The sequence below is a fragment of the uncultured Sneathiella sp. genome, assembly GCF_963973085.1.
Lineage (GTDB): Bacteria > Pseudomonadota > Alphaproteobacteria > Sneathiellales > Sneathiellaceae > Sneathiella.
Genome location: NZ_CAXAXA010000001.1, coordinates 455,282 through 510,300, shown reverse-complemented (window position 1 = coordinate 510,300; position 55,019 = coordinate 455,282). Strand labels below are relative to the sequence as shown.

At 58.4% G+C, this 55,019-nt stretch carries 60 protein-coding genes (1 of these 60 cut by a window edge); 43 read left to right on the top strand and 17 right to left on the bottom strand.

Annotated elements, in window-relative coordinates:
• Positions 1-164, bottom strand: partial view of a DUF1365 domain-containing protein gene (locus tag AACZ19_RS02440; RefSeq protein ID WP_339630786.1) — the start only. The gene continues 652 nt to the left of window position 1, outside the view; the window shows 164 of its 816 coding nt (coding positions 1-164); it begins with the start codon at positions 162-164; the stop codon falls past the left edge of the window.
• A complete protein-coding gene (locus tag AACZ19_RS02435) occupies positions 154-1,485 on the bottom strand; it encodes an FAD-dependent oxidoreductase (protein WP_339630785.1) in 1,332 nt (443 codons plus the stop codon). Before AACZ19_RS02435 ends, AACZ19_RS02440 begins: the two co-directional genes overlap by 11 nt.
• Before the next feature lie 160 nt (positions 1,486-1,645).
• On the opposite strand from AACZ19_RS02435, the gene AACZ19_RS02430 reads away from it, so the two are divergent.
• A complete protein-coding gene (locus AACZ19_RS02430; protein WP_339630783.1) occupies positions 1,646-2,242 on the top strand; it encodes a sigma-70 family RNA polymerase sigma factor in 597 nt (198 codons plus the stop codon).
• Entirely contained in the window at positions 2,242-2,919 is a 678-nt protein-coding gene (locus AACZ19_RS02425) for a ChrR family anti-sigma-E factor (RefSeq protein ID WP_339630781.1), read from the top strand. The genes AACZ19_RS02430 and AACZ19_RS02425 overlap by 1 nt, the downstream gene beginning before the upstream one ends.
• Before the next feature lie 12 nt (positions 2,920-2,931).
• Here the strand turns inward: AACZ19_RS02425 and AACZ19_RS02420 are convergent, their stop codons facing one another.
• Positions 2,932-3,345, bottom strand: a complete 414-nt coding sequence (locus AACZ19_RS02420) for an Rrf2 family transcriptional regulator (protein WP_339630779.1) — start codon at positions 3,343-3,345, stop codon at positions 2,932-2,934.
• Between the two features lie 82 nt (positions 3,346-3,427).
• On the opposite strand from AACZ19_RS02420, the gene AACZ19_RS02415 reads away from it, so the two are divergent.
• The 20 genes from AACZ19_RS02415 (at position 3,428) to AACZ19_RS02320 (ending at position 19,839) form a co-directional block, all read left to right on the top strand.
• Entirely contained in the window at positions 3,428-3,895 is a 468-nt protein-coding gene (locus tag AACZ19_RS02415; RefSeq protein ID WP_339630778.1) for a group III truncated hemoglobin, read from the top strand.
• A gap of 22 nt (positions 3,896-3,917) precedes the next feature.
• Positions 3,918-4,595, top strand: coding sequence for a 5-formyltetrahydrofolate cyclo-ligase (locus AACZ19_RS02410; protein WP_339630777.1), 678 nt, complete (start codon positions 3,918-3,920; stop codon positions 4,593-4,595).
• Positions 4,596-4,765: 170 nt separating this feature from the next.
• On the top strand, positions 4,766-5,173 hold the full coding sequence (locus tag AACZ19_RS02405; RefSeq protein WP_339630776.1) for a hypothetical protein: 408 nt from the start codon (positions 4,766-4,768) through the stop codon (positions 5,171-5,173).
• Between the two features lie 9 nt (positions 5,174-5,182).
• The gene (locus tag AACZ19_RS02400) at positions 5,183-5,920 is read left to right on the top strand and encodes a beta-ketoacyl synthase chain length factor (protein ID WP_339630775.1); all 738 of its coding nucleotides are present in this window, start codon (positions 5,183-5,185) and stop codon (positions 5,918-5,920) included.
• A complete protein-coding gene (locus AACZ19_RS02395) occupies positions 5,913-6,686 on the top strand; it encodes a lysophospholipid acyltransferase family protein (protein ID WP_339630774.1) in 774 nt (257 codons plus the stop codon). The genes AACZ19_RS02400 and AACZ19_RS02395 overlap by 8 nt, the downstream gene beginning before the upstream one ends.
• On the top strand, positions 6,679-6,948 hold the full coding sequence (locus AACZ19_RS02390) for a phosphopantetheine-binding protein (RefSeq protein ID WP_339630773.1): 270 nt from the start codon (positions 6,679-6,681) through the stop codon (positions 6,946-6,948). Before AACZ19_RS02395 ends, AACZ19_RS02390 begins: the two co-directional genes overlap by 8 nt.
• Positions 6,945-7,190 (top strand): acyl carrier protein, encoded by a 246-nt coding sequence (locus AACZ19_RS02385; protein WP_339630772.1) that lies wholly within the window; start codon positions 6,945-6,947, stop codon positions 7,188-7,190. Before AACZ19_RS02390 ends, AACZ19_RS02385 begins: the two co-directional genes overlap by 4 nt.
• The gene (locus AACZ19_RS02380) at positions 7,171-7,749 is read left to right on the top strand and encodes a hypothetical protein (RefSeq protein ID WP_339630771.1); all 579 of its coding nucleotides are present in this window, start codon (positions 7,171-7,173) and stop codon (positions 7,747-7,749) included. Before AACZ19_RS02385 ends, AACZ19_RS02380 begins: the two co-directional genes overlap by 20 nt.
• 3 nt (positions 7,750-7,752) lie before the next feature.
• Entirely contained in the window at positions 7,753-9,117 is a 1,365-nt protein-coding gene (locus AACZ19_RS02375; RefSeq protein ID WP_339630770.1) for an AMP-binding protein, read from the top strand.
• Positions 9,118-9,129: 12 nt separating this feature from the next.
• Positions 9,130-9,510, top strand: coding sequence for a hypothetical protein (locus tag AACZ19_RS02370; protein ID WP_339630768.1), 381 nt, complete (start codon positions 9,130-9,132; stop codon positions 9,508-9,510).
• Positions 9,507-11,210 (top strand): glycosyltransferase, encoded by a 1,704-nt coding sequence (locus tag AACZ19_RS02365; protein ID WP_339630766.1) that lies wholly within the window; start codon positions 9,507-9,509, stop codon positions 11,208-11,210. Before AACZ19_RS02370 ends, AACZ19_RS02365 begins: the two co-directional genes overlap by 4 nt.
• On the top strand, positions 11,207-11,617 hold the full coding sequence (locus AACZ19_RS02360; protein ID WP_339630764.1) for an acyl-CoA thioesterase: 411 nt from the start codon (positions 11,207-11,209) through the stop codon (positions 11,615-11,617). Before AACZ19_RS02365 ends, AACZ19_RS02360 begins: the two co-directional genes overlap by 4 nt.
• Positions 11,618-11,631: 14 nt before the next feature.
• Positions 11,632-12,219, top strand: coding sequence for an outer membrane lipoprotein carrier protein LolA (locus AACZ19_RS02355; protein WP_339630762.1), 588 nt, complete (start codon positions 11,632-11,634; stop codon positions 12,217-12,219).
• Complete coding sequence (locus AACZ19_RS02350; RefSeq protein WP_339630760.1) at positions 12,216-14,540, top strand: hypothetical protein; 2,325 nt, start codon at positions 12,216-12,218, stop codon at positions 14,538-14,540. Before AACZ19_RS02355 ends, AACZ19_RS02350 begins: the two co-directional genes overlap by 4 nt.
• Positions 14,541-15,773: a tryptophan 7-halogenase gene (locus tag AACZ19_RS02345; protein ID WP_339630758.1), complete on the top strand. Its 1,233-nt coding sequence runs from the start codon at positions 14,541-14,543 to the stop codon at positions 15,771-15,773.
• Complete coding sequence (locus AACZ19_RS02340; RefSeq protein WP_339630756.1) at positions 15,764-16,267, top strand: DUF3261 domain-containing protein; 504 nt, start codon at positions 15,764-15,766, stop codon at positions 16,265-16,267. The genes AACZ19_RS02345 and AACZ19_RS02340 overlap by 10 nt, the downstream gene beginning before the upstream one ends.
• A complete protein-coding gene (locus AACZ19_RS02335; protein ID WP_339630755.1) occupies positions 16,264-17,442 on the top strand; it encodes a beta-ketoacyl-[acyl-carrier-protein] synthase family protein in 1,179 nt (392 codons plus the stop codon). Before AACZ19_RS02340 ends, AACZ19_RS02335 begins: the two co-directional genes overlap by 4 nt.
• Positions 17,442-17,861 (top strand): hypothetical protein, encoded by a 420-nt coding sequence (locus AACZ19_RS02330; RefSeq protein WP_339630754.1) that lies wholly within the window; start codon positions 17,442-17,444, stop codon positions 17,859-17,861. Before AACZ19_RS02335 ends, AACZ19_RS02330 begins: the two co-directional genes overlap by 1 nt.
• Before the next feature lie 20 nt (positions 17,862-17,881).
• Complete coding sequence (gene fabG, locus AACZ19_RS02325) at positions 17,882-18,607, top strand: 3-oxoacyl-ACP reductase FabG (protein WP_339630752.1); 726 nt, start codon at positions 17,882-17,884, stop codon at positions 18,605-18,607.
• Positions 18,604-19,839: a beta-ketoacyl-ACP synthase gene (locus tag AACZ19_RS02320; RefSeq protein ID WP_339630750.1), complete on the top strand. Its 1,236-nt coding sequence runs from the start codon at positions 18,604-18,606 to the stop codon at positions 19,837-19,839. Before fabG ends, AACZ19_RS02320 begins: the two co-directional genes overlap by 4 nt.
• Positions 19,840-19,841: 2 nt before the next feature.
• Here the strand turns inward: AACZ19_RS02320 and AACZ19_RS02315 are convergent, their stop codons facing one another.
• Together AACZ19_RS02315 and AACZ19_RS02310 are read right to left on the bottom strand one after the other, a co-directional pair.
• Complete coding sequence (locus AACZ19_RS02315) at positions 19,842-20,219, bottom strand: PilZ domain-containing protein (protein WP_339630748.1); 378 nt, start codon at positions 20,217-20,219, stop codon at positions 19,842-19,844.
• A 107-nt stretch (positions 20,220-20,326) separates the two neighbouring features.
• Complete coding sequence (locus AACZ19_RS02310) at positions 20,327-20,956, bottom strand: DUF6134 family protein (RefSeq protein ID WP_339630746.1); 630 nt, start codon at positions 20,954-20,956, stop codon at positions 20,327-20,329.
• A gap of 336 nt (positions 20,957-21,292) precedes the next feature.
• Here AACZ19_RS02310 and AACZ19_RS02305 point away from each other — a divergent pair, with 336 nt between their 5' ends.
• The 5 genes from AACZ19_RS02305 (at position 21,293) to AACZ19_RS02285 (ending at position 29,583) form a co-directional block, all read left to right on the top strand.
• A complete protein-coding gene (locus AACZ19_RS02305) occupies positions 21,293-23,053 on the top strand; it encodes an autotransporter assembly complex family protein (protein ID WP_339630745.1) in 1,761 nt (586 codons plus the stop codon).
• A complete protein-coding gene (locus AACZ19_RS02300; RefSeq protein ID WP_339630743.1) occupies positions 23,053-27,402 on the top strand; it encodes a translocation/assembly module TamB domain-containing protein in 4,350 nt (1,449 codons plus the stop codon). The genes AACZ19_RS02305 and AACZ19_RS02300 overlap by 1 nt, the downstream gene beginning before the upstream one ends.
• A gap of 89 nt (positions 27,403-27,491) precedes the next feature.
• Positions 27,492-28,124: an RT0821/Lpp0805 family surface protein gene (locus AACZ19_RS02295; RefSeq protein ID WP_339630741.1), complete on the top strand. Its 633-nt coding sequence runs from the start codon at positions 27,492-27,494 to the stop codon at positions 28,122-28,124.
• Positions 28,125-28,237: 113 nt separating this feature from the next.
• Positions 28,238-28,702, top strand: a complete 465-nt coding sequence (locus tag AACZ19_RS02290) for a hypothetical protein (RefSeq protein ID WP_339630739.1) — start codon at positions 28,238-28,240, stop codon at positions 28,700-28,702.
• 89 nt (positions 28,703-28,791) lie between these two features.
• A complete protein-coding gene (locus AACZ19_RS02285; protein WP_339630737.1) occupies positions 28,792-29,583 on the top strand; it encodes an enoyl-CoA hydratase-related protein in 792 nt (263 codons plus the stop codon).
• Positions 29,584-29,586: 3 nt separating this feature from the next.
• Here AACZ19_RS02285 and AACZ19_RS02280 read toward each other — a convergent pair whose 3' ends face one another.
• Positions 29,587-29,997, bottom strand: coding sequence for a lipocalin-like domain-containing protein (locus AACZ19_RS02280; protein WP_339630735.1), 411 nt, complete (start codon positions 29,995-29,997; stop codon positions 29,587-29,589).
• Between the two features lie 46 nt (positions 29,998-30,043).
• On the opposite strand from AACZ19_RS02280, the gene AACZ19_RS02275 reads away from it, so the two are divergent.
• From AACZ19_RS02275 to AACZ19_RS02265, 3 genes are read left to right on the top strand one after another with little or no spacing between them, the layout of a single operon-like run.
• Positions 30,044-30,505, top strand: a complete 462-nt coding sequence (locus tag AACZ19_RS02275) for a VOC family protein (protein ID WP_339630734.1) — start codon at positions 30,044-30,046, stop codon at positions 30,503-30,505.
• The gene (locus AACZ19_RS02270; RefSeq protein WP_339630733.1) at positions 30,502-30,921 is read left to right on the top strand and encodes a cytochrome c; all 420 of its coding nucleotides are present in this window, start codon (positions 30,502-30,504) and stop codon (positions 30,919-30,921) included. The genes AACZ19_RS02275 and AACZ19_RS02270 overlap by 4 nt, the downstream gene beginning before the upstream one ends.
• 23 nt (positions 30,922-30,944) lie before the next feature.
• Positions 30,945-31,541, top strand: a complete 597-nt coding sequence (locus AACZ19_RS02265) for a DUF2238 domain-containing protein (RefSeq protein WP_339630731.1) — start codon at positions 30,945-30,947, stop codon at positions 31,539-31,541.
• A gap of 4 nt (positions 31,542-31,545) precedes the next feature.
• Here AACZ19_RS02265 and AACZ19_RS02260 read toward each other — a convergent pair whose 3' ends face one another.
• From AACZ19_RS02260 to AACZ19_RS02240, 5 genes are all read right to left on the bottom strand, one after another.
• Positions 31,546-32,100, bottom strand: a complete 555-nt coding sequence (locus AACZ19_RS02260; protein ID WP_339630729.1) for a hypothetical protein — start codon at positions 32,098-32,100, stop codon at positions 31,546-31,548.
• Between the two features lie 144 nt (positions 32,101-32,244).
• The gene (locus tag AACZ19_RS02255) at positions 32,245-32,733 is read right to left on the bottom strand and encodes an N-acetyltransferase (protein WP_339630727.1); all 489 of its coding nucleotides are present in this window, start codon (positions 32,731-32,733) and stop codon (positions 32,245-32,247) included.
• Entirely contained in the window at positions 32,730-33,365 is a 636-nt protein-coding gene (locus tag AACZ19_RS02250) for a LysE family transporter (RefSeq protein ID WP_339630725.1), read from the bottom strand. The genes AACZ19_RS02255 and AACZ19_RS02250 overlap by 4 nt, the downstream gene beginning before the upstream one ends.
• The gene (locus AACZ19_RS02245; RefSeq protein WP_339630723.1) at positions 33,366-33,752 is read right to left on the bottom strand and encodes a nuclear transport factor 2 family protein; all 387 of its coding nucleotides are present in this window, start codon (positions 33,750-33,752) and stop codon (positions 33,366-33,368) included.
• A gap of 27 nt (positions 33,753-33,779) precedes the next feature.
• Complete coding sequence (locus tag AACZ19_RS02240) at positions 33,780-34,652, bottom strand: alpha/beta hydrolase (RefSeq protein ID WP_339630721.1); 873 nt, start codon at positions 34,650-34,652, stop codon at positions 33,780-33,782.
• Between the two features lie 141 nt (positions 34,653-34,793).
• Between AACZ19_RS02240 and AACZ19_RS02235 the strand changes: the two genes are divergently transcribed.
• Positions 34,794-35,834, top strand: a complete 1,041-nt coding sequence (locus AACZ19_RS02235) for a TAXI family TRAP transporter solute-binding subunit (protein ID WP_339630719.1) — start codon at positions 34,794-34,796, stop codon at positions 35,832-35,834.
• A gap of 11 nt (positions 35,835-35,845) precedes the next feature.
• Entirely contained in the window at positions 35,846-37,720 is a 1,875-nt protein-coding gene (locus AACZ19_RS02230) for an ATP-binding protein (protein ID WP_339630717.1), read from the top strand.
• On the opposite strand, the gene AACZ19_RS02225 is transcribed toward AACZ19_RS02230, so the two are convergent.
• Positions 37,670-38,302, bottom strand: a complete 633-nt coding sequence (locus AACZ19_RS02225; protein ID WP_339630715.1) for a LysE family translocator — start codon at positions 38,300-38,302, stop codon at positions 37,670-37,672. The genes AACZ19_RS02230 and AACZ19_RS02225 overlap by 51 nt on opposite strands.
• 133 nt (positions 38,303-38,435) lie before the next feature.
• Here AACZ19_RS02225 and AACZ19_RS02220 point away from each other — a divergent pair, with 133 nt between their 5' ends.
• A complete protein-coding gene (locus AACZ19_RS02220) occupies positions 38,436-39,821 on the top strand; it encodes a PLP-dependent aminotransferase family protein (protein ID WP_339630713.1) in 1,386 nt (461 codons plus the stop codon).
• 12 nt (positions 39,822-39,833) lie between these two features.
• Here AACZ19_RS02220 and AACZ19_RS02215 read toward each other — a convergent pair whose 3' ends face one another.
• Entirely contained in the window at positions 39,834-40,226 is a 393-nt protein-coding gene (locus AACZ19_RS02215; protein WP_339630711.1) for a YbaN family protein, read from the bottom strand.
• 295 nt (positions 40,227-40,521) lie between these two features.
• On the opposite strand from AACZ19_RS02215, the gene AACZ19_RS02210 reads away from it, so the two are divergent.
• The 5 genes from AACZ19_RS02210 (at position 40,522) to ettA (ending at position 48,066) form a co-directional block, all read left to right on the top strand.
• A complete protein-coding gene (locus AACZ19_RS02210; RefSeq protein ID WP_339630709.1) occupies positions 40,522-44,010 on the top strand; it encodes an indolepyruvate ferredoxin oxidoreductase family protein in 3,489 nt (1,162 codons plus the stop codon).
• Between the two features lie 6 nt (positions 44,011-44,016).
• Positions 44,017-44,340 carry a TfoX/Sxy family protein gene (locus AACZ19_RS02205; RefSeq protein ID WP_339630707.1) on the top strand — a complete coding sequence of 108 codons (324 nt, stop codon included), beginning with the start codon at positions 44,017-44,019 and terminating at the stop codon, positions 44,338-44,340.
• 73 nt (positions 44,341-44,413) lie between these two features.
• Positions 44,414-45,379: an AEC family transporter gene (locus AACZ19_RS02200; protein ID WP_339630705.1), complete on the top strand. Its 966-nt coding sequence runs from the start codon at positions 44,414-44,416 to the stop codon at positions 45,377-45,379.
• A 52-nt stretch (positions 45,380-45,431) separates the two neighbouring features.
• Positions 45,432-46,307: a hypothetical protein gene (locus AACZ19_RS02195; protein ID WP_339630703.1), complete on the top strand. Its 876-nt coding sequence runs from the start codon at positions 45,432-45,434 to the stop codon at positions 46,305-46,307.
• 79 nt (positions 46,308-46,386) lie between these two features.
• Positions 46,387-48,066, top strand: coding sequence for an energy-dependent translational throttle protein EttA (gene ettA, locus AACZ19_RS02190; protein WP_339630702.1), 1,680 nt, complete (start codon positions 46,387-46,389; stop codon positions 48,064-48,066).
• Positions 48,067-48,075: 9 nt separating this feature from the next.
• On the opposite strand, the gene AACZ19_RS02185 is transcribed toward ettA, so the two are convergent.
• The gene (locus tag AACZ19_RS02185; protein ID WP_339630700.1) at positions 48,076-48,702 is read right to left on the bottom strand and encodes a glutathione S-transferase N-terminal domain-containing protein; all 627 of its coding nucleotides are present in this window, start codon (positions 48,700-48,702) and stop codon (positions 48,076-48,078) included.
• Between the two features lie 151 nt (positions 48,703-48,853).
• On the opposite strand from AACZ19_RS02185, the gene AACZ19_RS02180 reads away from it, so the two are divergent.
• Genes AACZ19_RS02180 through AACZ19_RS02160 form a run of 5 tightly spaced genes read left to right on the top strand, consistent with a single transcriptional unit; the run spans position 48,854 to position 52,705 of the window.
• Positions 48,854-49,732, top strand: coding sequence for a hypothetical protein (locus tag AACZ19_RS02180; protein ID WP_339630698.1), 879 nt, complete (start codon positions 48,854-48,856; stop codon positions 49,730-49,732).
• Positions 49,733-49,788: 56 nt separating this feature from the next.
• Positions 49,789-50,358 carry a dTDP-4-dehydrorhamnose 3,5-epimerase gene (gene rfbC / locus AACZ19_RS02175; RefSeq protein ID WP_339630696.1) on the top strand — a complete coding sequence of 190 codons (570 nt, stop codon included), beginning with the start codon at positions 49,789-49,791 and terminating at the stop codon, positions 50,356-50,358.
• Positions 50,355-51,407, top strand: a complete 1,053-nt coding sequence (gene rfbB, locus AACZ19_RS02170) for a dTDP-glucose 4,6-dehydratase (protein WP_339630694.1) — start codon at positions 50,355-50,357, stop codon at positions 51,405-51,407. Before rfbC ends, rfbB begins: the two co-directional genes overlap by 4 nt.
• Positions 51,407-52,252: a dTDP-4-dehydrorhamnose reductase gene (gene rfbD, locus AACZ19_RS02165; RefSeq protein WP_339630692.1), complete on the top strand. Its 846-nt coding sequence runs from the start codon at positions 51,407-51,409 to the stop codon at positions 52,250-52,252. Before rfbB ends, rfbD begins: the two co-directional genes overlap by 1 nt.
• Positions 52,253-52,267: 15 nt before the next feature.
• The gene (locus tag AACZ19_RS02160; RefSeq protein ID WP_339630690.1) at positions 52,268-52,705 is read left to right on the top strand and encodes a thioesterase family protein; all 438 of its coding nucleotides are present in this window, start codon (positions 52,268-52,270) and stop codon (positions 52,703-52,705) included.
• Positions 52,706-52,713: 8 nt separating this feature from the next.
• On the opposite strand, the gene AACZ19_RS02155 is transcribed toward AACZ19_RS02160, so the two are convergent.
• The 3 genes from AACZ19_RS02155 to AACZ19_RS02145 form a co-directional block, all read right to left on the bottom strand.
• Positions 52,714-53,313: a cadmium resistance transporter gene (locus AACZ19_RS02155; RefSeq protein WP_339630688.1), complete on the bottom strand. Its 600-nt coding sequence runs from the start codon at positions 53,311-53,313 to the stop codon at positions 52,714-52,716.
• A gap of 41 nt (positions 53,314-53,354) precedes the next feature.
• The gene (locus AACZ19_RS02150; protein ID WP_339630686.1) at positions 53,355-54,344 is read right to left on the bottom strand and encodes a succinylglutamate desuccinylase/aspartoacylase family protein; all 990 of its coding nucleotides are present in this window, start codon (positions 54,342-54,344) and stop codon (positions 53,355-53,357) included.
• Positions 54,345-54,498: 154 nt separating this feature from the next.
• Positions 54,499-54,954: an Hsp20 family protein gene (locus AACZ19_RS02145; RefSeq protein WP_339630684.1), complete on the bottom strand. Its 456-nt coding sequence runs from the start codon at positions 54,952-54,954 to the stop codon at positions 54,499-54,501.
• Positions 54,955-55,019: the final 65 nt, after the last annotated feature.

Sequence of the window (55,019 nt, the reverse complement as noted above, 5' to 3'; positions counted from 1 at the left end):
ATCGACAGGAAAGGGATCCGCCGGGCCACTTCCGGCAGTTCATCAAGATCGAGAAGCAGGTAGAAAATCCTGTACTTCAGGTGATGTCCGACCGGCGTAAGCCGCCGGTGGGTGACAACCCCGTTATAAAGCGCACTTTTCAGCATCGGTTTATCAGGCGACATCGGCAAGAGCAGCTCCTGTGCCGGTCTCCGGCAAATGAATACGTGACGCGGCGGGATCATGTCTCCAGGGCCGCCGGGTTCCACCCAGCGCCTCCGCTACTGCAAGGCCCGACTGGATGCCATCCTCATGAAAGCCATAGCCGAAATAGCTGCCGCAGAACCAGAGGTTTTTTTGACCCTGCAGATTCCAAAGCAACTTCTGGGCGGCCATGGCGGCAGTGTCAAAGAGGGGATGCTCATAGGGAAAGCTTCGAAGCACCGTGCCGGAGCGTGGCTCTACCGCCGGGTTCAAGGTGACAAAATAGTCCTGCTCCGCGTCAAGCCCCTGAAGGCGGTTCATCCAGTAGCTGACACAGAGGCTGTCCTCCATCTCATCCTGTGATCCGGTATTCCCGATATAGTTCCAGCTTGCCCAGGCCTTGCGCCGTTTTGGCATCAGCGCGGCATCCCGGTGCAGCACGGCGAGGTTCTTCTCATAGGAAAAGGCCCCCAGCAGCTTCCGTTGCGCCGGGCTCGGCTCGGCGATCATATGCAGTGCCTGATCTGCATGGGTGGCGAGCACCACATCGTCAAACCGCTGCATGCGGCCATCGCGGCATTCAACAATGACCTCGGTTTTGTCCGTATGTACCGCGGCGACGGCGCTGTTGAGATAGACCCGGTCTTTGAGGATGTCCGCGACCCGCGTGACATATTCTCGGCTGCCGCCTTTAATAGTCCGCCACTCTGGCCGGTCGCTGAGTTGCAGGAGGCCATGGTTGCTGCAAAATCGGATAAAGGCCGCTGCCGGATAGTCGAGCATGTCCGCCGCCGGGGTGGACCAGATGGCCGCGCCCATGGGCAGCAGATGGTGGTCGGTAAAGGCCTGGCCGTATTGTCCGGCGGCCAGGACATCGCCCAAGGTCCAATGCTCTTTCTCCGCATCCTGAAGCAGGGCCGGGGCCGCGCGGTAGAATTTCAGGATATCCCTTATCATGCCCCAGTGGGCCGGACGGAGGAGGTTTGATTTCTGGGCGAACATTGCCCCGAGGGAAGTGCCCGCATATTCAACGGCCCCCTTGTTGAGAGAGACGCTGAATGACATTTCCGTGGGCTTGCTCGCGACCCCCAGATGGTCGAGAAAGGCGACAAGATTCGGATAATTGAGCTGGTTATAGACGATAAAGCCCGTATCCACCTGATGACCGTCCACTTCCACCGTATTGCTGTGACCACCAAGGCGGTCGTCTTTTTCATACAGGGTGACGTCATGTGTCCGTGACAGCAGCCAGGCCGCTGAAAGGCCGGATATTCCGCTTCCGATCACTGCAATTTTTTTCATAGGTCCGTCCGCCGGTTACTCATGTTGTGCTTGGAATACGCGATATTTTCAAGACTGGATCACAAAAATGGACAGGAAAGAGATCCATCTACGACATTTGTCCGTAATAGGTGTAGACTAAGCGCGAAACATATTGGCTGTTGGCAATTTGAAGGCAGGTATGACGTCAAAAGACGGTGTCGGGCATAGTGTGAAGGAAGACAAGGGACAACCGAAGGAGATCGATCTCGATCGCGATCTGGAGGCTGTCGCAAAGAATGGCGATTCGTTGGCCTTCAAGCGTCTTTTTGCTGATCTTGCGCCCCGATTGAAATATTTTCTGATCAAGCGGGGACTGGCGGAAAGCGCGGCCGAGGATGTACTGCAGGAGACGATGATGAAAGTCTGGCGCAAGGCGTCACTTTTTGATCCTTCCAAGGCCTCTGCATCGACTTGGGTCTACACGATCGCGCGCAATGTGAGAATTGACCGGCTGCGAAAAGAAAGCCGCCCGGAACCCGATCCGAATGACCCCTGCTATGTGCCGGATGATCCGGAGACAGGCGAACAGGCGGTCAGCCGCAAACAGGACCGGGAGCGGATAAGCAAGGCGATGGCAGTGCTACCGCCAGAACAGATGAAGATAATCAGAATGTCGTTTTTTGATGAAAAATCGCACGGAGAAATCGCTGAAGAGCTTGATATTCCGCTCGGGACAGTCAAGTCCCGGCTGCGGCTGGCCTTTGGTAAGATCCGTGCGGAACTGGAGGTGTATTGATGACCATCCGACACCATATCGGCGATGATACATTGATGGCCTATGCCAACGGGACGCTGGCGGAGAATTTGTCCGTTGTTGTCGCGACCCATCTGGCAATCTGCCCTAAATGCCGGCGCAGCCTGACGATGATGGAAGACATGGCGGGACTGTTGCTCATGGAAGCGGAGCCTCTTGAACTCGCAAGGACGGAACGGGAGCTTGCCGAAGTTATCCCGAGCCGGGCGGAGCAGGAGAGCCTGCTGGTGGCAAGTGGGGCTGCAAACTCACGATCCTATGTCGATACGGGCGTACCGGTGCCGCTTGCGAACCGGATGCCGTCATCGTTGGATGACATACCCTGGCGTACGCTGGTGCCGGGGGTCAGTCATTTCCCGCTTACCTGGAAGCAGGCGGAGGGAGAGAAGGGCGCGCTCCGGCTGTTAAAAATAGCGCCAGGCAAGACCTTGCCCGAGCACAGCCATTCCGGTCAGGAGGTGACCCTTATCCTGCGTGGCTCCTACATAGATGAACTGGGACGGTTTCAGGCAGGCGATTTCGCCGATCTCGACGATACGACAAACCATCAACCCGTCGCCGACACGGCGGAGGATTGCATTTGCCTGATCGCAACGGATGCGCCGCTGAAATTCTCCGGATTCTTTAGCCGTCTTCTCCAGCCGGTCTTCGGGATATAAGTCGTAGCTGTTTTAAAAAGCATGTGCCGGGGAGAGGCATTCGGCGATGCTGGTCCGGTCGAGGTCCCGCAGAAATGCCTCGCGTGCGGTGGCGAGACGTCCCTTCAGCTTGCAATGCGGCGTCAGGCTGCAGTTTCCGCCATCTGGACGAAAACATTCGACAATTGAGCTGTCCCCCTCAAGGCCGCGCACGACCTCCCCAAGGGTGATCAAATGCGGGGGGCGGGCAAGGCGAAAGCCGCCGCCGCTGCCGCGCTGGGTTGAAACAATGCCTGTTTTCGCCAGATCGCGGATTACCTTGGCGAGGTGGTTGTGGGACACCTTCAATTCGCGCGCAATCTCGTCCGACGTATAGGTCCGGCTTATATCATGGGCGCTCACCATTAGAACGCGCAGCGCGATATCGGTAAATTTTGTCAGGCGCATTTTCTTATCATCCCAGAAAATATTTGGATTTTGCAGTCTAGCATGTTAAATAGGTATTTAAAATACCTATTAGGAAAATACCATGCCCCAACCTCCCCACAGGGTCGCGATAACGACTGAAATCCAGAACCGCACCGGTATTGATGATGCGATGATCGAAACCCTCGTTCACCGCTTTTATGCGCGCATCCGCGACGACGAGCTTCTTGGTCCGATTTTCGATGCCCGCATTGAGGACTGGGACACGCATTTGCAGAAAATGTGCATTTTCTGGTCGTCGGTGACGCTGCTGACGGGGGAGTATCACGGCCAGCCCATGGTCAAGCATGTCTTCCTGCCGGTCGATTCCCGGCATTTCGATCGCTGGCTCGCGCTGTTTGAGGAGACGGCCCATGAGGTCTGCCCGCCGCCTGCGGCCGAGTATTTCATGGATCGTGCCCGCCGCATCGCCAGCAGTTTCGAGTTGGGCATCGCCAGCCGCAACAAGGTGCTGCTGGGTCGGGACGAGCGTTATGTGAACGAAGAGCTTGATGCAGAGCTGGAGGGATAGACATGAGGGGGAGAATGTTTCCGTGAAAGACGATGGCGATGATGCGTCAGCGGAATTTGCCTCTCCGCCCTGTTACATGCACGAGATCGACCCGGTATACATGGGCCTCGTGCCAGCGCCGGACTATCAGGCGGGCCAGGATGTCCTGCGCTGGCGCAAGGCCGAGCGGACGCGGCTTCTCAGCAACCGGCTGGCCATTCCGGCGAAAGAACGACGTGCATTCGAACAAAAAATTATTGCAGGGCTGGAGTCGGTAGTCGGTGATATGGCCGGACTTACCCTCAGCCTTTACTGGCCGATCAAGGGGGAGCCGGACCTGCGCCCCTGGATACCGGAGATATATGCGCGGGGCGGACGTGTCGCCTTGCCTGTGGTGATTGCGAAAGGGCGTCCGCTGGCCTTTCGCCTCTGGGCGCCGGGCGATCCGCTGGAACCCGGAATCTGGGATATTCCGACACCGGTTTCGGGACCGGAAACGCTACCCGATGTAGTGATTGCACCGCTGGTTGGTTTTGATGTGGAAGGATACCGCCTCGGTTATGGCGGGGGCTTTTTCGACCGCACGCTCGCGGCGCTGGAACGCAAACCCCGCGCCATCGGCATCGGCTATGAAAGCGCGCGCATTCCCACCATCTATCCGCAGCCGCATGACATCGCCATGACTGCGGTGGTGACGGAGCTGGGGACAAGCCTGTCATAGATATTCACATTTTGTGGGCACTGTCGCGGGCAGGTCACCTAATGAAAATATCAAAAAAATCAACGCTTGGTCTTTCAATTCATCCGCAACGGTTGTAAATCTAGCAGCAGTCAGTCCGGGCGCGGGTTCGGATGCCTGGCATAGTCTTGAATTCAATATGGGGAAGCATGATGACACAGTTCTTTAAAATAGCGATGGTGGCCGCGCTGGCGGTTTTGCTCAGTGGGTGTTTCGGGCGCGTTCAGCCGATTTATAACGCCGAGGCGAACCCGGTACCGGTCAAGCTTCAGGAAACCTCGCTGGATAATATTGGCACGATCATCCAGACTTCTGCCATTAACCGCGGTTGGGTTATCAGTGACGCCCAGCCGGGCAAGATGAAGGCGACATTGCATAACCGGACCCATGTGGCGGTCGTTGAAATCTCCTATACCAAGACCAGTTACTCCATCAACTATGTGTCCAGCGTCGATCTGCTGTATGACGGGGCGAATATTCACCGCAGCTACAATAAATGGATCCGCACACTGCAGAATGACATCAACAAGAACATGAATGTCGCTGCCCTGAGTGCGTAGGGGCGATAGTTGGACGCCGGGGTTTCCTTCGCGGTTCAGCGATGGGCCGCTTGGGCGCCGGAGCTGAGCAGCCCGGCGGCGTGGCAGGACTGGGCCGCAGGGAATGCCGATATTCCCGACACCGACGATGCACCCGACGTGCGCGATCTGCCTGCCGGATTGCGCCGTCGGCTGTCACGGATCGGCAAGGTCGCGTTGCGGGTGGCCATGGACGTCGGCGCGGAAGATGAGCCCCGTGTCGTCTTCAGCTCGCGCAACGGCAATGTAACCCAGATGCTCTCCCTCCTGCAGAGCCTGTCGGTAGATGAGCCGATCTCCCCCACCGGATTCGGCATGTCCGTGCATAATTCGCTGGCTGGGATGCTCTCCATTATCGCCAAAAACCGGGAATCCCATACGGCCATAGCGGCGGGCGGGGAGAGTTTGTGCCTTGGCGTGATCGAGGCGCTGTCATGGTTACACGAAGACCCGTCCAAGCCCGTTCTCCTGCTGCATTGCGACGAAAAACTCCCCGAATTTTATAACCCGTTTCAGGAACCGGAGACACCGGTCTGTGCGCTGGGGCTTCTGCTCTCCGCTCCGGGGGATGGGGGGGAAGGAACTTATCGTTTCGGTTTTGAGGGCACGCCGACGCGGGAGCTGTCCGGTGATCCATTGAAAAGTTTTATCCGGTTCCTGCTGCGGGAGGACGCTGACTGGAGCTGGTGCGGCGCCGAAGGGGACTGGTGGTGCCGCCGTCATGCGTGAGCGTCTGAACTATGTCTGGCGATTGTTCGGCACCGGCCTTGCTTTCTCGATGTTCGGCATCGGCGGCATTTTCATGACGATTTTCATCTTTCCCGCAATTTCGTTGTTCACCCGCGATGAGGAGACGCGAATCCGCCGGGTGAGGCGGGTTATCTATCATGCCTTTCGCGGATTCGTTTATTTCCTGCGGGTGGGCGGCATTATCGATTCCCGCTTTCACGAGATGGAAAAGTTGAAAGAATGCCATGGCGCGCTGATCATTGCCAATCATCCCTCCCTGCTGGATACGGTCTTCCTGATGTCGCGCATGCCGGATGTGCAATGCATCATCAAGCATGAACTCTGGACCAACCCCTATCTCGGCGGGGTGATGCGCGCGGCGGGCTATATCCGCAATGACGGTGATGCCGAAACCATGCTGCGCGAGTGCGAAAAGGCGCTGAAAAGCGGACAGAATATTCTCGTTTTTCCGGAAGGGACCCGCTCGGTGCCGGGGCAGGCGCTTAAATTTCAGCGCGGCGTCGCCAACATTGCGACATTTTTTAATGCACCAATACAGCTTGTAATTATAAAATGTGAACCATCGACGCTGACGAAAGGCAGCCCGTGGTATGCAATTCCGCCGCGTCAGGCCCGATTTGATATAACCTTTCATGAACAACTGGACATGCACGGTTATCTGAGGCATGAACCGAGATCATTAAAGGTTCGCAAGCTCACGCGGGAGCTTGAGCAATTTTACGTTGGAAAACTTTGCAATGAATGATTTTGAACAGGAAATTAAGAAACTGGTGATCAAGACCCTCAATCTGGAGGATATCACGCCCGAGGAAATCGACAGCGAGGAGCGGTTATTCGTCGACGGTCTGGGTCTTGATTCAATCGATGCTCTGGAACTGGGTGTTGCCATCCAGAAGACCTATGGCATTAAGATCAACGCCAAAAATGAAGACCTGAAAGAGCATTTCGCCTCCGTCCGCAGCCTCGCCAGCTTCATTAAATCCGAAAGGAAGGAGCTGGGCGCATGACCCGCGACGAAGTATATGAAAAGCTCCGCGAGTATCTGGAAGAGATGTTCGAGGTTCCGCCGGACCTGATTTCCGAGGACGCGCGGCTCTATGAGGATCTCGATCTTGACAGCATTGATGCCGTCGATCTGGTGGTCAAGCTGCAGGACCTGACGGGCAAGAAAATTCCACCTGACGAATTCCGCACTGTGCGGTCGGTTGGCGATGTGGTGGACCGGGTTCATGCCCTCCTGGCGGCGTAAGGTACGGCCGCTGGACCTGCTGCTTGTCCTGATCAGTCTTGCCTACCCGTTTGTCGTTTATTTCGGCCTTGTGCATTTCTCCCCCCTGACGGTCGGGCTGGCACTGGTGGTTTTCCTGATCCTGCGCCTCCTGCTGCAACGCCATCGCCGCGCCCGGCGCTCGGAATTTGGCATCTATCTGGCGGTGCTGGCGGCGATTGCCGTCCTGCTGATGGTCAATGAACTGCTGGCCATCAAGACTTATCCGGTCCTGATCAGCCTCTCTTTCGCCGTCGTTTTCGGCTACTCCCTGTTCAATCCGCCGACGATCATCGAGCGCTTCGCCCGGATGATGGAGGGGGAGCTTGATGAGCAGGCCATCCGTTACACCCGCAATGTCACCGTGGCATGGGTCGTCTTTTTCCTCCTCAACGCCGCCATTTCGCTCTGGACGGCGCTCTATGGCGATCTGGCAACTTGGACGCTCTATAACGGCTTCATTTCCTATATCCTGATTGGCCTGATGTTCGGCGGGGAATTTCTTCTGCGCCAGTATGTGAAACGTAAAAAAGTGAGTTGAGCGGTGTTTATCCTTTTATCCCAATTGCTGACATCAGACCGGGCGGACGGAACGCCTGTCGCATCTATTGCCGGAGAGCAAAAGACTTTCGGGGATTTTCGGGCTGAAGTGGCGGACCTTACGGCGCGGATCAGGGCGCGGGGGGTTGATCGGCTGGTGCTGGCGACGGAGAGCAGCTATGCCTTTGCCAGCGGGTTTCTGGCGGGACTTCAGGCAGACTGCCGGATTATCATTCCGCCTAACGCGCTTCCGGGAATGCTGGCGCATTTTGTCAACGCGGACTGCCCGCTACTCTCCGATATCGACGACGCGGGCGGCGATCATCTGATTTTTATAAACGGGACGACGGGCGGGGAGGCGGCCTTCGCGGCGCTTGATCCCGACCGCTGCCAGCTTGATTTCTATACCTCCGGTTCCACCGGGATGCCGAAGCGAGTGCCGAAATCCCTTGGCCAGATCGAGGATGAGCTTGTGGTGCTCGATCAGACATGGGGCGCGCAGTTGACGGGCGCGGCGACCCTCGGGACGGTCAGTCACCAGCATATCTTCGGCCTCTATTTCAAATGCCTGCTGCCGCTTTGCGAAGGGCGGCTGTTCTTCCCCGAAACCTTTGAGATATGGGAGGAACTGCTCGCTGCCGCGCCACCCGGGGCTTGCTTCGTCTCCAGCCCGGCGCATCTGACCCGCATCCCGCCGATGGACCCGCTGCCGAAGGAGCGCGCGGCGCCGGTGATCTTCACCGCCGGCGGTCCGCTGCCGTTTGACGCAGCGCAGGCATCTGCGGCTGCGTTCGGCCCTCTCCCGACGGAAGTCTATGGCAGTACCGAGACGGGCGGCGTTGCTCATCGGCAGCAGCGCGACCCGAAAACGCCTTTCACCCCGCTGCCCGGGATGCAGACCCGCGTCGATGAACGGGGGCTGCTCAGCGTGAAATCCCGCTATACGGAGGGCGGCGACTGGGACGCCACTAACGACATTGCCGACCGTCTGCCGGATGGCGGATTTATACTTTCGGGCCGCGCCAACCAGTTCGTCAAGATCGAAGGCAAGCGTATTTCCCTCGCCGAGGTGGAGAAGTATCTTTCCTGCTCGGCGCTGGTGAAGGAGGCGGCGGCGTTTATCCTCGGCGGCGGGCGCGAGACACTGGTCGCGGTGGTCGAACTTAGCGATGCCGGATGGGCGCAGCACGCGGAAATGGGCGCCTTTCGCCTCGGACGGGCACTCCGGCGGGAGCTTGCGCCGAACCTTGAAAATGCCGCGATGCCCAAGCGCTGGCGGTTTGTCGAGCGGTTGCCTGTCAATGCGCAAGGCAAGCGCCAGCGACTTGCGCTCAATGAACTGTTTACGGGCGGGGACGGGGCGGATTAAACTGAGCGGATCATGCAGACATCCAATGACATTCGATGGTCCGAGAGCCGGACAGAGCCGGGCATCCTGTCCGAACGCTGCAACGGCGACGTCGTCGAGCTTGAGCTGTTCGCAGGTCGTGAGTTGTTCCAGTTTCAGGGGCATTTTCCGGGCGAACCGGTCCTGCCCGGCGTCGCGCAGATCGACTGGGCGGCGCGCCTCGCCCGGCGCTATTTCGGGTTTGACGGCGAGTTCCAAAAGATGGGCCAGATCAAGTTTGCCAAGCTGATTCTCGCGGATCGCAAGCTGCGGCTGCGGCTGGAATGGCAGCGCGAGAAGGGACGGCTCACCTTTCTGTTCAGCGATGACGGTGAGCTTTGCTCGTCGGGTTATTTCGTACTGGCGGACCGATGAGCCACGCCCTCGCGGCCATCGTGCCGAGCTATAACCACTATCGTCATATCGGCGGGGTGATAGCGGCCCTGAAGGCCCATGGCCTGCGCATTTTCATCATCGACGACGGCAGCACGGAGCCCGCGAAATCTGCCCTCAAAGTGTTGGACGATCCGGCGGGCGGAGTCACCCTGCACCGGCAACATAAGAATGGTGGCAAGGGGGCGGCGGTGATGGCGGGGTTTCGCCTCGCGGCGGCGGAGGGCTTTTCCCATGCGCTGCAGGTCGATGCGGACGGGCAACATGATCTGGAAGCCTTGCCCGCCCTCATGGAGCTTTCGGCGCTGCATCCGGAGGCCCTTATCAGCGGCCAGCCGGTCTATGACGAGACGATCCCGACATCGCGGAAAATGGCGCGCTGGATCACCCATGTCTGGGTCTGGATCGAAACCCTCTCGACCCAGATTACCGACAGCATGTGCGGCTACCGGATTTATCCGCTGGCCCCGGCAATGGTGGTGATCGAGAGCGAGAGGGTGGGCCATTACATGGATTTCGACACCGAGATCATGGTGCGGATGAACTGGCGCGGAACCCCGGTCCGGATGTTCCCCGTTCATGTGACCTACCCGGAGGACAATACATCAAATTTCCGCCTTGGCGCCGATAACTGGCTGATCACCAAGATGCATACGCGGCTTGTCTTCGGGATGCTGGCGCGCCTGCCGCAGATCCTCCGTAACCGATCCGGCGGGAAAGGGGAAACGGCGCGGCACTGGGGGCGGCTGAACGAGCGCGGTGTGGCACTCGGCCTGAAAATAATGCTCGGGATTTACCGGCTGGCGGGGCGGCGGTTTTGCTGGATCTGCCTGCAGCCCGTATTGCTTTATTTCTTCCTGACCGGTACCCCGCAGCGGCGCGCGTCGCGGGATTACTGGCGGCGGCTTTATGCGGCGAAGGGGCAGCCGCGGGAGCCGGACCTCTGGCAGATATGGCGGCACTATCGCTCTTTCGGGTCGATGGCACTCGACAAGCTGGCAGCATGGCATGGGCAGATCCGGACAAGCGATCTGGTGCATGATGATCTGACTGGGCTGGATGCTGTTGCAAACCGGAAAGACGGCGTCATGGTGGTCACCTCCCATCTCGGGAATGTCGATATACTCCGGGCGGTGGGGGCGAGCCGCGGCATCAACAATATCACCGTCTTCGCCCATACGCGCAACGCCGTCCGCTTCAACCGTCTACTCAGCGAAGCCAATCCCGCGGCCGCCATTGATATCATGGAGGTTGAGGATATTGGCCCGGCAACCCTGATCGAGTTGGAGGAAAAGCTGGCGGCGGGCAACTGGATCGTGATCGCGGGCGACCGGATTTCCCTCTCGGGGAGCAAGCGAATCCGCAGGCTCGATTTTCTGGGCGAACCGGCGCCCTTTTCCGAGGGGGCCTGGATCATGGCGGCATTGCTTGGCTGTCCGGTCTATGTTCTCCACTGCTTGCGCGAGGGGGAGAAGCATCGCATCCTGTTCGAAAAACTCACCGACCGGGTGACACGATCGCGCGGAACGGAGAACGGCCTGCAGGGTCCGATGGTGGCATATGCCGGAATTTTGCAGGAAATCTGCCTCAAATACCCTGAACAATGGTACAATTTCTATAATTTCTGGGCGATTCCTGAAAATTTCAGTCCGCCGGATGAAAAGAGCAAGGAAACAAAATGATATCCGCCGATATTACAGTGAAATGTCAGTTCTACGACCTGGACCCCATGGGCATCGCGTGGCATGGGAACTATCCACGCTTTTTCGAGCAGGCCCGCTGCGCGCTCCTCGACAAGATCGATTACAACTACGACCAGATGCGGGACAGCGGCTATGCCTGGCCAATCGTCGATATGCGGATCAAATATGTGCGCTCTCTCAGGTTTGGGCAGGAAGTGACGGTGACGGCCACGCTCGTCGAATATGAAAACCGCCTGAAAATCAATTACCTGATCAAGGATATTGAAACCGGCGAGAAATTAACCCAGGGATTTACAATTCAAGTGGCAATTGATAACAACACGGAAGAAATGTTATTTCAGTCTCCACCTGTTCTCTATCAAAAAGTTGAAGCCCTGTTGTGCTAAGAGTCATTTGCCTGTTGATATCTGTCGCGGTTCTCGCGTCTTCTCTTTCGGTCCGCGCCGCGCCGCTTACCCTGAAGGAGGGGGAGGCGCTGATGGGCCGGTTCGAGCAGGCGCGGTATCTACGCGGGTTTGACAAGCCGATCCGCTCCTCGGGAGAGTTTTTCCTGCTGCCGAAGGATGCCCTGATCTGGCAGACGGAAACCCCGTTCGACAGCCGCATGGTGATTGACAAGGAAGGTCTTAGCCAGGGCATGAACGGCGCCGAAGTAACCCGCCTCGGCTTCAAGCAGTTTCCCGCCTTCAAGCTGCTGCGCGACACGCTGGAGAACAGCCTGAGCGGTAACTGGGCACCGCTTGAAGAAATGGCAGGGACAAAACTGCAGCCGTCGGAGGAGCAGTTCTCTTTGCGTTTTTCGCCGAAAGACAGTGGCCTCTCGCTTCCCTTCGCCTATCTCAATTTCAGGATTAGCGACTTTCTCGATGTGATGGAAATTGTCAAGAGCAACGGAGATCGCGATGTCATCACCTTCACGGACCAGCGCATTGCCCCGGTCGAGACCGTGAGCGAGGCGGAACGCGCGGCGCGGAAAAAGCGATCATGATCCGGACCGGCTTCGTCATCTATCTGCTGCTGATCGGGGTGGCGCTGGCCGTCATTGGCTGGCGGTTTCAGGATGGCCTGCCGCTCAATACCAATATCGTCGCCATGCTCCCGCAGTCGGAAGAGGCCGAGTGGGTGTCCCGGGCGGAAGCGGCGGAACGCGCGCTCGGCTCGGATCAGCTGATCGCGCTGGTCGGCCATGCGGATTTCGAGACGGCCCGGGCGGCGGCGCTTGATCTCAACAAGGCGCTCATCGAGGCAGGTATTTTCCGATCGACCAAGGAAGAGGCGCCGGTTGCGACACTCACAAACCTGAACAAGGCGCTTTTTCCGCACCGCGCCGGCCTGCTGACGGAGGGGGATCGTAAACTGCTGGCAGCGGGGCAGGGGCAGGTCCTGATGGACCGGGCCATGGTGCAGATACTCTCGCCGCTGTCCCTTGCCGATGCGGAGGTGATCCGCCGTGATCCGCTCCTGCTGCTGCCGAACTATCTGACGGCCAGTCTGAAGAACAGCTCGAAACTGGTGAGCCGCGCCAATGTCATGGCGGTCGAGGAAGACGGGAAATGGTATGTGCTGGTGCGCGGCAAACTTGTCGGAAGCGCCTTTGACAAGGGCGTGCAGGCAAGGACCCTGGATGTGTTCGATAGTATGTCTGAGCAGCTGGAAAAGGATTACGGCGATGTCGAGATCCTGAAGACCGGGGCGGTGTTTTATGGGGAGCATGCCTACCGCCGCGCCGAGCAGGAGGCGGGCTTCATCGGGATCATCTCGCTGCTCGGCATTATCGTCCTCAACTTTCTCGTCTTCCGGAGTTTTCAGCCACTGGCGCTCACCCTAATCGCCGTTGCCTCCGGTATCGCGGGCGGACTTGCCGTCACGCTGATTTTCTTCGGCACGCTGCAATTGCTGGCCTTCGTCTTCGGTGCCGGCCTGATCGGCATTTCCGTCGATTATGCCTTTCACTATTTCTGTGAGCGGTTCAACCAGCAAACAACGGTTCCTGCTGCCCGCGCGCGGGCCATCCGCTCCGGCCTGACGCTGGGGCTGGTCAGTTCGGTGCTTGGGTTTGTCACCCTGGCGCTCACCCCGTTTCCCGGATTGCAGCAGATTGCGATTTTTTCCGCCTCCGGTCTGACGCTGGCCTATCTCACAGTAATGTACCTGTTTCCCTATCTCGATCGCGCCCAGCCCTTTACCCATGGCGAGAAATATCTGGCATTCTCCATGCGGCTGCATCATTTCTGGTGGGCGAGCGAGAACCGCAAATGGCGCTGGTCGATCCTCTGCCTGCTGATCGCGGCGGGTGCGCTCGGCGCGACGCGGATTGTCGTGGATGACGATGTCCGCCGTCTGCAATCCCTGCCGCCGGATTTGCAGGCAGAGGAGCAGTCCATCCGCCTTCTTGCCGGGATTGAAAACCAGACGCACCGCTTTTTCGTGCGTGGCGCCAGCACCGAGGAGGTCTTGCAGGCGGAAGAAGCTTTGGCCCTTGATCTGGAGGCTCTCCGGGCGAGCGGGAAAATCGGCAATTACCGCATGATCTCGCAGTTCATTCCCTCGCGCGCGCGTCAGCTGGAAAATAAGGCGCTGGTCGAGGCGGAGCTGATTCCGGCGCTGTCCGCGCATATGGCGGGCCTTGGTCTCTCGGGGGAGCAGCCCTATGGCCCGTCCCTCGGTGTACTAACCCTCGATCAGCTAACCGGGGAGACGCTGCCGGGCACCTTCTCTCAGCTCCGGGTCTATAACACACCGGGCATCGTAGTGCATGCGGTTTCCTTGAGCGGGGTGAAGGATACCGCGCCGATTGCCGCCCTCGCGGAAAAGTCCCCGAGCATTGCCCTGATCAGCCAGGCCGACAGCCTCAGCAAGACTTTCGGTGCCTATCGGGTGCGGGCGCTCATCATGCTGGCGATTGCCTATGGCGTCGTCTGGGTCTTCCTCTCGCTCCGCTATGGCATTCTGGGGGCACTAAAAGTTATGATGCCCTCGGCGGGCGCAGTGATCCTGACGCCCTGCCTGATTGCGCTCATCGGCGAGCCCTTCACCTTTTTCAACGCGATGTCGCTCCTCTTGATCTTTGCCATCGGGCTCGACTATGCGCTGTTCAACCGCGAGGCGGCAGGGGAGAGGCAGCGCCGGGCGATGCTGGCCAACGGGCTGTCCACCATTTCAACCCTGCTGGCGTTCGGGATGCTGGCGCTGAGCGAGACCTTCGCCATTCATGCCTTCGGGATCACCATACTGGTGGGGATTACGCTGGCCTATCTGCTGGCGCCGCTCGCCTCTGATCTTGACCATCCGATGACGGAGCCTTTGTAAATGACCGCAACTTCAGATCATTTTGACGTCATCATTATTGGTGCGGGTCCCGCCGGGGCACTCGCGGCGACGCTGCTGGTCCAGCGCGGCCTAAAGATTGCCATTCTGGAGAAAAGCGTCTTCCCGCGCTTTGTAATCGGGGAGAGTTTGCTGCCGCAATCCATGGTCTTTCTGGAAAAGGCAGGACTTCTTCCGGTGATCGAAGCGGCGGGCTTTCAGCTGAAGAACGGGGCGAATTTTTCAGACGACCGGCGGTTCAGCACCATCAATTTTGCCGACAAGTTCACGGAGGGTCCGGCCACCACCTTTCAGGTCGAGCGCGAACGCTTCGACACGCTGCTTGCCAATGCCGCCGCGTCGGCGGGGGCGGATTTGCGATTTGAACAGGACGTGCTGGATGTCAGTTTCGATACGGCTGGGGCGACGGTCACCGGCACGGGACCGAAGGGGGCGTTTCGCCTGACCGCGCGCTTCCTTGTCGACGCCAGTGGCTATGGCCGTGTTCTGCCGCGCCTGATGAACCTCGATGCGCCGTCGGAGTTTCCGGTGCGCCATGCGCTTTTCACCCATGTCGCGGACAAGCTGGAAGGGCGCGATTTCGATCGCAACAAGATCCTGATCTCGGTGCATCCGGAATGCCGCGATATATGGTACTGGTTGATCCCGTTCTCGGGCGGGAAATCCTCCATCGGGGTTGTCATCCCGCCGGAGCGCCTTGCTGAATTTGAGGGCAGCCCATCGGACAAGCTCTGGGCGGTGATCAACCAGTCGGCGGAAATGGGAGGATTGTTGAAAGGCGCAAAGGAATTGCGCCCCGCATCAGAGATATCCGGCTATTCGACGAAAGTCAGCAAACTCGCCGGGCCGCAATATGCGCTTCTCGGCAATGCCGGGGAATTCCTCGATCCGGTATTTTCCTCGGGCGTGACGGTGGCCTTCAAGTCCGCCGACCTGCTGGTTGATCCGCTGATGCGGCAATTGAACGGGGAAGATGTCGACTGGGAGCAGGATTTCGCGGCTCCCCTGCAAAAGGGTGTCGATTGCTTCCGCGTCTTTGTCGAGGCCTGGTACCGCGGCGACCTGCAGGAAATCATCTTCAACCCGCCGAGCGACGGCAATCCGATCAAGGGGATGATCGTCTCCATCCTGGCGGGTTATGCCTGGGATGACGAGAATCCCTTCGTCAAGCAGGGGCGGCGGTATCTGGATCTGGTGGCCCTGCAATGTTCTTAAGATCGATCGCCTTCCTGCTGATATTCCTGCTGGCCGCCTGCGCCACCGGCCGATCGGAGGATATCGGCGAAACGCCGTGGACGTTGCCTGACGCACAACCGCGTGAGGTTGTGCAGATCCTGAACGGCCAGTACGGCGAAAAACCCTTCGCGTTGCAAATCCGCCTGAGCCTGACCGAGGAAAAGCTGCTGCTTGTCGGACTGGACTCGCTCGGACGGCGCGCCTTTGATATTCTCTGGGACGAAACAGGCGTGCGCGCGGGCAAGGCGGAGTGGATTTCGGCGGACCTTGACGCGGTCGATATTCTAAAAGTCATTGTCGCGACCTACTGGCCCGTCGATGACCCGATGCAGGAAAAGGTCGCGGACCGGGCGGAGGAACTGGACATCACCTATCAGGGCAGCCGGGAGAATGCGTGGAATGAAACGGTTCAAATTCGCGATCCGTCGAACGACTATGACATGACGATCATTTCCTACGAGTTGACCGAATGACGACGGTGTATCTCAACGCCCTCGGGCTGATCAACCCGCTCGGTGCCCGCAAGGCCGCGGTCGGCGCGGCGCTGTTCGCGGGGGACAGTTCGGGCATGAAACCGGCGACGGGCTTCCTCACGGAGCAGGAGGTGATGGTCGGCAAGGTCACGGCGCCGCTCCCCGAGATTCCGGACAACCTTAAAAAATATGACAGCCGCAACAACCGCATGCTGCTCGCGGCGTTGCAGGAGATCGAGCCCGATATCCGCGCCGCTATCGAGACTTACGGCGCAAAAAGAGTGGCGGTCGTCCTCGGGACCAGCACATCGGGGATCAGCGATAACGAATCCGGTATCGCCGAGAAGGTGAAGACAGGGACGTTTCCGGACGGTTTTGACTATGACCGGCAGGACAATGCCTCCCTTGCGCTCTTTGCTCGCAGCTATTTCGGCCTCGAAGGGCTGGCGATGAGCATCTCGACCGCCTGCACCTCAAGCGCCAAGACACTGACCTCGGCGCGGCGGATGATCGCGGCAGGACTTTGCGATGCGGCGATTGTCGGCGGGGCGGACACGCTCTGCCGCCTGACGCTGAACGGTTTTGGGTCCCTCGATCTGCTGTCACCGACGCTCTGCAATCCGTTCAGCCGGAACCGGAATGGCATCAATATCGGGGAGGGGGCGGCGGTCTTCCTGATGAGCCGGGAGAAGGCCCCGGTCCGCGTTGCCGGGATCGGCGAGACGTCGGATGCCCATCATATGAGCACGCCGGATCCGGAGGGGACGGGTGCCTTTAACGCCATGCGCCGGGCGCTGGAGGCAAGCGGGCTTGCGCCTGAGGATATCGGCTATCTCAACCTCCATGGCACGGCGACGGAACTGAACGACAGCATGGAGGCGAAGGCCGCGTTTGAGTTGCTGGGCGCGGTGCCCTGTTCCTCCACCAAGCCGCTGACGGGGCATACGCTCGGCGCGGCGGGCAGTACGGAGCTTGCCTTCCTCTGGCTCGCCCTGCAGGAGGAGAGCGGCGCGCTGCCGCCGCATGTCTGGGACGGAGAGGCGGACCCGGAACTGCCGCCGGTCAACCTCGTGACCCGGGGAACACAGGCGCCGGACGCCCGCGCCATGATGACGAATTCCTTTGCCTTTGGCGGCAATAATATCAGTGTTATCCTCAGCCGGGAGGAGGCGTGATGCAGCCCTGCCCCTATGACATCACCGAACTTCTCTATCATGCGCCGCCGATGATCCTGATCGACCGGGTTGAGACCTATGACGAGGAAACCGTGACTTCTACGGTCGAGATCACGGCGGGCAGCCCGTTCATGGACGGGGACGCGGTGCCTGCCTATGTCGGCATCGAATATATGGCGCAGTCCATCGCCGCCTACAGTGGGATCAAGGCGCGCAACGCCGGTGAAAATCCCCGTATCGGCTATTTGATCGGCAGCCGCAATCTTGCCCTCGGCTGTCCCGGCTTTGAGATTGGTGACAAACTGCATGTCAATGTGCAGCTGGTCTATGACGAGGCGCCGATGGCGGTATTCGATTGCACCATTCACCGGGCGGAAAAGCTTGTGGCCGAAGCCCGGCTTAATGTATATCAACCCTGAAAAATGACAGTTGAGAATAAATGAAAAAAAGAATCTTGGTCACAGGGGCGAGCGGCGGCATAGGCCGGGCCATCGCCTTGCGGCTCGCGCAGGACGGGTTTGAGATTGTCGCCCATTGCGGGCGCAACCGCGATGCCGGGATGCAGACGGTCGATCTGATCGAGGCGGCGGGCGGCACGGCGCGGCTTGTGCAGTTCGATATCTCCGATCGCGATGAATGCCGCGATATCCTGATCCCGGAGGTCGAGGAATTCGGCGCCTTTTATGGCGCGGTGCTGAATGCGGGCATTACCCGTGATACCGCCTTTCCCGCCATGACCGACGAGGAATGGGATGCGGTCATCCATACCAATCTTGACGGTTTCTACAATGTGCTGAAACCGATCACCATGCCGATGGTGTCGGCGCGCAAGGGCGGCCGGATTGTAGTAATTTCCTCGGTCTCCGGGGAGATGGGAAATCGCGGCCAGGTGAATTACAGCGCCTCCAAAGCAGGCCTTATTGGCGCGGCGAAGGCGCTGGCGCTGGAGCTGGCGAAGCGAAAGATTACGGTCAATTGCGTCGCCCCCGGCCTGATCGAGACGGCGATGAGCGACGATCTGCCGCTTGACGAGATTATGAAGATGATCCCGCTCCGGCGTCTTGGCGATGTCGATGAAGTGGCGGCGACGGTCTCCTTCCTTTGCTCCGACGGGGCGGGCTATATTACCCGGCAGGTGATCTCGGTAAACGGGGGAATGGCATGACGACGCGTGTGGTGGTAACGGGAATGGGCGGTGTAACGTCCCTTGGCGAGGACTGGGGCGATATCTCCACCCGCATGCGGGCCGGGGAAACCGGTATTCGCCGCATGGCCAGCTGGGACTTTTATGACGGCCTCAATACCCGCCTTGCCGGTCCGGTGGAGGGGTTCAATATCGATGACCGCTATTCCCGCAAGGCGCTTCGGAGCATGGGCCCGGTCGCCAAAATGTCTGTTTACGCGACGGAGCGCGCGCTGGAGATGGCGGGGCTGCTGAACGATCCGGTGCTCAAATCCGGTCGCGTCGGCGTCGCTTACGGTTCGTCCTTTGGCAGCACGAAACCGGTTCTCGCCTTCACCGACCTGATGCGTGACGGTCATTCTCGCGACCTTACCGCGACCAGCTATGTCAAGATGATGAGCCATACGACAGCGGTCAATATCGGCGTTTTCTTCGGCCTTGCGGGCCGGGTCATTCCGACTTCCAGTGCCTGTACGTCGGGCAGTCAGGGCATCGGCTATGCCTATGAGGCGATCAAATACGGCCTGCAGGACATGATGGTCGCGGGCGGGGCGGAGGAACTCTGCCCGACCATGGCGGCGGTGTTCGACACGCTTTATGCCACCAGTATCCGCAATGACGAGCCGCATCGCTCCCCGCGCCCCTTCGATAAGGACCGCGACGGGCTGGTGATCGGGGAGGGGGCGGCGACGCTGGTGCTGGAGTCCTATGATCACGCGATCGCGCGCGGCGCGCACATCCTCGCCGAGATCGTCGGCTTCGCCACCAATTCCGATGGCCGCCATATCACCAACCCGACGCAGGCGACCATGGAAGTGGCGATGCAGGGCGCGCTTGATAACGCCGGGCTAAAGGCGGCTGATATCGATTTCATCAGTGGCCATGGCACGGCGACGGAGCAGGGCGACATTGCGGAAAGCCAGGCAACGCTGAACATCCTCGGCGCTGATATCCCGATCCATTCCCTCAAAAGCTACTTCGGGCACAGCCTCGGCGCCTGCGGCGCGATCGAGGCCTGGCTCGGGATCGAGATGATGCGGGAGGGCTGGTTCGCGCCAACGGCGAACCTTGAAAATGTCGATGCGGCCTGCGCCGAGATCGACTATGTGATGGGAGAGGGGCGAAACATCGCGGTGCGTCACCTGATGAGCAACAACTTTGCCTTTGGCGGAATCAACAGCTCGCTGATTTTCCGGAACTCCGCCGAAGCCTAGCGTTATGCAACCGGATTGGGGTCGAGGGAGATGCCGGGTAGCGCTGTATTGACCGTATTGTAGATAAATTCCGGCGGATCGACGAAATTGAGGCCGACAACCCGGCCGTTCTGCCAGACGAGATGGCAATTGAACGCGCCGAAGCGCGGCACTTCCAGTATCACCTCGTTGGTCGGGCGGAAATCCGCTTTTGTCTGGAACCGGGCGCCGGTCACCGAAAGATCGCGCACTACGCCGGGAACCGTCTGCTCATTCCCCACCAGGCGGGCCCCCCAGAGCAGGGACAACTTGCCATTCCACATGACCGTTTTCCGTTTATACCTCCGCTTGTCGAGCCCGGAAGCGCCAGTGTCATTCTGTTCCGAAATTGTCCTACCCAATCCTACTGTTACCTGTCCCGGCCACTATACCGAGAAGCCAGTAAATCGAAAAGAGATTAATTCGGCGTGAAAAATCCTGGCTAAATTTATGAAAATCGTCTGCAGTTTCAATCCAGAATGACGGTGACCTGGCGGCCGGAGACGTCATATTCGCCTTTCACGAAGTCCTTGTTCTTGTCGAACCAGAGCTTGGCCTGCCAGTCGCCGGTGAAGGTGAATTTTTCCGCTTCAACGCTTTTGCCGCCGACGTCGACGGTTTCCGCATCCTTGGCGATCTTGACGTTCAGCAGTTCGAAATCGACGATATTGAACAGCAGGGTGTTTTCCGTGATGGCGTAGTGCCAGGGGGAAGTCGGGAAGGCGTTGAGCGGCAGGGTCAGCTCCTTGCCGTTATAGGTTGCCTTGTAGTCTTCGGTATTGCGAGTGAGGGCGATTTCATGGGCGGTGCCGTTGTCATCAGTCTTGCCATCCATTTCCTGTAACTCCCCGCTGCTCCAGCTTTCTTTCAGATTCTGGGTGAAGCCGTAGACTTCCATGCCAAGGAACGAAACAGAGGCGTTGGCCTTCAGCTTCTCAACCTCTCCTTTTTCATTCCGGACCGTGGTGAGATGCACCTGACCGATCTTGTCCCCCTTGAGATAGACCGAGGCAAACATGTTCCTTTGCGAGCTGTCGGCAAGGGCGGTCCCGGCGAAGAGGCCGATGACCATGATTGGGGCGAATAGGGGGCGAAACATATGTCTTCTCCTGAATGATAACTTCCATTATACAGCCTTTGGCGGCGATTTGTGTAAAAATGATGTTATCGAAGTATATATTTATAGATGTAATATTCAAAGTATAATCTCTATATAGTTGTTTTCGCTATTTTTGTTTTCCGGCTTTTATTTACCGCCGACCTAGACTCTGTAGGGTCGGAACATTAGTTTATAGACAATAGAAAATGCTGCAAAAACTGAACTTTGGCCCTTGCCCGGAATGCGTCTCCCGGCCTTATCCGAGAATTTGATATCTTGCTTCTCTGCCGTTTTAAAAATTTCCCTGTTCTGTTGCTGTTGGCGACGCTGTTGCCGATGGCTGCCGTTTTGCCGGTTTGGGCCGCGGAGTCGGATGTCTCGAAGACGGCCGCGCCAGATTTCAGCTATGACGTAACCATCAACGGCGCACCGAGCGATGCGATTGACGACCTGCTCGAACAGTCCTCCCGCTTGGAACAGCTTTCCGATAAGACACCCGCCAGCCAGGCCGCCCTGCGCCGCCGGGCGGAGGAAGATGTGGAGGGGTTTCAGAAGGTGCTCCGCTCGGAAGGCTATTACGCGAACGAGGTTACCTTCAAGATTGACGAGAAGCAGTCGCCCATCGCGGTCACCTTCGATATTGACCCCGGTCCGCTTTTCCGGATCACGAAGTTCGATATCGGCTTTACCAAGGGCGCGGAGAACCCGGAGGTGCCGAAGCTCTCGGATCTCGGGATCGAGATCGGCATGCCGGCCCGCTCCGAACCGGTAGTGAACGCCCAGTCCCAGGCAATTGTCGAACTGACCAATCGCGGCTATCCGGATGCCCGCATTGACAATCAGGAGGCTGTTGTCGATTTCGCGACCGACGCCATGGAGGTGACCGTCACCATCGATGCCGGTCCGCGCCTCTATATGGGGGAGCTGAAGCTTGAAGGGCTGGAAACGGTGGAGGAGGACTATGTCCGGCGGATTGCGGCATGGGAGCCGGGCAAGCTCTATGACACACGGGTTCTCGATGAGCTCCGGCGACGCTATCTCCGCACCGGGCTGTTCAACAGCGTCCGGTTGAAACCACGAAAAGAGGCCGAGGCCGACAGCACCGTGCCCATCACCCTGATGTTTGAGGAACGGGAGCATCGCTCCATCGGCCTTGGCGCGGGTTACTCGACCAGTGAAGGCTTTGGTACGCAGTATTATTGGGAGAATCGCAATATGTTCGGCCAGGGAGAGAAGCTCCGGGCCGACCTGACGATTGCGGAAATCCGCCGGGAGTTGAAAATCAGCTATGTGAAGCCGAATTTCATCAGGCTGGACCATAATCTCAATGCCAGTTTTGATATCAAGCAGGAAAATACCGAGGCCTATGACGAAGACTCCGTGACCGCCTTTGTCGGGATTGACCGACGGTGGCGCAAGAAATGGGTGGTGGGCGCCGGTGTCTCGCTGGAATATGCCGAGATCGACGACAGCGGTGTCGAGGAAAGTTATGCGCTTGCCGGATTGCCGCTGACGGCGCGCTATGATTCCACCGACGACCTGCTCGATCCGACGAAGGGACGGCGGTTCAGCGCCGAACTGGTGCCCTATCTCGGGCTGAATGATGTGTCGCCGGATTTCCTTCGGCTGGAGCTGGATGGCTCGACCTATTACTCCGTTATCGATAAGGAAAGATTGATCCTCGCGGCCCGGGCCAAGCTGGGCATGATGGCGGGGGACAGCGCAAACGCGATCCCGGCGCCCAAGCGTTTCTATTCCGGCGGCGGCGGCTCCGTCCGGGGGTATCAGTATCAGACGGTTGGTCCGCTCGATGCCAATAATGATCCCATTGGGGGGCGGTCCCTGCTTGAAGTCGGGTTCGAGGCCCGGGTCAAGATCACTGACAGTATCGGCATCGTCCCCTTTATCGAGGGCGGCAATGTCTATGAGAGCATGGCGCCTGATTTCTCCGGTGAATTCCTCTGGGGCGCCGGTCTCGGTTTTCGCTATTACACGGCGATCGGTCCGATCCGCCTTGATGTTGCGGTGCCGCTCAACAAGCGGCCCAACGTCGATGATTCCTATCAGATTTATATCAGTATCGGTCAGGCCTTCTAATGACACGCAAGACGCTTATCGCCACCATAATTCTGGCGCCGGTCGTGATTGCTGTCCTGCTGGTCGGCGGCGCTTATCTTTTCTTGCAGACCGATAGCGGGCGGGCGCTGCTGGTCTCCGAGATCGAGTCTGCGGTCAATGACCCGGACGGCCTGACAATCGAGCTGGGCCCGCTGGAGGGGAATATCCTCGGCGACTTCTCGATTGCGAACGTCCGCCTGCGAGACGCGCAGGGCGAATGGCTGCGGATCGAGGATATCCAAGGTTCCTGGTCCCCGTTTGAGTTGCTGAGTGGCACACTCGATATCAACGCCATCACGGCGGCACGGCTGGAGCTCGACCGGCAACCCGTCCTTCCGCCGTCGGAAGAAGAGACGGAGAGCGCCCCCGGCCTTCCCGCGTTGCCGGTCAATATCCGCCTATCCCGTTTCGAGATTGCGGAGATAATAATCGCTGAGCCGGTTGTCGGGCAGGCGGCGGATCTGAGCCTTTTGGTTAATCTTAATGCAAAAATCGATGACGTCATCCATAGCGAGATCAGGCTTTCCGAGCAGGGCAGCGATGGCGGCCTTAACGGCAGTGTTGATTTTGATCCTGCCAAGGAAACCCTGGCGGTGGATGTCCGGCTTGAGGAGCCCGAGGGCGGGCTGATTTCGCGTCTTCTCGCGCTGCCGGGCTACCCGGCGATCAAGGCAACCGTCGTTGGCGAGGGGCCCCTCAATGGGTGGAGTGGGCAACTGGAGGCCAGCGCGGGCCGGATATTCGAGGCGGATTTCGTCATAAAAACGGAGGGCGGGGAGAAAATCCGGATCGATCTTGACGGCGGAGCGGCGCTCGATCAATCGCTGGCGGCGGACATTCCGCTGGTTGATGACTCGCGCATCTCCATCGCCGCCGCGCTTGTTTATGATACGGAAACAACGGAAGTGACGCTCACCTCTGCCGATGTGGAGAATGCGGTGTTGCAGGTCAGTGCCAGCGGCACCGTCAACCCCGCCGACGAGGCGGTCAAACTCTCCCTCACCACGACGTTGCGCGATACCGCCGAGGTCAACAAGCTGATGGCGCCCGCTGCGATTTCCGGCGGCACGATCACCCTCGATCTCGATGGCACCTTCGATGCCATGACCGCCAACGCGCTGGTCAAGGCAACGGAACTGGATATCGAGGACAGCCTCGCCGCGCGCGAGGTGACGGGCACCTTTACCTCCAAGCTGGATCTTGCCGACATGGAGGTGATCCCGCTGAAAGGCTCTGCCGCACTGGTGAACCTCTCGAAACTGCCGCCGGAGGCGGTGAGCCTCATCGGTGAAAATCTCGACATCGATTTCGAGCTGACCTATGCCCTGGAGACGGAGAAGCTGGACCTCACGACACTTCGTTTGCTGGGCGCGCATGTGACGGCCGAAGGGGCGGGCGCGCTCAATATCGCGGACCTGAGCGCCGAAGCGGATGTTGCGCTCACCCTTGACGATTTGTCCCGCGCCCTGCCGATGGCGGGCAAGCTGGTTGCCGATCTCAGCCTTACCAGCCCGGATATCAGTCAGACCATGAGCGGCACGCTGAAAGCCCGCACGGAGCAGTTCGACATGCAGGACGCGAGCCTGCAACCGCTTGTCGGGTCGGCACCGACACTGGATGTGAAGATCGACATGGCCGATGAGAAGCTGACCTTCACTGATATCCTGCTGGCAGTTGCCTCCGGCGAGGTAACGGGCCAGGCGGCGCTTCCGATGTCGTTCGAGACAATTGAGGCGGACCTGACGGCCAAGACGCCCGCGCTCGCGCCGCTGAGTGATATTGCGACCATTCCAATTAAAGGGAACGCGGTGTTGCAGGCGACGCTCTCCGGCGCGCTCGCAGATCCGGATATCGACGGGCGGCTCGATGTTGCCAATCTCGATGTGGATGGCATGGCGCTCGGCGCGCTGGATGCGGAAGTAAAGGTGCAGGCCCTTGCAACCTCGCCTGACGGGAAAATTTCCCTGCGCCTCCGTCATGACAAGCTGACGGCGCTTGCCGCTGCTGATTTTGCCTTGCCCGACTACGGCCGTCTGGATCTCACCAACCTCAGCGTTACCGAGCAGGACAATAAGATCGCCGGCGATCTGACAGTGCCTTTCGATGGCAGTCCGCTGACCGGCGAGGTAAAGGCGACCATTCCTGATCTGGCAACGGTTGCGGCATTAGCAGGTGAAACCGCTGCGGGCAGCCTCGACCTTGCGGCGACACTGGCCGATCAGGGCGGGGAGCAGGCGATCAACGCCACCGTCAACGGCAAGGCGTTGCAGCTTGAGTCTGCTGATGTTGCCCTTGAAACGCTGACGGCAAAAGCGTCGATGACTGGCGCCTTCGATGCCCCCGCACTTGAGGCGACGGCGGAGATTGCCAATATCCGCCTCGCGGCGCAGGAACTCAAGTCAGTGTCCGCCAGCGTAAACGGTGGCTTCAAGGATCTTGATTATCGTATCGCTTTGACGCGCGGGGCGGAGCCGGAGCTGGAACTTACCGGCAGCGGTAATCTGAAACTCGGCGATACAGCGACGGAAATCTGGCTGGCCGCCCTCGACGGGGCGTTCGCCGGACGGAAGATCGCGCTGACGCAGCCGCTCGCCCTGACGCTGGAGGGGGAGGATATTACGCTGGATACTTTCGTCCTCGCCTTCGGGGAAGGGGAGATGCAGGCGTCCGGTAGCCTGACGTCCGCGGCGGCGCGGGCCAAACTCGATTTCAGCAACCTGCCCGTCGATATGGTGGCGCTTGTCGATCCGGCCTATGAAATGTCCGGTGGCCTTAACGGGGGCGCGACGCTCTCCGTCGAGAAAGGGACCCCCGCGACCGGAACGCTCACCCTCAAGGCCACGGAGGTGCGATTGACGGGCGAGGAATATGCCGAGCTTCCGGCCTTTGCCAGCACCGTCACCGCCGATCTGAAAGACGGAGAGCTGGCCGTCACCGGCGATGTCACGGGGCTGGAGGCGACCACCATTGACATCACGGGTCGGCTGCCGTTCGACCTCTCGCTCGACCCGTTCAATGTCCGGATTGATGAGGATAAACCGGTTAATGCCAAACTCGATATTGATAGCGAACTCAAGAAGATATGGCCGCTTCTTGCGATGGATACTCAAAAGATGAGTGGGCAGCTTACCGCCGATGCCATGGTAACGGGCACGATCAACGCGCCGGAAATCAACGGCAATTTACGCCTCGCTGACGGTTATTTCGAGGAAATCGAGCAGGGCACAATTCTCAAGAATATCTCCATCAAGGCGGATATCGCGAATAGCGAGGTCCTGACGATCGAGACCAGCGCGGTTGACAATCAGGGCGGTACGGTCAAATCCTCGGGCACCGTTAATTTCGAGACGCTGACCGATCCGCGTGTCGATGTAACGACTACCATGGCGGGGCTGCTGGCCGTCAATCGCGATGATATCACGGTCATCACGGACGGGGATATCATCGTCAAGGGCGAGACGAGCAACCTCTATGTCGAGGGGAGCGTGACCACACGGGAAGTCGAGATCAATATCGGCGGCTCGGTCGCGCCGAATATCGTCGATTTGCAGTATGAGGTGGTCAACCGGCCCGGCGCGCCGGAAAAGAAGGAAGAGACTGTCGCAACGCAATCCACGATCAATCTGGATTTCGATTTGCATCTGCCGGGCCGGGTGTTCATTCGCGGGCGCGGCCTGGATTCCGAATGGCAAGGGAACTTCATTGTCCGCGGCACTGCGGCGCAGCCCCGGATCGAGGGGCAAATCAGCCCGGTGCGGGGCCAGTTCACCTTCGCCGGCAAGAGCTTCAAGCTCCAGGAAGGGGAGATTGCGCTGGTCGGCGGCGAGACGATCAATCCGGAGCTGTCGCTGAAGGCGCGCTATGACGGGCCGAACGTCACGGCCATCGTGACCATATCCGGCACTGCCTCGAACCCGAAAATCAGCTTCACCTCTCCCGACGGACTGCCGCAGGATGAGGTGCTGTCCCATGTCCTGTTCGGCAAATCATCGGGCAAACTCTCGGCGCTGGAGGCGGTTCAGCTTGCGGAAACGATTGCGACCCTCTCGGGCAAACTTGGCGGCGGGGGCGGCATCACGGGCTTTGCGCGCGAAACCCTTGGTGTCGATGTGATCAGCGCCAGCACCAATGAAGAAACCGGCGCGGCGGAGGTGAGCGTCGGTAAGTATGTCACCGACAACGTCTATGTCGGCGTCGATCAGGGGGCGGGCTCCGGTAGTACCCGTGCCAAGGTGCAGATCGAGCTGACGCCCAATATCTCGGTCGAAAGCGAGGTTGGCCAGTCAACGGACAGCAGCGTCGGCATTTTCTGGAAATGGGACTACTGATTGTTCCGGATTTTGCCTGCCCGGATTAAGACATAATTCATCCTTACCTTCGACAATCGAATGAACTCTTATCTGATCAAGGGGATAAAATGGTGATGTTCAATGCGCATGCGACTAAAGGCCGAATGCTCAAGACTGCGATGGTTTCGGTTCTGGCGCTGGGATTTGTCGGAGCTGATATCGCGCCGGTCAAGGCCGACCCACCCCCTTGGGCGCCCGCCCATGGCTATCGCGACAAGCAGATGAAAAAAGGCAAGGGCAAGAAAAACAAGGGCTATTACGCTGCCCCGGTTCCCATTGCCGTTCCGTTCGGCATTGATGTTGGCGAATGCAATCGCGAACTGCTGGGCAGCGTGCTTGGGGCGACCGTCGGCGGTGTTGCCGGATCGCAGGTCGGCAAGGGCGATGGCAAGATTGTCGCCGTCGCCGGGGGCACGATCATTGGTTACCTGCTGGGCGGGGCGATCGGCCGCAGCATGGACGAGGTTGACCAGAACTGCGTCGGTCAGGCTATGGAACATGCCGAAGACGGTCAGGAAATCGTCTGGAACAATCCGCGGAACGGCGCCGAGTATGAAATCAGCCCGGAACGGACCTATCAGCAGAAAAGCGGAGAATATTGCCGCGAGTACACCGCCGAGGCGGAAATTAACGGCAAGATCGAGAAAAGCTACGGTACCGCCTGCCGCCAGGTCGATGGCAGCTGGAAGCTGATGAACTGAACCATTTACGCGGAACAAGGGGTATTTTCCGCGTCACAGATTGTCATTTCCGGCGTCCTTGAGGATGTGTGCCCGGGGTTTCCCGGCGCTCAGCCTTTAGGAAAGAAACCAGCATGACCGATACGGATAATACCCCGACGACCCTCTCAAGGGATACCCTCGCCTTTTTGAAGACGCAAAACTATGCCGACCTGCAGGAGGCCGTGAAAAAAGACCCCTCCCTTGCAAAGGCAAGTGAGCCCAGGAACGGCTATACGCTTCTCTGTCTGATCGCCGATGATGACAATGTGCCGGAAAAGGACATGACGGGCCTCGTCAGCCTGCTGCTCTCAAACGGAGCGGATTTAACGGCGCAAAGCAAAGACGGAGCAAAGAATACGGCGCTGCATCTGGCGCTGGCGGCGCGCAATATCTATTTTCTCCGCGCGGTGAAAGCGGCGGCGCCAGACAAGATGATGCTGTTCTCGACGGTCAAGAACGGAAATGACGAAACGGCTCTGGGAGCTTTTGCCAAAGTTAATCCGGAGCTCGACGATATGATCAACCTGATCGAGCTCATGATTTTGGTAAAAGGCTGACCGCAGGCGCTTTTTTCTGGTGGGTTTCTCGTCTTTGATTGCTATGATGGCAAAAAACAAAGAAGATCCCGACGGAAAAGGAACCCCGCATGAGCTATGAATTTATTTCGGTCACCACGGACGACCATATTACCCGGATCACCTTTGAACGGCCGGAAGTGCTAAACGCCATCAATCCGCCGATGCATGCGGAGATGCAGCGTGCCCTCGATGCCTTTGCAGGCGACGCGGATCAGTATATCTGCGTGCTGCGCGGACGCGGAGAGCGGGCTTTTTGCGCGGGCAGCGACCTCAAAGCCATCGCCGCCAGCAAGGACCCCAAGGCGCGGGACTATCCCAAGAACGGCTATGCGGGCCTGATCGAGCGCTATGACCTCGCCAAGCCGGTGATTGCGGCGGTTGATGGTATCGCCTATGGCGGCGGGTTCGAGATTGCGCTCGCTTGCGACATCATCATCGCCACGGAGAATTCCCGCTTTAGCCTCCCCGAACCGCTGGTCGGCGCGGTTGCGCTCGGCGGCGGGTTGCACCGGCTTGCGCGCCAGATTGGCCTGAAAAAGGCGATGGGCATGATCCTGAGTTCCGACAGTGTCGATGCGGCGGAAGGGGAGCGGCTTGGTTTCGTTAATGAGGTGGTCGCGCCCTACGCGATGGAGGAAGCGATTGACCGCTGGTGCCAGATGATCCTACGCGCCAGCCCGCTTGCCATTCGCGCGTCCAAGGAAACAGTCATGCGCAGCCTCGATGAGCCGTCGCTCGCCGATGCAATCACCAACCAGAAAAGCTACCCCGCGTTCGAGGCTTTGATGAACTCGGAAGACCGCATCGAAGGCCCGCGCGCCTTCGCCGAGAAGCGCAAGCCCGTCTGGAAAGGCCGCTAGGCGCTAGCCGCCGATCCGTTCCCACAGCAGGTGATGCTCGTATGTGTTGCCCGATGACGTGGTCTCCGGCTTGGTCTTGAGGAGGACATCCGCCCCCTGAAGCGCCACTTTCCGGATCAACGGGTTGCCGATCCAGTAGGGGACCGTCGCGACATCGACGTCATGAATGACATCGTCTCCCTCAACGCGGAAATCGCCGCCATAGGCGAGGCAGATATCCGGGCTCGCCGCGGTGTCGCGCGACTGCTCGGCGAAGTCGCGGCGCATCAGGAAGCCGCTCATCCGTCCTTCCGGCGAATAGATAATCTGGCCCTTCGCATCCTCGCCCATGGGATAGCCGACCGGTTCCCCGTTCTTGAGGCTTGTCCAGCTTTTCAGGCGCCAGGTGCCGATCAGGTCGTCGCGGGTCATCATTGGAATTTTCCTTTTCTTGTTCTTATGTAATCTTCAAGTTAGCAGCTTGGCGCGGCCGCTAAAAGCTGTAAAATCAACGACCGGAAAAGGGAAGGCAAATATGTTTAAAATCAGCAATATCGACCATATCGTGCTGCGGGTGAAGGACCTCGACAAGATGATGGCCTTCTATCAGCAGGTGCTCGGCTGCCCGGTCGAGAAGGTGCAGGAAGGCATCGGCCTCTATCAGCTTCGCGCCGGGACGGCCCTGATCGACATCGTCCCCGTTGACGGCACGCTCGGGCAGATGGGCGGCGCGGCACCGGGCAAGGAAGGGCGCAACCTCGATCATTTCTGCCTCCGGGTGGAACCGTTCGACGCGGACGAAATCCGCGCCCACCTTGCAAGCCACGGCATAGACGCAGGCGACCTCAAGAGCCGCTACGGCGCGGAGGGCGAGGGCCCGTCCTTCTATATCAGCGACCCCGAAGGCAATGTCGTTGAGCTGAAAGGCCCACCCGCAGCATGAAGCAGAAGCAATTATGGGCGGCGCTGGCGCTGCTGCTGTTGATCGGCGGCGGATATTATCTGCTGACGGCCGGCAAGGACGGAGACGGCGGGAGCGGTGCGCCGATGGTCTCCGTCACCGTGCCGGAGCTGACGGTGGCGGCAGAGCGCGGCAAGGTCGCGTTCGATGCCAGCTGTGCCTCCTGCCACGGGGCCAATGCCGCAGGGCAGGAGGGGATCGCCCCGCCGCTGGTTCATAAAATATATGAGCCCGGCCATCATGGCGACGCCAGCTTCTTTCGCGCCGCGAAAGCGGGCGTGCGGGCGCATCACTGGCCGTTCGGCGATATGCCGCCGGTCGCGGCGGTGACAGAGGAGGAACTGGCGGCGATCGTCCTCTATATCCGCGAACTCCAGCGCGCCAACGGCATTGACTAGGGGCAAAACAAGGGGAAGCAGGCATGTGGAAAGTAATCTGGCTGGGCATTTATTTCGCCGTGCTGATCTGGTCGGCAATCGAGCCCAAGGGCTATTTCATCTGGTTCCTGGAGGTTGTCCCGGCCCTGATCGGCCTTGCCATCCTCGTGCTGACCTATAAAAAATTCCCTTTAACGCCGTTGCTTTACACGCTCATCCTCATCCATTGTGTCATCCTGATGGTGGGCGGGCATTACACCTATGCCGAGGTGCCGCTGTTCGACACCATCAAGCCCTGGTTCGGCTTTGAGCGGAACCATTATGATCGCGTCGGCCATTTCGCCCAAGGCTTCGTGCCCGCGATCATCGCCCGCGAAATCCTGATCCGGCTGAAAATCGTGAATTTCGCGGGCTGGCGGAATTTCATCATCGTCTCCATCTGCCTTGCCTTCAGCGCCTTCTACGAGCTGATCGAATGGGCCGTCGCGCTGATAAGCGGAGAAGAGGCCGCCGCCTTCCTCGCGACGCAAGGCGATATCTGGGACACCCAAAGCGACATGGCCTTGGCGCTCTTGGGGGCGATACTAGCGCTGTTGTTGCTGTCAAGGCCGCATGACCGGCAACTGGCGAGGGTGGGGTGACGGATTATTTGACGCTATAATTTGTATGGGCCTTTTTCATATATGCAAGAACGTCTTTATAGGAGCAATTTAACCCGGTCATTATTATAGCTAAATCGCCGGGTACAGAATACTTGAAAAGCTTGGTAGGAAATTCATCGCTCTTTTTATTATCAGTCGTATTTAAGGTGATGGCTGCAAATCGAATGGGAAATAATCCTAGAGTTCTGTGTGGCCGGATAGTGAATAGCTCAAAGTCTTTAATTTCAGACCAGGGAATTAATTTCCTTGGCCAATCGCGGTTATAAAGGCCTTCATTGGTAATTCTTACTTGAACTCGCCGGTCGAAAAATCGGTAGACAGCGCGTAAATAAAGGGCGCTGCATAAGAGAAATCCCAAAACGTAAACCCAACCTTTTTCTTGTGTTTCTATTCCTTTTGTTAAGCTACCCCAAAAATCGGATATATCTATGTTCAAAAACAAAATGCTTGCCACGGCAAAAAAACCGTTGGCGAGCATCAGCAAAGCGGCCAGCTTTCGACTGTAACGAATTTCGATTATTTCATCATCAATTGACACTTGAAAAATCTCGGCTTTGCAGTTTCAATTTTTATAATTATAGAAATACGTAAAATCAATCTTTTAGAGTGATTGGCGGTAACGGGACCTGGGGTCATTTGCGAGCGCAGAATGTTGTCGCCTCCCACCAGCATGATTTGTCAACTACCCCAACCTCCCAAACGCATCCGCGTAGACAACCGGCTCAACCGCTACCTTTCCCTCCCCGAGTTCCAGCGCCATAAAATATTCCCCGGCATAAATGCAGTCGAAGGGCGCGGCGGTGCCAACGGAAAATCCGAAGCGGGTGTAGTAGGCGGGGTCGCCGAGGACGAAGATCAGGGCCTCGCCGTCTTTGTCCGCGCGGGCGATGGCCTCAACGATCAGCGCGCCGCCGATGCCGCCGCCCTGCCGGTCGGGCGCAACGGAGACGGGCGCGAGGGCGACGGAGTTTGCCGGGGATTTCAGCCGCGAGAGCGCAATATGACCGATGATTTTTCCGTCCTCCTCGGCCACCAGCGACAGCGTGAGGTCGTTCGCGGTACGGAGTGCCTCGACCAGATCAGCCTCCTCCGGCTGGCCGAAGGCGGCGGTGATAATTTCACGGATTTCTGCCGTATCCTCGGGCCGTTCATCGCGGAGGGTGAGGCTCACGGGCTTAACGGATTACGCGCGTCGCTCAGCAGCTTGCCGCCGATGGCGATAAAGCAGGCCCCGGCCGTCCGCTCGATCCAGTGGCTGGCCCTGGCGAAGCGCGTCATGACCGGGCGGCTCGACATGAACAGGCTGACGATGGTGTACCAGAGGAGGGAGCTTGCGAACACCAGCGCGATCATCAGGAGGAGGAGCCAGTTTGGCGTCTCCGCCGTTACCGCCGTCGCGAAAACGCTGGTGAACAGCACGACCGCTTTCGGGTTGGTCAGCGTCACCATAAAGCCGAAGAGGAGCGCGTTTCGGGCCGGTTTCTGCGCGGTCGGGTCAATCTCCACCTTGGCGGGTTTTGCCAGCAACAGCCGGATGCCGAGATAGATCAGGTAGCTTGCGCCCGCGACGCGCACCGTCCAGGCGAGCCATTCATACTGCACGAGAATGGCCGAGAGGCCGAGCAGGCTGAGGCTCGCATACATCAGCAGGCCGAGCGAGACACCAAGGGTAGTGAGCAGTCCGGCGCGCGTGCCCCCGGTCATCGAGGAGCGGACGACGCCGATGAAATCCGGCCCCGGCAGCATCAGCGCCGGAATGAAAATCCCGAAAACCGAGAGCAGTATGAGCGTGATATCCATCATCTATCCCCGCCGGTAGGTCGTTTTCCGCACCAGCTTGTCCTTCTCGAAAGAGAGAAGGTCGAGGCCGGTCATGCTCGCCTCCTTGTCGGCGCCTTCGCCCATATGCATGTGCAGGACCCAGCTGTCCATCACCTTGCCGGCCTCCGCATCGATGAAGCGATCCTCGCCCGCGAAGTTGATCTTGCCGAGCTTGCCGTTCAGCACCGGCTCGAACGCCTTGCGGATGGCGGCAAGCCCCTCGTGCGATTTGCCGTAGGCGTCGCGATACACCGCGTTTTCGGCGAAGAACGACATCACCGCGTCGATATCCTGCCGGTTGAAGGCGGCGACAAATTGATCGGTGAGGGCGGAGAGCTTTTCGCGGCTGTCGGTCAGGGTTGTTGTCATGGCAGGTCTCCCGGTTTGTTTTCTATATTAGAGCCCCATCAGTTTCAAAAGGGCAAGCGTTAACGGATCGTCGGGCTTGTGCAGCCGCTCGGTAATCTCGAAATGGTTGTCATTCCCGGTTTCCAGATAGTCGCAAGGCAGGCCTGCGGCGCGGCATTTCTCGCTGAACTCCTTTGACTGGCGGTGGAAAGACGCGCTCTCCCCGCCGCCGACGGCGCAGATCACCGGGCAGCGCGCGGTAATGGGGAGGTTCTGCGGACTGTTCGCCGCTGCGTCCTCTGCACTCAGGCGGATATCGACCTGCAGGTCCGTATGGCGGTGCGGTTCGATATCAAAAAGACCGCTGAGCGGCGCCGCGCCTTTCAGAAGATCGGCGGGCAGCCCCATCGCCGTCCAGTCCGTCGCCATCATCATCCCGGTCAGGTGCCCGCCCGCGGAATGGCCGCAGACATAAATCTTGTCCGCATCGCCGTTATATTTTTGGGCATTGCTGTGGAACCATTTAAGCGCCTTCCGCATCTGCGCCACAATATCGGGGATTGACACGTCCGGGCAAAGGTCATAGTTGGGCACGACAACCGTTGCCCCGGCGGCCACGAAAGGCTCGGCGATATCGCTGTAGAAACTCTTGTCGAGGGCACGCCAATAGCCGCCATGAATGAAAATGAAGACAGGGGCACCGGGCCGGGATGCGGGGAAAATATCCAGCCGCTGCAGCGCTGTGTCGCCATAGGCGATATCAAGCTCACCGACCAGACGCGCCCGCGCCGCGGTGCTACGCTCGGCGGCTGTGTCAAAATAGCGCTGGACGTTCGGCACGCTGTGGCGGGGCAGATATTCGCTGTTCAGAAACTCGATGTCTTCCGGGGATTTTGCGGCGGTGTCTTGCATGATATCCATTCGGCTGTCGATCCGGCACGTCCGGACGTTGTTTACGGCTCATTAACGCGGCCATGTTAGGGTCAAGGCTTGAAACAACATCTTACCGGCTGTCTCCGCGTGGGAAAAGGACAATTCTTGCCGACTAACAAGGAAAGTATAATGCGTATCAGCTTTTCACTCATCCTCGCCGGATTTCTTTTGGCGGCGTATTCGCCCTGGGGTGGGCAGACCGCGATCGCTGGGGAAACCAGCCTGTTCCGTATCGGCACTGGCGGCATCAGCGGCACCTATTATCCTGTCGGACAAGGCGTCGCCCGCGCCGTCACCAACCCCACTGGTGCCAAAGACTGCGCGCCGGCGCCCTGCGGGGTCGCGGGTCTGCTGGCCGTTGCCCAGACCGCCAACGGTTCGGTCTCCAATATCGAGGATATTCGAGAGGGTCATATCGAAAGCGGCTTTTCCCAGTCCGATGTCGCCTTCTGGGCCCACACTGCCACCGGTATCTACAAGGACAGCGAGCCGTTTAAGGATATTCGCGCCATTGCCAGCCTCTATCGGGAGGATATCCACCTTGTCGCGCGCAAGGGCTCCGGCATTGATAATATAAACGATCTTCGCGGTCGCCGCGTCTCGCTGGACGATCCCGGTTCCGGCACCCTTGTCGCCGCCCGCATTATCCTGAAAGCCTATGGTCTCCAGGAGAGTGACTTAAAGGCGCAATATATCAAGCCGGTGGATGCGATCAAGAAAATGCGCGCCGACGAGCTAGATGCCTTCTTCGTGGTTGCGGGAACTCCGTCAAACGCGATTACGGAACTGAACGAAGAAGGGCTGGTTACGCTGATCCCGATAGACGGGTCCGTGGCGGCACGGCTGACAAAGGACAATGCCTTTTTTTCCGCTACGATGATTCCCGCTGACAGCTATAACGGGGTCGGGCAGGTGCGCACGCTTGGCGTTGCCGCACTCTGGGTTGTACATAAAGACCAGAGTCCCGAAATGGTGTATCAGATTACAAAAACTTTCTGGGAAAACCTGCCGAGCATCCGGAAACTCGGCATCCATCCGAAGCTGAACACGATCAATCTGAAATCGGCCTTTGCCTCGATGAGCGTACCGCTGCATCCAGGGGCACAACGATATTATGACGAGGTCATGCCCTCTGTCGCCTCCCTGAAATCGAACATGAAACCGAACTGAGCCCCGTTCAGATGATCGCCCAGAAACTGTCCAATATTGCCTGGAAAATGAGACCCAGCAATTTGCTGAAGCGGCAGAACAACTATATTATCGCCATTCTGATACTAACCCTGTTCGTTATCGGCACGGTGCGTTATGTTCAGGTGACGCTGTCCAGTATCGAGGAATCCATTCCGCTTAAGGTGGTAGAGGATTCGCAGGCGATGACGGACATTCTCTATAACATCCATGAGATCACTCACAATATCGCAATCGCCAGGCAGGTAGCCGGAACCGAACGTGAGGAGGTTATCGAACTGATCCGCGGAAATCTGACGGATATACATGTGCTCCTGACCCAGAAGCGCGTCCAATACGGATTTGACAACCTGATCGGCACGGCAGCGATTTATGGCGTTCTGGGAACGGCGCTCTATGATATTCAGCAATGGATGCAGGAGGGCATCGGCGGCTTGCCGCCAACCTCCGATGTTGTGCTCTCGACGGCGCTCGGGCGGGCAGAGGAAGCCCTCGAGAAGGCAGAAGAGCTGAACGACCACTCTAATGACATTGCCGTCACACTGCTGCGCGATCAGGCAAACCAGGTCGATGTTTTCCGCGATGCCGTGTTGCTGGTCTTGTTGGGACTCGCCGGGCTCGCCGGCGTGCTGATCTATTATATCTACAACCGGCGGGTTTCTGAAATCGCGCTGGAGCGCAGCGAACTCAAGCACCGCCGGATCTATGAAAATGCGACGGAAGGCATTTTCCAGGTCTATGCCGACGGCAGCCTGATGGATGTCAACCCGGCGCTCGCCACCTTCCTCGGCTATTCATCGTCCGAAGATATGAAAAACACGGTCTCGACGCTGGCAGCGGATGTTTATGACAACCCGGATATTGCCCTCAAGCATCTCATGCTGCTCTCCAAGAAGCAGTATCTAATCGACGAAATCTACCAGTGGAAGCGAAAAGACGGCACGATGACCTGGGGTGCGATCAACGCCCATGGTGTCTTCGATGATCATGGCAGGTTGCTCTATCTCGAAGGCACGCTGACGGATATGAACGACCGTGTGCGCGGCGAGGTGAACTTGCGCAAGGCGAAGGAAATGGCGGAACTTGCCAACCGTGCCAAGTCGGAATTCCTCGCCAATATGAGCCATGAACTCCGTACCCCGCTCAACGCCATCATCGGCTTTTCCGAGCTCTTGACCTCCGAGGCCTTCGGCAGTCTCGGCCATCCGAACTACAAGGAATATTCATCGGATATTCATGGCGCCGGTCGGCATCTCCTGGGCCTGATCAACGACGTATTGGACGTTGCCAAGATCGAGGCCGGACAGCTTCAGCTTTCCGAGCGGAAAATCGATCTGGCGTCGGTCATCCAGTCCTGTTTCCGGATGTTGTCCGTGCGCGCGCTTGAGGCCGGGGTTGCACTGGTTGCCGAGGTGCCGGACAAGCTGCCCGTCTTCATCGGGGATGAGACCCGGATCAAGCAGGTCATCGTTAATCTTGTCTCCAATGCGGTAAAATTCACCAACAAGGGCGGTTCCATAACGGTTGCGGTTGTGATCCGCGAAGACAACGGCCTTGATATCCGGGTGACCGATACGGGAATCGGCATCGCAGAAGAAGATATTCCGCGCGTTCTCGACCGCTTCGGTCAGGTGCAGACCTCCTACGCCCGCAATAACGAGGGCACCGGCCTTGGCCTGACGCTTGTCCAGATGCTTGCCGATGTTCACGGCGCGACCTTTACCCTGGAAAGCGAAGTGGATGTCGGGACCGTCTGCACCCTGCATTTCCCGCCGGAGCGCACCATGCGCATGGCCGAGGCGAACTGGAACGAAATATCAGCTGCCGAGGGTAGCGAGCAGGGGTTTCAGCACATCCGCCTGAACTAGCGCGAAGCCGACCGCAATCAGCATCAGCGCCGCCAGCGATATATTGATCACCCGCATGATCTGTGTTGAGGTCACCAGCCGCCGCAGAATGTCACCGCCGTAGCACCAGAGCGAGTTGAAGGGCAGGCTGACGATAAGAAAAATTAATATAATAACAATGGCTTGGGTCACGTAGCTATCATCGGGCGAAATAAACTGCGAATAAGCGGCGACGATGGTCACCCAGGCTTTTGGGTTAAGCGGATGCAGCACAATCCCGGAGAGGAATCCCGGCTGCTCCGTCGCTGTCGCCAGCGTTGGGTTGGCCATCGCCACCCGCCAGGCAAGATACAGGATGTAAAAAAGCGAGGCGCCGAGGAAGACAAGCTGCAGGACTGGGGAAGTCGTAAACAGCGTGCCAAGCCCCAGCGCCGTCGCAATGCAGACCAGCAGAAACCCCGATATGCTTCCGATCAGGAAGGGAAATGACCGCCGGTAACCGAAGTTCGCACCGGAGGCCATCAGAAGCATATTCACCGGTCCCGGAGAGCCAACCATCGAAATGGCAAACAAGGTGACCAAAGCCATCTTTCCATAGTCCATCTGGGTATTCCCGCGTGCTGCAAAAGGGATAATGACAATTTACATTGTATCAATATTGTTATAATAATGTCCCCGTCAAACGCTATATTGTCACTGTGACAATATAATTTTCAGGTTCTGACGGGAGTCATTGGTGAAGAAATCCGAAAAAATCGTCGCCGACTTTATTTCGCTGGTAGAGAAAGGTCACATTGAGCCGGGGGAGAAGCTGCCGACCCATCGCGATCTCGCTTTTGACTATGAATGTTCCGTCGGCACCGCCAGCCGCGCCTATGCGGAACTGGAGCGGCGCGGCTATTGCTATGGCCGGGTCGGGCAGGGGACGTTTGTCTATGGCACGCCCGGCGACGATGCCGCCGTCGGCCGCGGCGCGTTCTTCCCCGAAGAGAGCTGGAAAGAGGGGGCGAGCGATCTCACGGATTTATCGAAAAACAGCTATTTCCATATCGAGACCGAGGACCGGTTGCGCGATGCGGCGCAGCGGCTGCTCCGGCGCAACGAGCCCGATGCCTATTTTTCCTATTCCGACAGCCGCGGCCGGCCGTTTGACCGCGAGGTGGCGGCAAGCTGGCTATCAACCCTGATCAATTATGTCGAGACGGACAATATCATTCTTACCCAGGGCGCCCAGTCCGGGTTGTATCTTTCCATGGCGACACTGGCGAACGCCGGGGAGACGGTGGCGACGGAGGCGTTCGGCTATCCCGGTATCCGGGCGGCGGCCTATGAGCTGAACCTGCGCATTGCACCGATTGCCATGGATGCGCAAGGAATGATCCCCGCAGCGTTCGAGGAAACCTGCCGCCGCGGCAAGGTGAGCCTGCTGATCACCGTGCCGACCAATCACAACCCGACCGGCGCGACCCAGCCGCTGGAACGACGTGAGGAGATTATCGGGATCGCCCGCCGCCATGGGGTGCTGATCGTTGAGGACAGTGCCTATGCGCCGCTGCATAACCGCCGTATTCCTGCCTATTACGATCTCGCGCCCGATATAACGGTATATCTCACGACCTTTTCCAAGGTGATGAGCCCGGCGCTCCGGCTCGGCTACATGATCGCGCCAGAAAATCTGGTGCCGCGGCTGGCCACGAAAATGACGACGATCAACTGGATGACCTCTCCCATCATCCTCGATATCGCGAACTTTCTGGTCCAGTCGGGGCAGGTTGCCGCACAGGCGCGACTGTTGACCGAGGTGTGTCTGCGGCGGGAGCGATCGGCGCGGGAGATACTGGGCCCATGGCTTGAAACGCCGCCAACCCCGGATGATTCGCCGCTCGCTCATCTCTGGCTCCGCCTGCCGGAGGGGCAGGGGATGTCGGATTTTGTCTCCTCCGCCCGGCGGGAGAATATTATCGTCGTGGCGGGAGATACCTTCGCCATGCATAAGTCCGTCGCGGCAAACCATATCCGCCTCTGCCTGATGGCGGAACCACATGAGGGCCGCGTCCTCCGCGCGCTGGAACGGCTGGCGACCCTGCTGTCGCAGGAAAACTCCCCGATTATGGTGACGTGAGTAAGGCGTCGTTCAGGTGGCGTCTTCCGGCCTGGGACGACTGGGCCGGGAGAGAATGAATCCCGCCCCGATGCCCATCAGCACCAGCATGGCGACAAGCCCGTACCAGGGCGTACTGGAAAAGACGATCACCAGTGTCGCGCTGATCGCCATGGTGCCGACGGCGACGATTTTTGCGCGAAGCGGGATCACACCGTGTTTTGACCAGTCCTGAAGCGGCGGGCCGAAAACCCGGTGGTTATACAGCCAGTCATGAAACCGTTCGGAGCTCTGCGAAAAGGCCCAGAGCGCGATTAGCAGGAACGGCGTCGTTGGCAGCACTGGCAGGAACAGGCCGATAGTGCCGAGGGCAACAAAAAACCAGCCAATCAGCAGCAGCAAAAATTTCTTCGTCTGTTGCCTCATCAAACGGGCTTTCTCTCGCAAATCAGTGATATTAAGGCCGGTTCTCGCATACTTTCATGAAATAGGGTGGAAAAAATGAACGCGTGAGAAAATATTTCTCAAATCTTCCGGGCGAGGAATTTTGCCTTCGGGGTGATGTCGATTATCTCACCGCTTGTAAGTCATGGTTCTTGGACATATGCTATGGCAAGAGGCGCACGGCACGCAGAAGAACAACGAACGGGCCATAGGAAGAATGGCCGGAAATCAAGGCGGTTCCTCTGAATAAATTATCCCGGGGCGCGGGAGAACAAGAATGAATGATCTGACGGCAATCAGCCTGGATGACAAATATGAACTGGAGCGCGGTCAGGTGTTTATTACCGGGACGCAGGCGCTCGTCCGTATTCCGATTATGCAGCGTCAGCGCGATGTCGCCGCCGGCCTGAAAACCGGCGGTTTTATTTCGGGCTACCGTGGCTCGCCGCTCGGTCTGTATGACCAGACCCTGTGGAAGGCGAAGCCGTTCCTGAAAAACAACGATATCCATTTCCAGCCGGGCGTGAACGAGGACCTGGCCGCGACCAGCATTTGGGGCACGCAGCAGCTTCCGATGTTCGGCAAGACCGATTTCGATGGCGTCTTTGGCATCTGGTACGGCAAGGGGCCGGGCGTTGACCGCTCCGGCGACGTGTTCAAGCATGGCAATATGGCGGGGACCTCGCCGAATGGCGGCGTTCTCGTCCTGATGGGCGACGATCATATGGCGAAATCCTCGACGGTCGCGCATCAGAGCGAGCAGGCGCTGGTGGCGGCGATGATTCCCATTCTCAACCCGGCGACCGTGCAGGAATATCTCGACTACGGTCTCTATGGCATCGCCATGTCCCGCTACAGCGGTGCCTGGGTCGGCATGAAATGCCTGACCGATACGGTCGAAAGCTCGGCCACCGCCTATGTCGGACCGGACCGGGTGGATATTGTCATCCCGGAGGATATCGAGCCGCCGGAAGACGGCGTGCATATCCGCTGGCCTGATAGCAGCCTCGCGCAGGAAACGCGGCTGATGCGGCACAAGCTGCCGATGATCAAGGCCTTCGTGCGCGCCAACGGGCTCGATAAGATCACAACGGATTCAAGCGAGCGGCGCTTCGGCATCGTGACCACCGGCAAGTCCTGGCTGGATGTGGAGCAGGCGCTCGGCGATCTCGGCATTCATGAAAAAGAGATCGAGGAGATTGGTCTCTCCGTCTACAAGGTCGCCTGCCCCTGGCCGCTGGAACCGGAAGGGCTCGTCGAATTTGCCGTCGGGCTGGATGAAATCCTCGTCATCGAGGAAAAACGCAGCCTGATTGAGGACCAGATCGCCAAGATTCTCTACGGGATGGAGGCGCATCCAATGCTGGTCGGCAAGGAGGATGAGGAGGGGGAGATGCTGCTCCCCTCGGACGGAGAACTGACCCCGGCGCTGGTGGCAAAGGCGATTGCGTCCCGCCTCAAACTCCGCGATCTGTCCGACAGCGTCATGGAAGGCATCAGCGTCGCGGAGGCGCGCGAGAGCGGCAACTTCATGCCCGCCGCGCCGGTGACCCGCTCGCCGTGGTTTTGCTCCGGCTGTCCGCATAACTCCTCGACCAACGTGCCGGAGGGAAGCCGCGCCATGGCCGGGATCGGCTGTCACACCATGGCGGTCTATATGCCCAATCGGCGGACGCAGACCTATACCCATATGGGCGCGGAGGGGGCCAACTGGATCGGCCAGTCGCCCTTCACCAACGAAAAGCACATCTTCCAGAATCTCGGCGACGGCACCTATTACCATTCGGGCCTGCTCGCTATCCGCGCGGCCTGTGCGGCGAATGTGAATATCACCTACAAGATCCTGTTCAACGATGCGGTCGCCATGACCGGCGGCCAGCCGTTCGACGGGCCGCTGTCGCCCTGGCTGATCAGCCAGCAGGTGCATGCGGAAGGGGTGAAGCAGGTCGTCGTCGTGACCGACGAGCCGGACAAATACGCCAGCGATACGAAATGGGCGCCGGGGGTGAAAATCTACCACCGAGACGATCTCGACAAGGTGCAGCGGGAGCTGCGCGAGGTCGAGGGCGTGACGGCGCTGATTTATGACCAGACCTGCGCCGCCGAGAAACGCCGCCGTCGCAAGCGCGGCACCTTCCCCGATCCGGCGAAGCGCGCCTTTATCAATGAGGCGGTCTGCGAAGGCTGCGGCGATTGCGGCGTCGTCTCCAACTGCGTATCGGTGAAACCGCTGGAAACCAAATTCGGCCGAAAGCGGATGATCGACCAATCGAGCTGCAACAAGGATTTCTCCTGCGTGAAGGGCTTCTGCCCGAGCTTTGTCACCGTCGAGGGCGGTGGCCTTAAAAAGCCCGAGAAGAAGGAAGTCACCTCCAGCGAGATCGACATCATGAACCCGGCCGCAAACCTGCCCGAGCCTGAGGTTCCGGCCATTGACGGTACCTATAACATTCTGGTGACCGGCATCGGCGGCACCGGCGTGATCACCGTCGGCGCACTGCTCGGCATGGCCGCGCATGTGGAGGGGAAGGGCGCCTCGATCCTCGATCAGACGGGCCTTGCCCAGAAGAACGGCGCAGTGATGAGCCATGTGCGCATCGCCAAATCCGCCGCCGAGCTTGCCGGAACCCGGATCCCGAGCCGGCAGACCGATGTGGTCGTCGGCTGTGATCTGGTCGTTGCCGCCAGCAAGGAGGCGCTACAGACCTACGATCTCGGCCGCACCAAGGCGATCATCAATGACTATGTAGTGCCCGTTGCCGCCTTCACGCTGACCCCCGATCTCGCCATGGACCGCGACAGCCTGACCGGCCTTTTGAGCGAGAGCCTCGGTCGGGAGCAGGCGGAGTTTATCGACAGCACGACGCTGGCGACCGCCCTGATGGGCGATTCCATCGCCGCGAACCTGTTCCTCCTCGGCTTTGCCTTCCAGCGCGGCGCCATTCCGCTGTCGCTCAAATCCATCGAGACGGCGATCGAGCTCAACGGCATCGCGGTCGACGCCAACAAGCGCAGCTTCGCCTGGGGCCGTAAAGCGGCGGCCAGCCAGAGTGAAGTCGAGAAAATCGCCCTCCCCGACGCCCCGGCGGAGGTGGTGGAGATTGAAACCCTCGATAAAATCATCGAGCGGCGCGCCGACTTCCTGACAAAATACCAGAATGGCCGCTACGCGAAGCGCTACCTGACCCTCGTCGAGACCATCGGCAAGGCGGAGGCTGCGGCGCAGCCCGGCTCCACCGCCCTGACCGAGGCCGCCGCGCGCTATTATTTCAAGCTGATGGCCTATAAGGACGAATATGAGGTCGCGCGGCTCTATACGGACGGCAGTTTCCGCAAAAAGCTGAACAACCAGTTCGAGGGCGACTTCAAGCTCAAATTCCATCTCGCGCCGCCGGTCTTCGCCAGGAAGCACCCGGAAACCGGCCATCTGATCAAGCAGGAATTCGGCCCGTGGATGATGACGGCGTTCGGCCTGCTGGCGAAATTCAAGGCCCTGCGCGGCACGCCGTTCGATCCCTTCGGCCGGACGGAGGAGCGAAAAGCGGAGCGGGCGCTGATCGGTGAGTATGAGGCGACGATGACGGATATCGCGGCAAAACTCACCCGTGAAAACCTCCCGCTTGCCATCGAGATTGCCTCGGTTCCCGAGCATATCCGCGGCTTCGGCCATGTGAAGGAGCGGCATTTGAAGACCGCGAAGGCGGAACGGATAAGCCTGCTCGATCGTTTCGAGAAAGGCGATGTCGAGCCGCTCGCGGCGGAATAATACGCCATGTCACACGAACACACCGCCGATCTTCTCCGCGCGGCTCTCATGGACCGCACCGGGATCACCGAGAAGAAGATGTTCGGCGGTGTCTGCTTTCTCCTGAACGGCAATATGCTCTGCGGCACGGGCGAGGATCGCTTCATGTTCCGCGTCGGCAAGGAGAACGAGGCGGAGGCGATGGCGCGCCCCGGCGCAAAGCCGATGGACTTCACCGGCCGCAAGATGGGCGGCTTTGTCTTTGTCGATGTTGACGCGGCGCAGGAGGCGGGACTCAAGAGCTGGATCGACCTCTCGGCGCGTTTTGTCGGCAGCCTCCCGCCGAAATAGCGGCTTTGCGATTGACCGGGCGGCGGACGCGGGCTAGTTAGGAAAAACTGCAATTATCTCAAGGTAGCGTTCAATGGCTGAAATCGCCGGGCTTGTCTTTCCCCTGTTCGGGCTGATCCTGCTCGGCTATCTCACCGCGCGCATCACCAAGCAGCCGACCGAGGCCATGGGCTGGCTCAACACCTTTATCATCTATGTCGCGCTGCCCTGCCTGTTCTTCAAGCTCTTATCGAAGACGCCAATCGAGAAGCTCACAAGCTGGGAATTCATCACCGCCAATATCTCGACCACCTTCGTGATTTTCCTCGCCGTCTACGCCATCGCCCGGCTGGTGGTGAAGGCGACAACGGCGGAGGCCACCATTCAGGGCCTCGCGGGTGCCTACGGCAATATCGGCTATATGGGGCCGGGGATCGCGCTCTTAACCTTCGGGGAGGAAGCCGCCGTCCCCCTCGCGCTCATCTTCTGTTTCGAGAATATCCTGCATTTCACCATTGCGCCGACGATGATGGCGCTCTCAAGCGGGAAGGAGCGGCGCATCGGCGCCCTGATGGCCCAGATCGCAAAGAAAGTCTTCCTGCACCCCTTCATCCTCGCCACCATCGTCGGCGTCGCCGCGGCGATTATCGAATTCACGCCGCCCGTTCCCATCGCCCGGCTGATCGACTATCTCGCGCAGGCCGCCGCGCCCTGCGCGCTGTTCGCCATGGGCGTGACGCTGGCGCTTCGGCCGTTGAAGCGCATACCGGGGGAGCTTTCCTTCATCATCCCCTTCAACCTCGTGGTGCATCCGCTCGCCATGTATTTTTCCTTAAGCTTCTTTGGCGATTTCGATCCGCTCTGGGTCTATACGGCGGTCCTGCTCGCCGCGCTGCCGACCGCGACAAATGTGTTTGTCATCGCCCAGCAATATGGCGTCTGGGTCGAGCGCGCCTCCGCCACCATCCTGCTCACCACCATGCTCTCCGTCGTCACCGTGACGCTCCTGCTCTACGCCATGACAACAGGGTTGATGCCCGCGGATTTATTTGTGGGGTGAATACATTTGCCCTTGGTGCTACTATTTGGCTTATGTCAAAGGATGAATAAAAATGCAGGAAAATTACTGGGATTATGTTCAATCGATTCTATGTCTCATCTGGAACTTTTTGAATAGTAATTTTATTACTGCACTTGCTGGCGCATTCTTTGGTGCAATAGCTGCATATTATATTGCTAAAAAACATCAACAGGCGGTGAATTTACGGGAGGAAATTCGTAATATAAACGCTGCAATAACGCTCACATTTAGTGTTTTTATTAGCTCTTTATCATTGAAAGAACAGCAAATAAAACCAATGATGGACGGCTACAAAGAAACGTCTAAGCAATATGAAGAATATATGATGAAGCTATCAAACGGACAAAAAGTATCATTTGCCGGAACAGCGGATATGAGTGAAGTCGCTATGCCGCTTTTTCCAACAGAGACAATTTCTGAAATTATCTATGGCAAAATTGCTGCTCCAACCCGTGTTGCGGCGATGTATTCAGCTCTGAATCATGCGACAAATTCGATAAAAGAGCTGTTCGAAAGAAGACATCAAATAATTTACGAATGGAAATCTAATAAAAATATTACGGAAAAAGAAAAGCTGGAAGTTTATTTAGGGTTGGTACAAGAAAATAGAACCGTAGATGAAAGGTACTCCAATATCATGGATGAAATTTCTAAATCGTTGGATGACTGCATTTTTTATTCATTCACGATAGCCAAAGACTTAAATGAATATGGTTGTAAATTAGCTGAAATGTATGGAAAGAATACCTCTATCGTTGTGGGTGTTAAATTGCCAGATGAACTAGTAGACAAAGACTTAATGCCTGATGAGGATAACTATCGTGGCTGGTTTGATGGTTTTAAAAACAATGAAAACTCAACTCAAAATAAAAGTATTTGGGATCGTCTAAAATTCTGGAGCTCTTGATCACAACAATTGCGTATCCGTCGCGTCTTCGGTAAAAGGGGCGCAGCGAATTATTTGTGGATCAGGAGCGGAAATCCCTATGGCGTCTTATCAGTATATTTATGTGATGAATGGTCTGTCGAAGACCTATCCGGGCGGCAAGCAGGTGTTGAAGGACATCCGGCTTTCCTTCTTCCCCGGCGCAAAGATCGGCGTGCTGGGGCTGAACGGCTCGGGTAAGTCGACGCTGCTCAAGATCATGGCGGGGATCGAGACCGAATTCACCGGGGAGGCCTGGGCCGCCGACGGGGTCAAGGTTGGCTATCTCGCGCAGGAGCCGGAGCTGGATGCGGCGAAGGACGTGCTCGGTAATGTCATGGACGGGGTGCATGAGAAGAAGGCGTTGCTGGACAAATTCAACGAGGTTTCGGCCCGCTTCGCCGAGGACCTCACCGATGACGAGATGAACGAGCTGATCGCGGAGCAGGGCGAGCTGCAGGAGCAGATCGACGCGCAGAACCTCTGGGACCTCGACCGCGAGGTGGAGATTGCCATGGATGCGCTCCGCTGTCCGCCCGGCGATGCCGATGTCACCAAGCTTTCCGGCGGTGAGCGCCGCCGCGTCGCGCTCTGCCGCCTCTTGCTCTCGCAGCCCGATATGCTGCTGCTGGACGAGCCGACCAACCATCTCGATGCCGAGAGCGTCGCCTGGCTGGAGCGTTTCCTCCATGACTATTCCGGCACTGTGGTCGCCGTCACCCATGACCGCTACTTCCTCGATAACGTCGCGGGCTGGATCCTGGAACTCGACCGCGGCCATGGCATCCCGTGGGAAGGCAACTATTCAAGCTGGCTGGAGCAGAAGGAAAAACGCCTCGCGCAGGAAGGGAAATCCGAGGATGCGCGCCGCAAGACCCTCGATCGAGAGCTGGAATGGATCCGGCAGGGACCGAAGGGCCGCCAGTCGAAATCGAAGGCCCGTATCAGTGCCTATGAGGATCTGCTGGCCGAGCAGAACTCGAAACAGGCCGATGCGATGCAGATTTACATCCCGGCGGGACAGCGGCTCGGCGATCTGGTGGTCGAGGCCGACCATGTCTCCAAGGCGTTTGGTGACAAGCTGCTGATCGACGATCTCTCTTTCAAGCTCCCGGCGGGGGCGATTGTCGGCGTTATCGGGCCGAACGGCGCCGGTAAGACGACGCTGTTCAAGCTGCTCACCGGGCAGGAGGAGCCCGACAGCGGCAGCTTCAAGGTTGGCCCGACGGTGCAGCTCGGCTATGTCGATCAGGACCGCGACACCCTGGATGCCAACAAGAATGTGTGGGAGGAAATCTCCGAGGGGAACGAGGTGATTTCCTTGGGCAAGAAGGAGATCAACAGCCGCGCCTATGTCTCGGGCTTCAACTTCAAGGGGTCGGACCAGCAGAAGAAAGTCGGGCAGCTCTCCGGCGGCGAGCGCAACCGCGTCAATCTAGCGAAGATGCTGAAATCCGGTTCAAACTTCCTGCTGCTCGACGAACCGACCAACGACCTCGATGTCGATACGCTCCGCGCGCTGGAGGAGGCACTGCTGCAGTTCGCCGGGTGCGCTGTGGTTATAAGCCATGATCGCTGGTTCCTCGACCGCGTCGCCACCCATATGCTCGCCTATGAGGGCGACAGCCATGTCGAATGGTTCGAGGGCAACTTCGAGGCCTATGAGGAAGACAAGAAGAAGCGCCTCGGCAAGGAGGCCACGGAGCCCCACCGTATCAAATACAAACCGATCAAGCGGTAGGGGCTGCGCCTACATCCCCTGCTCGGACATCGCTCGCATGACGGCTTTGCGGTCCAACATGCGGGCGCGGTGCGCGGCGACTTTGGGGAAATCGTCGATGGCGAGGTCGTCGCTTTCCAGCCAGCGCCCGACCGTGAACAGATAGGCATCGGCGACGCTGTAGTCCGCGCCCATCACCCAGGGGCCTTTGAACATTGTGTCCTCGATCAGGTGAAAGCAGTCGCTCATATTGCTTTTCACCTTGCGCTGCATCGCCTCCATGGCGGCGGTCTCCGTCTCTTCCACCCAGCGAAGCCCACGCATGCGATGGGCATGGTTGACATGCACGGTGGCGCACAGATAGTTGTTAAAGGACTGCATCTCCGCCAGGCGGTAGATATCATCCAGCGGCGCCAGTTTCGCATCCGGAAAGGCCTGTGCAACATAGAGAAGGATCGCCGGGGTTTCCGTCAGAATACCCTGATCCGTGACCAGCGCGGGCACCCGGCCCTTGGGATTGATGGCCAGATAGTCAGGTTTCGTTTGCGCCGCGTTCGCGAAATCAAGTTTTATGGCCTCATAATCGGCATCCGCCTCGGCAAGGGCGATATGCGAGGCGAGGGCGACGGTTCCGGGGGAGAAGAAAATTTTAAGCATTTGTCATCCTTGAACTTATTTTTGTCGAGCTTATCCGGTAATCTCAGGAAAGTGGACTAATTTATTTGTGATGATGGCGGCAGCGATTTATGAATGAAGAAACGGAAAAGGCTTCTATACTGTGCATCTTACCCAAACGACCAGAGGCAGAATGAAAGCGCTTGTTATTTCGATCCTGTTCCTCGGCCTTGCCGCCTGCGCCAGCGATACCCGGCGCGCAGGCGAGATCACCTGGCCCAAGGACCCGGCGGAACGGCAGGTGGCGGAACGCTACCTGACGAAGGCGGAGGGAGGCATTCCGGGGGAGGCGCCCCCGCAGCTCGACTTTTCCTATCGTAATATCGACGGAAAGCTGATCGCCGATCATTTCGATTACCGGCTGGACCGGCTGGAAGCGGAGGAGATTATTGCCTCCTTCCGGCAGAACATCATCGGGAATTATGTCGATGAATTGCGCGCCCGCGCCTGCGAGGACCCGGATGCGCGATACTTGCTGGACAAGGGGTTCGACTATGAGTTCCTTGTCACCCTCAAGGGCGGCAAGAGCGATAAAACGGCGCGCGAAAAAATGAACAAGGGCTTCTGCGTCGCCAACGAGCTGCCGCTGTTGGATCGGGAGGCCGTCATGGGGCGGCATAACATGATCCGCTACTGGCCCAACGGGGAGCGGGTGGATGGGCGCCTGCTGGAGCAATTGACCGGCGCATTCCAGCTGATTGCCTCCCGACCGGAGCGGCCGGAAATGACTAACCCCTCGCTGGAGGTAACGAATGTCATGGCGGACGGGCTGATGCTGTCGATTTATCTGCGCCAGGAACTGGAAAATGACATAGAGCGGAGTAAATACTGGCAGCAGGGGGCTAAGGGTAATCTGCTGACACAAAGCTGTACAAAACGTCAGCAACTGATATCCATGACCATCGGGGCGATCTATTTCTACCAGCTTGAAATCATGTTCGAAGACGGAATAATCGATGTGGCGCGCTATACGATTAGCTATCCGGATTGTTTACGATATAACAGGAAATAGGCAATATAGTATGCCACGGCCGTCCGCTGACGGTATCTTGAAGGATTAAGTATAATATGCAGGTAGAAGCGACAGAAATTTCCGACGTAAAGATCCTGACCCCGAAGAAATTCGGTGATGCGCGGGGATTCTTCTCCGAGGTCTGGAACGCCCGGACGCTGGCGGAGATGGGCCTTGTCATGGATTTCGTGCAGGATAATCATGCCGCAAATGCGGAAGCAGGCGTCCTCAGGGGGCTGCATTACCAGCTCGATCCGAAAGCGCAGGGCAAGCTGGTCCGGGTCACCCGCGGATCGATGATTGACGTGGCGGTGGATATCCGTGTCGGCTCTCCGACCTTCGGCCAACATGTCGCGGTCGAGCTGTCGGCGGACAACTGGCGGCAGATATGGGTGCCGCCGGGTTTCGCCCATGGCTACTGCACGCTGGAGCCGGATACGGAGATCGTCTACAAGGTCACTGATTATTACAGCCCGGAGCATGATTGCGGCATCTTCTGGAACGATCCGGCGCTGAAAATCAATTGGCCGGTGGCGGCGGATAAGGCCATTCTTTCAGAAAAAGATAAGATTTTGCCGCTATTAAAGGACCAGCCCAGATTATTTGACTTTAAGGAAACCAGATGACTGTTTTTGTCACAGGCGGCGCCGGCTTTATCGGATCCGCCCTCGCGCGCGACCTGATCAACCAGGGCAAGGAAGATGTCGTGATCATCGACAAGCTGACCTATGCCGGGTCCCTGGAGAGCCTGAAGCCGGTCAGCAACAGCCCGCGCTACCATTTCTCTCAGACCGATATTTGCGACCGGGACGGGATCGGCGCCCTGTTCGCGAAGTATAAACCCCGCGCGGTCTATCACCTGGCGGCCGAATCCCATGTCGACCGGTCAATCGACGGTCCGGCGGATTTCGTCCAGACCAACCTTGTCGGCACCTTCACTATGCTGGACGCCGCCTATCAGTACTGGCGCGCGCTGGATGAGGCGGAGAAGGACGCTTTCCGTTTCCTGCATGTCTCCACGGACGAGGTCTATGGCGAGCTCGGGGCGGAGGGGCAGTTCTCCGAAACCAGCGCCTATGATCCCAACTCTCCCTATTCCGCGAGCAAGGCGGGCTCCGACCATCTCGCGCGGGCCTGGTACCGCACATATGGCCTGCCGGTGCTGGTCACCAACTGTTCGAACAATTACGGGCCCTACCAGTTCCCGGAGAAACTTCTGCCGGTGATCATCCTCAACTGCCTGCATGGCAAGGAACTGCCGGTCTATGGCAAGGGCGAGAATGTCCGCGACTGGCTCTATGTGGAGGATCACGCAACGGCGCTGCAGGATGTGGTCAGAAGCGGGAAAATCGGCGAGACCTACATGATCGGTGGTCGCGAAGAACAGACGAATATCCATATGGTCCGCAGTATCTGCCAGATCATGGACCGCAAATATCCGGGCAAGGCCCCGCATGAGGACCTGATCCGCTATGTTACCGACCGGCCGGGCCATGATGCCCGCTATGCCGTCGACTGCTCGAAGATCGAAGCGGAACTCGGCTGGTCGCAGTCTCTCAATCTCGACACCGGCCTTGAGAAAACCGTCGACTGGTATCTTGATAATCTTGACTGGGTCAAGGCGGTCGCGGCGGACTATACGCAGGAACGGCTCGGCCTCGGGTCCAAGGGCTGATGAAAATTCTGGTGACGGGCGCGAACGGGCAGGTGGGGCAGGCGCTCCAGTCCGCTGCGCCTTCCAATGACGCCGAGATCATAGCGCTGGACCGGCAGGCCCTCGATATTTCGGACCGCGCCGCCGTCAAGGCCGCGATCGAGGCGGCCGCGCCCGATGTGGTGATCAATGCCGCCGCCTATACCGCGGTGGACAAGGCGGAAGAAGAGGTCGATGTCGCCTTCGCCATCAATGCGATGGGCCCGGAAAATCTCGCGGCGGCCTGCGGTGATATTCCCGTTTTGCATATTTCAACGGATTTTGTTTTCGATGGCAAAAAACCGGGCGCCTATGTCGAGGAGGACCCGGTCGCCCCGCTCAGCGTCTATGGCAAGAGCACGGCGGAGGGGGAGGCGCGCGTTGCCGCCGTTTCCCATAAACATATCATTCTCCGCACGGCCTGGGTTTTCGGTGGCGCACAGAATTTCGTCAATACCATGCTGCGTCTCGGCGAGACCCATCAGGAACTGAACATCGTTGACGACCAGAAAGGCGGCCCGACGGCGGCGGCGGATATCGCCGATGCGCTGCTGAAAATTGCGGCGAAGGTCAATGGGGAGGGATTCACCGACTGGGGTATCTATCATTATTGCGGCGCCCCGGCGATTACCTGGTACGGCTTCGCCAGGGCGATTTTCGCGGGGCGGGAGACGCCCGCCCTCCATCCGATCCCGACGGAGCAGTATCCGGTCCCGGCGACGCGACCGAAGAATTCCGTGCTGGACTGCGAAAAAATAAAGCGCGTCTTCGATATTCACCAGCCGGACTGGCGAGAGGCATTATCGCAAATTCTGGACAAAAGATAAAAACAAGGACGGTTCATGGCCCGGCAGGATTTTCGCTTCTTTCATCCCTTTCGCGTGCGCTATTCCGAGATTGACGGGCAGGGGGTTGTCTTCAACGCTCATTACCTGACCTATTTCGACACCACCATTACGGAGTTTTTCCGGCATCTGGGCTTTGACTATCAGGGCTATATCCGGGAAACGGGAGAGGATTTCCACCTCGTCAAATCCCTCGTCCTCTATGAAAAGCCGATCCTGTTCGATGCCGAGATCGACGTCGGCTGCCGTGTCGAGAAAATCGGCAACACCTCCATAACCTTCATTTTGGAGATTTTCGACAAAGCCTCCGACACCCGTTATTGCACCGGCGAGATCGTCTGGGTCAACACCCACCAGACCACCCACAAAACCGCCCCCGTCCGCGACGACATCCGGGCAATGTTTGAAGGCTTTGAAAAGGCCGGTGGAGCGTAAGTGTACCCTTACGTAATATCCGTCGGAGAGTTGGTCAGGATATAGAGGCCGACGGCGATCAGCAGGAAGGGCAGGATTTTCGGGGCATAGCGGGCGAGCTGGGTTCTGATTTTCTCATGGCTCACAGTCTTTTGCGCAAAAAAGGTGAGGAGGAGCGCGGCACAGACGACGCTCACCGCCATCCAGATGTCAAGGTCAGCTCGGGTATCGGCGAGGAGTGGGGCCAGCACCGCAATCGAATCCCAGCTATGGGCGATCATGATCAGGGTGATGGTCAGGAAGCTGCCGCCTTGCAGATTGCGGACTCCCTCCGTCCCGGGGCTCGCGGACTTTCTCCCCCGATTTAACTGCCACAGCTCATACAGGCCGAGCGCGATGGGGACCAGCCCGATTAAAGGGACAATATGGGCGGGTAAAAGTGCAATTCCTTGCGCAAAAATCGCACAGATGCCGAGCATGATCAGCACGGCAAGCAGGTAACCGGCGCGCACTTTCGCAATCCCGTATTTCGGATGCAGCGTATAGGTGATCAGCAGGAACAGGTTGTCCATGCTGGTCGAGAGGAACGCCATGAAGCTGACCGAGACGGCGAGAAGAATATCATGCATGCGCGTGTGATCCGCCCGTTCCTAAATTCCTTTCCGCCGGGTCACAGCTCTTCATTCTGGCCGATATGAAACAGGCAGTCGCCGCGGACGACGCGGGCGCCTTGCCGCTTGGCGAGGATGACGCCCTTACCCTCGAAAAAGAGCTCCACGGGCGCGCGGCCCGGCGTTTCGGTACGATGGATGAGGGCGGCGGGCTGGCCTTCCACGACATCTTCTCCGGGATCGGCGAGCGGCTCGTAGACACCGGGTTCGGTTGCAAAAATACTCCCCTCCTCGGAAAAGACGCGGCCTTTTGACGGCGCTGCTTCGGGCGCGGTGGTAAGCACGCCGATCCGATGGAGGGAGCGCAGCAGCCCGTCCCCCGCCAGCTTCGGCAGCCCCTTCGAGACGGTGCCGCCGCCCGCCAGCTCCGTCAGGATGCTACAGACATTCTTGCGGAACGCCGCGGCGGAAGAGAAACTGCCGGCATCACTGCGTTCGAAATAAAGGGTGTGCGGCAGGCTGAAGGCCTCCGCGATCTCGCGTTTCATGGCGAGATGCGGATCATCGGCGGTGACGGAGAAAAGCAGCGTCGGCGTGTAGAACAGCGAACTGCCGCCCGAATGCAGATCGAACAGGAAATCCGCGCGTTCCAGCAGGGTATGCTCGATATAATGGGCGATCTGCTGGGTTGGGGTGCCGGTATCGATTCCGGGGAAGGAGCGGTTGAGGTTTCCCTGATCGATGGGCGAGGTGCGAAGGCCCGCCTCGGCCGCGGGGAAATTCGCCATGGGCAGGATAATCAGCTGCCCGCGGATTTGGTCCAGCGGCAGGGTGCGGATCAGGTTGGAGAGAATCACCTGGCCTTCATATTCATCCCCATGATTTCCCGCCATCAGGAGAACCGTCGGCCCATCGCCGTTTCTCAGGCTGGCAATGGGGATCGGGATATAGCCATAGGCGGAGCGATGGACGGAATGCAGCAGTTGGAGATATCCATGCTGGATACCGTCTTTATCGAAATCAATCTTGGTGGAGATAAGCGAGGACATGAAGGAAACACCTGTAGCGTAAGAGGACTTTTCCGTACTATATCGAGCATCTTCGACGGACGCCATGAGAGAAATTTTCGTCTGTCATCTCCTTTGGGCAAAAAAATAGCCCGCCATTACGGGCGGGCTATCTTCCGTCTAGAGGGGGACGGGATTAGGCAGCTTTATTTTCGATAAGCTTGTCCTTGTTGATCTCGATCGTCCGGGGTTTGAGTTCCTCCGGGATTTCACGAACGAGGTCAATGTGAAGCAAGCCGTTTTCCATGGCCGCCCCGACAACCTTGATCGTCTCGGCGAGTTCGAAATTCTGCACGAACGAGCGGGACGCAAGGCCGCGATGCAGATACTGCTGGCCTTCTGTTTCGTCTTTTTCCTCGCTCGACTTGCCGGTCACCTTCAGCGAATTCTGGGTGGCGACAATCTCGATCTGGTTTTCCTCGAACCCGGCGACCGCCATGGTGATGCGATAGTTATCGGCATCTTTGCGAATAATGTTGTACGGCGGATAGCTGTTCTCGGCAGAGGCCCGTTCCAGGCCGCGGAAAAGCTGTTCAATACGGTCAAAACCGACCGTGGAACGCATGAGAGGTGAAAAATCATATGTACGCATTTTATATTCTCCTATGAAGCAATATATTTGCGGGTTCCCCAAGATGGGCCAAACCCTTGTTTTCA

Coding starts and splice junctions, on each gene's coding strand:
- AACZ19_RS02435 (WP_339630785.1), bottom strand. CDS start 1,485: ATGAAAAAAATTGCAGTGATCGGAAGCGGAATATCCGGCCTTTCAGCG.
- AACZ19_RS02430 (WP_339630783.1), top strand. CDS start 1,646: ATGACGTCAAAAGACGGTGTCGGGCATAGTGTGAAGGAAGACAAGGGA.
- AACZ19_RS02425 (WP_339630781.1), top strand. CDS start 2,242: ATGACCATCCGACACCATATCGGCGATGATACATTGATGGCCTATGCC.
- AACZ19_RS02420 (WP_339630779.1), bottom strand. CDS start 3,345: ATGCGCCTGACAAAATTTACCGATATCGCGCTGCGCGTTCTAATGGTG.
- AACZ19_RS02415 (WP_339630778.1), top strand. CDS start 3,428: ATGCCCCAACCTCCCCACAGGGTCGCGATAACGACTGAAATCCAGAAC.
- AACZ19_RS02405 (WP_339630776.1), top strand. CDS start 4,766: ATGACACAGTTCTTTAAAATAGCGATGGTGGCCGCGCTGGCGGTTTTG.
- AACZ19_RS02395 (WP_339630774.1), top strand. CDS start 5,913: ATGCGTGAGCGTCTGAACTATGTCTGGCGATTGTTCGGCACCGGCCTT.
- AACZ19_RS02390 (WP_339630773.1), top strand. CDS start 6,679: ATGAATGATTTTGAACAGGAAATTAAGAAACTGGTGATCAAGACCCTC.
- AACZ19_RS02385 (WP_339630772.1), top strand. CDS start 6,945: ATGACCCGCGACGAAGTATATGAAAAGCTCCGCGAGTATCTGGAAGAG.
- AACZ19_RS02380 (WP_339630771.1), top strand. CDS start 7,171: ATGCCCTCCTGGCGGCGTAAGGTACGGCCGCTGGACCTGCTGCTTGTC.
- AACZ19_RS02370 (WP_339630768.1), top strand. CDS start 9,130: ATGCAGACATCCAATGACATTCGATGGTCCGAGAGCCGGACAGAGCCG.
- AACZ19_RS02365 (WP_339630766.1), top strand. CDS start 9,507: ATGAGCCACGCCCTCGCGGCCATCGTGCCGAGCTATAACCACTATCGT.
- AACZ19_RS02360 (WP_339630764.1), top strand. CDS start 11,207: ATGATATCCGCCGATATTACAGTGAAATGTCAGTTCTACGACCTGGAC.
- AACZ19_RS02350 (WP_339630760.1), top strand. CDS start 12,216: ATGATCCGGACCGGCTTCGTCATCTATCTGCTGCTGATCGGGGTGGCG.
- AACZ19_RS02345 (WP_339630758.1), top strand. CDS start 14,541: ATGACCGCAACTTCAGATCATTTTGACGTCATCATTATTGGTGCGGGT.
- AACZ19_RS02340 (WP_339630756.1), top strand. CDS start 15,764: ATGTTCTTAAGATCGATCGCCTTCCTGCTGATATTCCTGCTGGCCGCC.
- AACZ19_RS02335 (WP_339630755.1), top strand. CDS start 16,264: ATGACGACGGTGTATCTCAACGCCCTCGGGCTGATCAACCCGCTCGGT.
- AACZ19_RS02330 (WP_339630754.1), top strand. CDS start 17,442: ATGCAGCCCTGCCCCTATGACATCACCGAACTTCTCTATCATGCGCCG.
- fabG (WP_339630752.1), top strand. CDS start 17,882: ATGAAAAAAAGAATCTTGGTCACAGGGGCGAGCGGCGGCATAGGCCGG.
- AACZ19_RS02320 (WP_339630750.1), top strand. CDS start 18,604: ATGACGACGCGTGTGGTGGTAACGGGAATGGGCGGTGTAACGTCCCTT.
- AACZ19_RS02310 (WP_339630746.1), bottom strand. CDS start 20,956: ATGTTTCGCCCCCTATTCGCCCCAATCATGGTCATCGGCCTCTTCGCC.
- AACZ19_RS02305 (WP_339630745.1), top strand. CDS start 21,293: ATGGCTGCCGTTTTGCCGGTTTGGGCCGCGGAGTCGGATGTCTCGAAG.
- AACZ19_RS02300 (WP_339630743.1), top strand. CDS start 23,053: ATGACACGCAAGACGCTTATCGCCACCATAATTCTGGCGCCGGTCGTG.
- AACZ19_RS02295 (WP_339630741.1), top strand. CDS start 27,492: ATGGTGATGTTCAATGCGCATGCGACTAAAGGCCGAATGCTCAAGACT.
- AACZ19_RS02290 (WP_339630739.1), top strand. CDS start 28,238: ATGACCGATACGGATAATACCCCGACGACCCTCTCAAGGGATACCCTC.
- AACZ19_RS02285 (WP_339630737.1), top strand. CDS start 28,792: ATGAGCTATGAATTTATTTCGGTCACCACGGACGACCATATTACCCGG.
- AACZ19_RS02280 (WP_339630735.1), bottom strand. CDS start 29,997: ATGATGACCCGCGACGACCTGATCGGCACCTGGCGCCTGAAAAGCTGG.
- AACZ19_RS02270 (WP_339630733.1), top strand. CDS start 30,502: ATGAAGCAGAAGCAATTATGGGCGGCGCTGGCGCTGCTGCTGTTGATC.
- AACZ19_RS02265 (WP_339630731.1), top strand. CDS start 30,945: ATGTGGAAAGTAATCTGGCTGGGCATTTATTTCGCCGTGCTGATCTGG.
- AACZ19_RS02250 (WP_339630725.1), bottom strand. CDS start 33,365: ATGATGGATATCACGCTCATACTGCTCTCGGTTTTCGGGATTTTCATT.
- AACZ19_RS02245 (WP_339630723.1), bottom strand. CDS start 33,752: ATGACAACAACCCTGACCGACAGCCGCGAAAAGCTCTCCGCCCTCACC.
- AACZ19_RS02240 (WP_339630721.1), bottom strand. CDS start 34,652: ATGGATATCATGCAAGACACCGCCGCAAAATCCCCGGAAGACATCGAG.
- AACZ19_RS02235 (WP_339630719.1), top strand. CDS start 34,794: ATGCGTATCAGCTTTTCACTCATCCTCGCCGGATTTCTTTTGGCGGCG.
- AACZ19_RS02230 (WP_339630717.1), top strand. CDS start 35,846: ATGATCGCCCAGAAACTGTCCAATATTGCCTGGAAAATGAGACCCAGC.
- AACZ19_RS02225 (WP_339630715.1), bottom strand. CDS start 38,302: ATGGACTATGGAAAGATGGCTTTGGTCACCTTGTTTGCCATTTCGATG.
- AACZ19_RS02215 (WP_339630711.1), bottom strand. CDS start 40,226: ATGAGGCAACAGACGAAGAAATTTTTGCTGCTGCTGATTGGCTGGTTT.
- AACZ19_RS02210 (WP_339630709.1), top strand. CDS start 40,522: ATGAATGATCTGACGGCAATCAGCCTGGATGACAAATATGAACTGGAG.
- AACZ19_RS02205 (WP_339630707.1), top strand. CDS start 44,017: ATGTCACACGAACACACCGCCGATCTTCTCCGCGCGGCTCTCATGGAC.
- AACZ19_RS02200 (WP_339630705.1), top strand. CDS start 44,414: ATGGCTGAAATCGCCGGGCTTGTCTTTCCCCTGTTCGGGCTGATCCTG.
- AACZ19_RS02195 (WP_339630703.1), top strand. CDS start 45,432: ATGCAGGAAAATTACTGGGATTATGTTCAATCGATTCTATGTCTCATC.
- ettA (WP_339630702.1), top strand. CDS start 46,387: ATGGCGTCTTATCAGTATATTTATGTGATGAATGGTCTGTCGAAGACC.
- AACZ19_RS02185 (WP_339630700.1), bottom strand. CDS start 48,702: ATGCTTAAAATTTTCTTCTCCCCCGGAACCGTCGCCCTCGCCTCGCAT.
- AACZ19_RS02180 (WP_339630698.1), top strand. CDS start 48,854: ATGAAAGCGCTTGTTATTTCGATCCTGTTCCTCGGCCTTGCCGCCTGC.
- rfbC (WP_339630696.1), top strand. CDS start 49,789: ATGCAGGTAGAAGCGACAGAAATTTCCGACGTAAAGATCCTGACCCCG.
- rfbB (WP_339630694.1), top strand. CDS start 50,355: ATGACTGTTTTTGTCACAGGCGGCGCCGGCTTTATCGGATCCGCCCTC.
- rfbD (WP_339630692.1), top strand. CDS start 51,407: ATGAAAATTCTGGTGACGGGCGCGAACGGGCAGGTGGGGCAGGCGCTC.
- AACZ19_RS02160 (WP_339630690.1), top strand. CDS start 52,268: ATGGCCCGGCAGGATTTTCGCTTCTTTCATCCCTTTCGCGTGCGCTAT.
- AACZ19_RS02155 (WP_339630688.1), bottom strand. CDS start 53,313: ATGCATGATATTCTTCTCGCCGTCTCGGTCAGCTTCATGGCGTTCCTC.
- AACZ19_RS02150 (WP_339630686.1), bottom strand. CDS start 54,344: ATGTCCTCGCTTATCTCCACCAAGATTGATTTCGATAAAGACGGTATC.
- AACZ19_RS02145 (WP_339630684.1), bottom strand. CDS start 54,954: ATGCGTACATATGATTTTTCACCTCTCATGCGTTCCACGGTCGGTTTT.